At 71.8% G+C, this 56,397-nt stretch carries 52 protein-coding genes and 2 pseudogenes (1 of these 54 only partly in view); 33 read left to right on the forward strand and 21 right to left on the reverse strand.

Annotation, left to right across the window (positions count from 1 at the left end; all coding sequences use genetic code 11):
* A pseudogene (locus ABZ887_RS42565) lies at positions 1–97 on the forward strand (SDR family NAD(P)-dependent oxidoreductase); the annotation flags it as partial.
* A 39-nt stretch (positions 98–136) separates the two neighbouring features.
* Here the strand turns inward: ABZ887_RS42565 and ABZ887_RS42570 are convergent.
* The 3 genes from ABZ887_RS42570 to ABZ887_RS42580 all read right to left on the reverse strand — a co-directional run bounded on the left by ABZ887_RS42570 (position 137) and on the right by ABZ887_RS42580 (position 2,671).
* Entirely contained in the window at positions 137–877 is a 741-nt protein-coding gene (locus ABZ887_RS42570) for an alpha/beta hydrolase fold domain-containing protein (RefSeq protein WP_361302814.1), read from the reverse strand.
* Positions 867–1,586 carry an enoyl-CoA hydratase/isomerase family protein gene (locus ABZ887_RS42575; RefSeq protein WP_361302817.1) on the reverse strand — a complete coding sequence of 240 codons (720 nt, stop codon included), beginning with the start codon at positions 1,584–1,586 and terminating at the stop codon, positions 867–869. The genes ABZ887_RS42570 and ABZ887_RS42575 overlap by 11 nt, the downstream gene beginning before the upstream one ends.
* A 101-nt stretch (positions 1,587–1,687) precedes the next feature.
* The gene (locus ABZ887_RS42580) at positions 1,688–2,671 is read right to left on the reverse strand and encodes a ferredoxin--NADP reductase (protein ID WP_361302820.1); all 984 of its coding nucleotides are present in this window, start codon (positions 2,669–2,671) and stop codon (positions 1,688–1,690) included.
* 82 nt (positions 2,672–2,753) lie between these two features.
* Between ABZ887_RS42580 and ABZ887_RS42585 the strand changes: the two genes are divergently transcribed.
* From ABZ887_RS42585 to ABZ887_RS42615, 7 genes are read left to right on the forward strand one after another with little or no spacing between them, the layout of a single operon-like run.
* Positions 2,754–4,313: an AMP-binding protein gene (locus tag ABZ887_RS42585; RefSeq protein WP_361302823.1), complete on the forward strand. Its 1,560-nt coding sequence runs from the start codon at positions 2,754–2,756 to the stop codon at positions 4,311–4,313.
* Positions 4,314–4,351: 38 nt separating this feature from the next.
* Positions 4,352–5,530 carry an amidohydrolase family protein gene (locus ABZ887_RS42590; protein ID WP_361302826.1) on the forward strand — a complete coding sequence of 393 codons (1,179 nt, stop codon included), beginning with the start codon at positions 4,352–4,354 and terminating at the stop codon, positions 5,528–5,530.
* Positions 5,527–6,969: a FadD3 family acyl-CoA ligase gene (locus ABZ887_RS42595; protein WP_361302829.1), complete on the forward strand. Its 1,443-nt coding sequence runs from the start codon at positions 5,527–5,529 to the stop codon at positions 6,967–6,969. The genes ABZ887_RS42590 and ABZ887_RS42595 overlap by 4 nt, the downstream gene beginning before the upstream one ends.
* Positions 6,966–8,543 carry a methylmalonyl-CoA mutase family protein gene (locus ABZ887_RS42600; RefSeq protein ID WP_361302832.1) on the forward strand — a complete coding sequence of 526 codons (1,578 nt, stop codon included), beginning with the start codon at positions 6,966–6,968 and terminating at the stop codon, positions 8,541–8,543. The genes ABZ887_RS42595 and ABZ887_RS42600 overlap by 4 nt, the downstream gene beginning before the upstream one ends.
* Entirely contained in the window at positions 8,543–8,944 is a 402-nt protein-coding gene (locus ABZ887_RS42605) for a cobalamin B12-binding domain-containing protein (RefSeq protein ID WP_361302835.1), read from the forward strand. Before ABZ887_RS42600 ends, ABZ887_RS42605 begins: the two co-directional genes overlap by 1 nt.
* Before the next feature lies 1 nt (position 8,945).
* Entirely contained in the window at positions 8,946–9,902 is a 957-nt protein-coding gene (locus ABZ887_RS42610) for a TIGR03564 family F420-dependent LLM class oxidoreductase (RefSeq protein ID WP_361302838.1), read from the forward strand.
* Complete coding sequence (locus ABZ887_RS42615; RefSeq protein ID WP_361302841.1) at positions 9,899–10,951, forward strand: CoA transferase; 1,053 nt, start codon at positions 9,899–9,901, stop codon at positions 10,949–10,951. The genes ABZ887_RS42610 and ABZ887_RS42615 overlap by 4 nt, the downstream gene beginning before the upstream one ends.
* Positions 10,952–11,080: 129 nt before the next feature.
* Here ABZ887_RS42615 and ABZ887_RS42620 read toward each other — a convergent pair whose 3' ends face one another.
* Entirely contained in the window at positions 11,081–11,848 is a 768-nt protein-coding gene (locus tag ABZ887_RS42620) for an SDR family oxidoreductase (RefSeq protein ID WP_361302844.1), read from the reverse strand.
* Between the two features lie 47 nt (positions 11,849–11,895).
* On the opposite strand from ABZ887_RS42620, the gene ABZ887_RS42625 reads away from it, so the two are divergent.
* The 3 genes from ABZ887_RS42625 (at position 11,896) to ABZ887_RS42635 (ending at position 14,948) form a co-directional block, all read left to right on the forward strand.
* Positions 11,896–12,489, forward strand: a complete 594-nt coding sequence (locus ABZ887_RS42625; RefSeq protein WP_361302847.1) for a TetR/AcrR family transcriptional regulator — start codon at positions 11,896–11,898, stop codon at positions 12,487–12,489.
* A gap of 72 nt (positions 12,490–12,561) precedes the next feature.
* Positions 12,562–13,887, forward strand: coding sequence for an acyl-CoA dehydrogenase family protein (locus ABZ887_RS42630; RefSeq protein ID WP_361302850.1), 1,326 nt, complete (start codon positions 12,562–12,564; stop codon positions 13,885–13,887).
* Entirely contained in the window at positions 13,884–14,948 is a 1,065-nt protein-coding gene (locus ABZ887_RS42635; RefSeq protein ID WP_361302853.1) for a phosphotransferase family protein, read from the forward strand. The genes ABZ887_RS42630 and ABZ887_RS42635 overlap by 4 nt, the downstream gene beginning before the upstream one ends.
* A gap of 89 nt (positions 14,949–15,037) precedes the next feature.
* Here ABZ887_RS42635 and ABZ887_RS42640 read toward each other — a convergent pair whose 3' ends face one another.
* Entirely contained in the window at positions 15,038–15,805 is a 768-nt protein-coding gene (locus ABZ887_RS42640) for an SDR family oxidoreductase (protein WP_361302856.1), read from the reverse strand.
* Between the two features lie 54 nt (positions 15,806–15,859).
* Between ABZ887_RS42640 and ABZ887_RS42645 the strand changes: the two genes are divergently transcribed.
* Together ABZ887_RS42645 and ABZ887_RS42650 are read left to right on the forward strand one after the other, a co-directional pair.
* Positions 15,860–17,290, forward strand: coding sequence for an AMP-binding protein (locus tag ABZ887_RS42645; RefSeq protein WP_361302859.1), 1,431 nt, complete (start codon positions 15,860–15,862; stop codon positions 17,288–17,290).
* Positions 17,283–18,413 (forward strand): thiolase family protein, encoded by a 1,131-nt coding sequence (locus tag ABZ887_RS42650; protein WP_361302862.1) that lies wholly within the window; start codon positions 17,283–17,285, stop codon positions 18,411–18,413. Before ABZ887_RS42645 ends, ABZ887_RS42650 begins: the two co-directional genes overlap by 8 nt.
* Positions 18,414–18,428: 15 nt before the next feature.
* Here the strand turns inward: ABZ887_RS42650 and ABZ887_RS42655 are convergent, their stop codons facing one another.
* From ABZ887_RS42655 to ABZ887_RS42670, 4 genes are read right to left on the reverse strand one after another with little or no spacing between them, the layout of a single operon-like run.
* Positions 18,429–19,229, reverse strand: a complete 801-nt coding sequence (locus ABZ887_RS42655; protein ID WP_361302865.1) for an acyl-CoA thioesterase domain-containing protein — start codon at positions 19,227–19,229, stop codon at positions 18,429–18,431.
* Positions 19,226–20,026, reverse strand: coding sequence for an acyl-CoA dehydrogenase family protein (locus ABZ887_RS42660; protein WP_361302868.1), 801 nt, complete (start codon positions 20,024–20,026; stop codon positions 19,226–19,228). The genes ABZ887_RS42655 and ABZ887_RS42660 overlap by 4 nt, the downstream gene beginning before the upstream one ends.
* Positions 20,027–20,032: 6 nt before the next feature.
* Positions 20,033–21,127 carry an acyl-CoA dehydrogenase family protein gene (locus ABZ887_RS42665; protein ID WP_361302871.1) on the reverse strand — a complete coding sequence of 365 codons (1,095 nt, stop codon included), beginning with the start codon at positions 21,125–21,127 and terminating at the stop codon, positions 20,033–20,035.
* Positions 21,124–21,540: a nuclear transport factor 2 family protein gene (locus tag ABZ887_RS42670; RefSeq protein ID WP_361302874.1), complete on the reverse strand. Its 417-nt coding sequence runs from the start codon at positions 21,538–21,540 to the stop codon at positions 21,124–21,126. The genes ABZ887_RS42665 and ABZ887_RS42670 overlap by 4 nt, the downstream gene beginning before the upstream one ends.
* Positions 21,541–21,706: 166 nt before the next feature.
* Between ABZ887_RS42670 and ABZ887_RS42675 the strand changes: the two genes are divergently transcribed.
* The 6 genes from ABZ887_RS42675 to ABZ887_RS42700 are packed head-to-tail and all read left to right on the forward strand — an operon-like array spanning position 21,707 to position 27,289.
* Positions 21,707–23,818, forward strand: coding sequence for an ABC transporter permease (locus tag ABZ887_RS42675; protein ID WP_361302877.1), 2,112 nt, complete (start codon positions 21,707–21,709; stop codon positions 23,816–23,818).
* A complete protein-coding gene (locus tag ABZ887_RS42680) occupies positions 23,796–24,527 on the forward strand; it encodes an ABC transporter ATP-binding protein (protein WP_361302880.1) in 732 nt (243 codons plus the stop codon). The genes ABZ887_RS42675 and ABZ887_RS42680 overlap by 23 nt, the downstream gene beginning before the upstream one ends.
* Positions 24,524–25,243 (forward strand): ABC transporter ATP-binding protein, encoded by a 720-nt coding sequence (locus tag ABZ887_RS42685; RefSeq protein ID WP_361302883.1) that lies wholly within the window; start codon positions 24,524–24,526, stop codon positions 25,241–25,243. The genes ABZ887_RS42680 and ABZ887_RS42685 overlap by 4 nt, the downstream gene beginning before the upstream one ends.
* Entirely contained in the window at positions 25,240–25,686 is a 447-nt protein-coding gene (locus ABZ887_RS42690; RefSeq protein ID WP_361302886.1) for a hypothetical protein, read from the forward strand. Before ABZ887_RS42685 ends, ABZ887_RS42690 begins: the two co-directional genes overlap by 4 nt.
* Positions 25,661–25,969 (forward strand): hypothetical protein, encoded by a 309-nt coding sequence (locus tag ABZ887_RS42695; protein ID WP_361302889.1) that lies wholly within the window; start codon positions 25,661–25,663, stop codon positions 25,967–25,969. Before ABZ887_RS42690 ends, ABZ887_RS42695 begins: the two co-directional genes overlap by 26 nt.
* Before the next feature lie 21 nt (positions 25,970–25,990).
* Positions 25,991–27,289, forward strand: coding sequence for an amidohydrolase family protein (locus ABZ887_RS42700; protein WP_361302892.1), 1,299 nt, complete (start codon positions 25,991–25,993; stop codon positions 27,287–27,289).
* A gap of 320 nt (positions 27,290–27,609) precedes the next feature.
* Here the strand turns inward: ABZ887_RS42700 and ABZ887_RS42705 are convergent, their stop codons facing one another.
* The 5 genes and pseudogenes from ABZ887_RS42705 to ABZ887_RS42725 all read right to left on the reverse strand — a co-directional run bounded on the left by ABZ887_RS42705 (position 27,610) and on the right by ABZ887_RS42725 (position 30,949).
* The gene (locus tag ABZ887_RS42705; RefSeq protein WP_361302895.1) at positions 27,610–28,443 is read right to left on the reverse strand and encodes an SDR family NAD(P)-dependent oxidoreductase; all 834 of its coding nucleotides are present in this window, start codon (positions 28,441–28,443) and stop codon (positions 27,610–27,612) included.
* A 54-nt stretch (positions 28,444–28,497) separates the two neighbouring features.
* Positions 28,498–29,355 (reverse strand): NAD(P)-dependent oxidoreductase, encoded by an 858-nt coding sequence (locus ABZ887_RS42710; RefSeq protein ID WP_361302898.1) that lies wholly within the window; start codon positions 29,353–29,355, stop codon positions 28,498–28,500.
* Positions 29,352–29,495, reverse strand: coding sequence for a hypothetical protein (locus ABZ887_RS42715; RefSeq protein WP_361303028.1), 144 nt, complete (start codon positions 29,493–29,495; stop codon positions 29,352–29,354). The genes ABZ887_RS42710 and ABZ887_RS42715 overlap by 4 nt, the downstream gene beginning before the upstream one ends.
* Positions 29,496–29,872: pseudogene (locus tag ABZ887_RS42720) on the reverse strand (nuclear transport factor 2 family protein); the annotation flags it as partial.
* A gap of 3 nt (positions 29,873–29,875) precedes the next feature.
* A complete protein-coding gene (locus tag ABZ887_RS42725; protein WP_361302901.1) occupies positions 29,876–30,949 on the reverse strand; it encodes a zinc-binding dehydrogenase in 1,074 nt (357 codons plus the stop codon).
* 183 nt (positions 30,950–31,132) lie between these two features.
* Between ABZ887_RS42725 and ABZ887_RS42730 the strand changes: the two genes are divergently transcribed.
* Positions 31,133–31,696, forward strand: coding sequence for a TetR/AcrR family transcriptional regulator (locus ABZ887_RS42730; protein WP_361302904.1), 564 nt, complete (start codon positions 31,133–31,135; stop codon positions 31,694–31,696).
* A 114-nt stretch (positions 31,697–31,810) separates the two neighbouring features.
* On the opposite strand, the gene araD is transcribed toward ABZ887_RS42730, so the two are convergent.
* The 3 genes from araD to araB are packed head-to-tail and all read right to left on the reverse strand — an operon-like array spanning position 31,811 to position 35,876.
* On the reverse strand, positions 31,811–32,548 hold the full coding sequence (gene araD / locus ABZ887_RS42735; protein ID WP_361302907.1) for an L-ribulose-5-phosphate 4-epimerase AraD: 738 nt from the start codon (positions 32,546–32,548) through the stop codon (positions 31,811–31,813).
* A gap of 56 nt (positions 32,549–32,604) precedes the next feature.
* The gene (gene araA, locus ABZ887_RS42740) at positions 32,605–34,122 is read right to left on the reverse strand and encodes an L-arabinose isomerase (RefSeq protein ID WP_361302910.1); all 1,518 of its coding nucleotides are present in this window, start codon (positions 34,120–34,122) and stop codon (positions 32,605–32,607) included.
* Between the two features lie 56 nt (positions 34,123–34,178).
* A complete protein-coding gene (gene araB / locus ABZ887_RS42745; protein WP_361302912.1) occupies positions 34,179–35,876 on the reverse strand; it encodes a ribulokinase in 1,698 nt (565 codons plus the stop codon).
* A 459-nt stretch (positions 35,877–36,335) separates the two neighbouring features.
* Here araB and ABZ887_RS42750 point away from each other — a divergent pair, with 459 nt between their 5' ends.
* From ABZ887_RS42750 to ABZ887_RS42780, 7 genes are all read left to right on the forward strand, one after another.
* The gene (locus ABZ887_RS42750; RefSeq protein ID WP_361302915.1) at positions 36,336–37,475 is read left to right on the forward strand and encodes a LacI family DNA-binding transcriptional regulator; all 1,140 of its coding nucleotides are present in this window, start codon (positions 36,336–36,338) and stop codon (positions 37,473–37,475) included.
* A 359-nt stretch (positions 37,476–37,834) separates the two neighbouring features.
* Positions 37,835–39,226, forward strand: coding sequence for an extracellular solute-binding protein (locus ABZ887_RS42755; RefSeq protein WP_361302918.1), 1,392 nt, complete (start codon positions 37,835–37,837; stop codon positions 39,224–39,226).
* 91 nt (positions 39,227–39,317) lie between these two features.
* Positions 39,318–40,256 (forward strand): sugar ABC transporter permease, encoded by a 939-nt coding sequence (locus tag ABZ887_RS42760; protein WP_361302921.1) that lies wholly within the window; start codon positions 39,318–39,320, stop codon positions 40,254–40,256.
* 68 nt (positions 40,257–40,324) lie between these two features.
* On the forward strand, positions 40,325–41,221 hold the full coding sequence (locus ABZ887_RS42765; RefSeq protein WP_361303025.1) for a carbohydrate ABC transporter permease: 897 nt from the start codon (positions 40,325–40,327) through the stop codon (positions 41,219–41,221).
* Positions 41,222–41,276: 55 nt separating this feature from the next.
* Positions 41,277–43,436, forward strand: a complete 2,160-nt coding sequence (locus ABZ887_RS42770) for a beta-galactosidase (protein ID WP_361302924.1) — start codon at positions 41,277–41,279, stop codon at positions 43,434–43,436.
* A 53-nt stretch (positions 43,437–43,489) separates the two neighbouring features.
* Positions 43,490–45,295: an RICIN domain-containing protein gene (locus ABZ887_RS42775; protein ID WP_361302927.1), complete on the forward strand. Its 1,806-nt coding sequence runs from the start codon at positions 43,490–43,492 to the stop codon at positions 45,293–45,295.
* A gap of 83 nt (positions 45,296–45,378) precedes the next feature.
* The gene (locus ABZ887_RS42780; RefSeq protein WP_361302930.1) at positions 45,379–46,341 is read left to right on the forward strand and encodes a phosphotransferase; all 963 of its coding nucleotides are present in this window, start codon (positions 45,379–45,381) and stop codon (positions 46,339–46,341) included.
* Between the two features lie 15 nt (positions 46,342–46,356).
* Here the strand turns inward: ABZ887_RS42780 and ABZ887_RS42785 are convergent, their stop codons facing one another.
* Both ABZ887_RS42785 and ABZ887_RS42790 read right to left on the reverse strand, forming a co-directional pair.
* Positions 46,357–46,788, reverse strand: coding sequence for an OsmC family peroxiredoxin (locus ABZ887_RS42785; RefSeq protein ID WP_361302933.1), 432 nt, complete (start codon positions 46,786–46,788; stop codon positions 46,357–46,359).
* Between the two features lie 155 nt (positions 46,789–46,943).
* Positions 46,944–48,617, reverse strand: a complete 1,674-nt coding sequence (locus ABZ887_RS42790; RefSeq protein WP_361302936.1) for an FAD-dependent oxidoreductase — start codon at positions 48,615–48,617, stop codon at positions 46,944–46,946.
* A gap of 192 nt (positions 48,618–48,809) precedes the next feature.
* On the opposite strand from ABZ887_RS42790, the gene ABZ887_RS42795 reads away from it, so the two are divergent.
* The gene (locus tag ABZ887_RS42795; RefSeq protein WP_361302939.1) at positions 48,810–49,676 is read left to right on the forward strand and encodes an aldo/keto reductase; all 867 of its coding nucleotides are present in this window, start codon (positions 48,810–48,812) and stop codon (positions 49,674–49,676) included.
* A gap of 60 nt (positions 49,677–49,736) precedes the next feature.
* Here the strand turns inward: ABZ887_RS42795 and ABZ887_RS42800 are convergent, their stop codons facing one another.
* Together ABZ887_RS42800 and ABZ887_RS42805 are read right to left on the reverse strand one after the other, a co-directional pair.
* Positions 49,737–50,660, reverse strand: a complete 924-nt coding sequence (locus ABZ887_RS42800; protein ID WP_361302942.1) for an AraC family transcriptional regulator — start codon at positions 50,658–50,660, stop codon at positions 49,737–49,739.
* A 4-nt stretch (positions 50,661–50,664) separates the two neighbouring features.
* Positions 50,665–51,522, reverse strand: a complete 858-nt coding sequence (locus ABZ887_RS42805; RefSeq protein ID WP_361302945.1) for a phytanoyl-CoA dioxygenase family protein — start codon at positions 51,520–51,522, stop codon at positions 50,665–50,667.
* 245 nt (positions 51,523–51,767) lie between these two features.
* Here ABZ887_RS42805 and ABZ887_RS42810 point away from each other — a divergent pair, with 245 nt between their 5' ends.
* From ABZ887_RS42810 to ABZ887_RS42830, 5 genes are all read left to right on the forward strand, one after another.
* Positions 51,768–52,868, forward strand: coding sequence for a LacI family DNA-binding transcriptional regulator (locus ABZ887_RS42810; protein WP_361302948.1), 1,101 nt, complete (start codon positions 51,768–51,770; stop codon positions 52,866–52,868).
* On the forward strand, positions 52,865–53,791 hold the full coding sequence (locus ABZ887_RS42815) for an ABC transporter permease (RefSeq protein ID WP_361302951.1): 927 nt from the start codon (positions 52,865–52,867) through the stop codon (positions 53,789–53,791). The genes ABZ887_RS42810 and ABZ887_RS42815 overlap by 4 nt, the downstream gene beginning before the upstream one ends.
* Positions 53,791–54,669, forward strand: a complete 879-nt coding sequence (locus tag ABZ887_RS42820; protein ID WP_361302954.1) for an ABC transporter permease — start codon at positions 53,791–53,793, stop codon at positions 54,667–54,669. The genes ABZ887_RS42815 and ABZ887_RS42820 overlap by 1 nt, the downstream gene beginning before the upstream one ends.
* Before the next feature lie 68 nt (positions 54,670–54,737).
* Complete coding sequence (locus ABZ887_RS42825; protein WP_361302957.1) at positions 54,738–56,276, forward strand: ABC transporter substrate-binding protein; 1,539 nt, start codon at positions 54,738–54,740, stop codon at positions 56,274–56,276.
* Positions 56,273–56,397, forward strand: the beginning of a protein-coding gene (locus ABZ887_RS42830) for an ABC transporter ATP-binding protein (RefSeq protein ID WP_361302960.1). 913 nt of this gene lie beyond the right edge of the window; only the first 125 of its 1,038 coding nucleotides appear in the window; it begins with the start codon at positions 56,273–56,275; its stop codon lies off the right edge, out of view. The genes ABZ887_RS42825 and ABZ887_RS42830 overlap by 4 nt, the downstream gene beginning before the upstream one ends.

A 56,397-nucleotide genomic window follows, 5' to 3' on the forward strand; every position in this document is an offset into this window, starting at 1 on the left:
CCGGGTGTACGTCGTCACCGGAGCCACCCGCGGGCTGGGCCACGCGGCCGCGCGCGAGCTGGTCGCGGACGGGGCGAAGGTCGTGGTGACCGGACAACATCCGGGCCACCACTGTCGTCCCGTACGGCGGCGGCGTTCAGCTTCGCTGCGCTGTCGCCAGGCCGGTCGAGCACCAGGTGCGCAGGAACGCCGCCGTCGCCTCCAGCTGCCTGAGCCCCTGCGCGGAGGAGTCCTCGTAGATCCGCATGTCGACCTCGACCCCCGAGTGCGCCGCGCGGGTCGCGAGGGACAGCGTGTCGTCCAGGAGCATCTCCGTGCCCGCCGCGTGCAGCTGGATCGGCGGCAGGCCGTGGAGGTTGCCGTGCAGCGGGCTGAGCAGCGGTTGGCTGCGCGGTGTCGTGCCCGCGTATGCGGCCGCCCGGACGGACAGGGCCTCGGCGTCGAGCGTGCGGTCGGCGGCCGCGTTGAGCAGCAGACTGGACGCGTCCAGCGTGAAGTCCAGCACCGGCGACGAGAGCACCGCGCAGGACGGCGGAGTCGCCCCTTCGTCGCGCAGCCGCAGCAGCAGACCGGCGGCGAGGGCACCGCCCAGCCGCTTGCCGGCCACGGCCGCAGGGCCGGGGCCACGGTCGTGGCAGTGCTGCCAGGCGGCGGACACGTCCTCCAAGGCCTCGGGGAAGTGCAGCCGGTAGCGGGCGCACACGACCGTGCAGCCGGTGTGCCGGGCCAGTTCGCGCGCCGTGGGCACGGCGTCCTGCGGGGTGCCCGCCAGCCGCGGGTCGCCGTGCAGATACAGCACGGTCTGCTCGACGGCCGTGCCCTCGGGCCGCACCTCCGGCCCGTACGGCCCTTCCTCGACGTGGATCTCACCTGCCACGGGACACCACCTTCTCCGCCGCCTGCCAGTGTTCGTCGGACACCCAGAGCCGGGCGAAGGCCGCCGCGGCCTCCCGCGCCGGCCTGACCCGGGTGGTCAGGTTCTTGATCTCGCCGGCCTGCGCGGTGGCGAGCGACCGCGCCACCTCCCGCCAGCCATCGTCGAAGCCGGCCCGGGGCAGCACCAGGTCCACCAGGCCCAGCCGTTCGGCCTCGTCCGCCGCCAGCACGCGCCCTGTCCCCGCCAGCAGCAGTGCCCGGCCCGGCCCGACGAGCCGGGCCAGCCGCTCGGCGCCGCCCCACGCGGGCACGATGGCGAGCTTCGTCTGGTTGAAACCGATGCGGATGTCGTCGGCGGCGACCCGGATGTCGGCGGCGACCGCGACCTCCGCGCCGCCCCCGAAGGCGTGCCCGTTGAGCGCGGCCACCACCGGTCCCGGGAAGGCGGCGATCCGGTCGCACAACGCCCGCATCCGCAGCGCCATCCCGGCCGCCTCCTTCTCGGTGCGAAGCCGCGCCAGCTCCTTCAGATCGCCGCCGGACACGAACGCCCTGTCGCCCGCGCCGGTCAGCACGAGGGCGTTCGACCCCTCGGCCGCGTCCAGGGCCTTGTCCAGTTCGCCCATGGTGGCCGGGTCGATGGCGTTGCGGGCGTGCGGGCGGTCGATGGTGACGACGGCGAGGCCGTCCTCGATCTCCAGGTCAACCATGCGTGGCCTTCCGGTCGAACGGGCGGGTGCCGATGGTCCGGCGGGTGCGGTCGGTCCGGCGGGTGCCGATGGCTCGGCGCGTGCCGAAGTTTCGGCGGGTGTCAGTCCTCGTAGACGACGGTCACCTCGGCGGTCGTGGGTTCGGCCTGGCAGGTGAGCACATAGCCCTCGGCGATCTCGTCAGGTTCCAGGGCGTTGTTCACGCGCATCTTGGCCTCGCCGGCGGTCAGCCGTGCCATACAGGTGGCGCAGTCCCCGGACTCGCAGGAGAAGGGCGGGGTGAATCCGGCTCGGCGCGCGCTCTGCAGCAGGGTCTCGCCCGCGCGCTGCGGCACGGTACGGCGCCGGCCCCGCAGGTCGACGGTGACGGTGCCGGGGACGGGCTGGACTTGTGTCTCGTCGGGCGGGGCGGGCGTGAACCGTTCGACGAAGATCCGCCCGGCGGGCGTCCCCGCCGCGAGCAGCGTGCTCTCGACGAGTGCCATGAAGGGCTCCGGCCCGCAGATGTAGTGGTCCGCTTCGGCATCGGCGAGCGCCCGTATCTTGTCGGCGCCGACCAGCCCGTCCCGGTCGTCGAGGTGATCGTGGAGGCGGAACCGGTCGGGATGGCGTGCGGCGAGGGCATCGAGTGCCGTACGGAAGATGGCCGAACCCGCGCTCTGATGAGCCGTCAGCAGTTTCACTGTGCGTGGTGTGGTTGCCAGTGCGCTTTTGACCAGGGAGAACACCGGCGTGATCCCGCTCCCGCCGGCGTAACCGACCAACGGCCGGCCCGTCGCGTCCCCGCGCAGACAGAAGGAGCCGCCGGGTCGGGTGGCCTCAAGAGTGTCTCCCGGCCGCAGGTGGGTGTGCATCCAGCCGGAGACCAGCCCGCCCGGCACTCGCTTGACCGTCACGCACAACTCGCCGTCGGTGTCGGGCGAGGACGACATCGAGTAACTGCGCAGCGTCCCGCGCACCTTGAAGGTCAGGAACTGCCCCGCCCGGTAGGGGAACGGCGCGTCGAGGGCGAAGGTGCGTGTGTCCGGCGTCTCGTCGACGATCCGGGTGATCCGCACCGGATGGAAGCCGTGATCCCGTGCCATGTATGGAACTTACCTTCTCCCTATGGGAGAGTGCAATTCTCCTACAGGTGCAATGGTGACCGTGATGAGGAGAACTCCTGCCATGACGACGACTTCTCCCGGTGCTCTGCGGCCGTTGCCGCCCGGGCTGTCCGAGCGTTACGAGGCCGAGGGCTGGTGGACCCGCGAGACCCTCGGTGAGCTGCTCACCGTCGGCCTGGCCGCAGCAGGGGACGTGGAGTTCCGCGTGCACTCCGAGGTGCGGCCGTGGGCCGGGACCTTCGCCGACGTGGAGCGGGTGGCGCGGCGGCTCGCCGCCGGGCTGCGGGCGCGCGGGGTCGGCCCCGGCGACGCGGTCGCCATGCAGCTGCCCAACTGGATGGAAGCCGCCGCAGTGTTCTGGGCCTGCGCCTTCCTGGGCGCGGTGGTCGTTCCGGTCGTCCACTTCTACGGGCCCAAGGAGGTCGACTACATCCTCGGCGCGACCCGCCCCAAGGTCTTCTTCGCGGCCGGGCGCTTCGGCCGGTCCGAGTTCCGCCCGGAGCTGTGCAAGGACGTCCCGGTCCTGGGCGTCGTCGGCCGCGACTTCGACGCGCTGCTGGCGGACGAACCCCTGGCCGGCGTACTGTCCGTCGACCCGGACGCCCCCGCGCTCATCGCCTTCACCTCGGGCACCACCCGGGACCCCAAGGGCGTGATCCACAGCCACCGGACGCTGGGCTACGAGACGCGCCAACTGGCCGCGAGCTACCCGCCCGACCGGGGACGGCAGTTCACCGTGGCGCCGGTCGGCCACTTCATCGGCATGATCAACGCCTTCCTCATTCCCGTCCTCGACGGCTCCCCGGTCAACCTCGGGGACGTCTGGAACCCCGCCCAGGCGCTCGCGCTCATGCGGGCCGAGGGGCTCACGGTCGGCGGGGGAGCGACGTACTACATGACGAGCCTGCTCGACCACTCCGACTGCACGCCCGAGCACATCGCACACCTCAGGTACGCCGGTCTGGGCGGTGCTTCCGTCGCCTCCGCCGTGACGACCCGGCTGGAGTCCCTGGGCATCGGCGTCTTCCGCGCCTACGGCTCCACCGAGCACCCGTCCGTGACCTGCACCCCCTACGACGGCCCGGCCGTCAAGCGGCTGCACACCGACGGACTTCCGCTGCCGGGCGTCGAGTTGAGGCTCGCCGAGGACGGCGAGATCCTCACCCGCGGCCCCGACCTCTGCCTCGGCTACACCGACCCCGCGCTGACCGCAGCCGCCTTCGACGCGGACGGCTGGTACCGCACCGGCGACATCGGCGTGCTCGACGCCGACGGATACCTGACCATCACCGACCGCAAGGCCGACGTCATCATCCGCGGCGGCGAGAACATCAGCGCCCTGGAGGTCGAGGACGTCCTGCTCGGCCTGCCCGGGGTGGCCGAGGCCGCCGTGGTCGCCGTCCCGGACCCGCGCCTGGGGGAGCGGGCCGCTGCCGTCCTGCGCATGCGTCCCGGCTGGTCCGCGCCGGTCCTGGCCGAGATGCGGGTGCACTTCCAGCGCGCCGGACTGGCCCGGCAGAAGTGGCCCGAGGAGATCCGCACGGTCGACGACTTCCCGCGTACGCCGAGCGGGAAGGTGAAGAAGTTCGAGCTCCGCCGGAACATTGCCACTACCGCATAGTGAGAATACGATTCTCAAGATTGGTTAAGGAGGATCTCATGCCCTCTCGCGCGCTCGCGTATCCGCTCTTCGACGCGGACAACCACCTCTACGAGACGCAGGAAGCGCTCACGAAGTACCTGCCCAGGGAGTACGACGGGGCCATCGAGTACGTGACCGTCCGGGGCCGCACGAAGATCGCGATCCGTGGGCAGATCAGCGAGTACATCCCCAACCCCACCTTCGACGTGGTCGCCCGCCCGGGGGCCATGGAGGAGTACTTCAAGGTCGGCAACCCGACCGGAAAGACCCGGCGGGAGATATTCGGCGAGCCGATGCGCTCCGTGCCAGCCTTCCGTGAACCGGCCCCGCGCCTGGAGCTCATGGACGAGCTCGGCATCCAGCGCAGCCTGATGTTCCCCACGCTCGCGAGCCTCATCGAGGAGCGCATGAAGGACGACCCGGAGCTGATCCACACGGTCATCCACGCCCTCAACGAATGGCTGCACGACACCTGGTCCTTCACCTACAAGGACCGCATCTTCACGGTGCCCGTCATCACCCTCCCGATCGTCGAGAAGGCGGTCGAGGAGCTGAACTGGGTGGTGGAGCGCGGCGCCCGCGCCATCCTGGTCCGGCCGGCGCCCGTGCCCGGCTTCGGTGCCACGCGCTCGTTCGCGCTGCCGGAGTTCGACCCGTTCTGGAAGCGGGTCGTCGAGACCGGCGTGCTGGTCGCCTTCCACTCCTCGGACAGCGGCTACGCCCGCTACGCCAACGACTGGGAGGGCAGCCAGCGCGAGTTCCTGCCGTTCAGGCCCAACGCGTTCCGCCAGGTCATCGAGTGGCGGCCGATCGAGGACGCGGTCTCGTCCCTGATCTGCCACGGTACGCTCTCCCGCTTCCCGGAGCTGAAGGTCGCCGTCATCGAGAACGGCGCCTCCTGGGTGGAACCGCTGCTCGGCCGACTTGCGGACGTGCACAAGAAGATGCCCCACGAGTTCCACGAGGACCCCGTCGAGGTCTTCAAACGGAACATCCACATCAGCCCGTTCTGGGAGGAGGACATGGCTCGGCTCGGCGACCTCATCGGCATCGAACGCGTCCTGTTCGGCTCCGACTACCCGCACCCGGAGGGCCTGGCCGACCCGGTCACCTACGTCGACCACCTGGCCAGGCTGACCGAGGCCGACAAGGCCAGGGTCATGGGCGGCAACCTGGCCCGGCTGATCGACGCATGACCGCGACGGTGCCGTGGCGCAGCATCCCCGAACTGGTGCGCAGCGCCGCCGACCGGTTCGGGGACGCGGAGGCGGTGGTCGACGGCGACCTGCGGCTCACCTTCACCGACTTCGCCGATCAAGTCCGGCGCACCGCCGGGGCGTTCGCCTCGGTGGGCGTCCGGCCCGGTGACCGGGTCGCGGTGTGGGCGCCGAACTCGGCGGAGTGGGCGATCGCCGCGTTCGGCGCGCTCACCGCGGGAGCCGTGCTGGTCCCGGTGAACACCCGGTTCCGGGACGAGGAGGCCCACGACATCGTCGCCCGCAGCGGCGCCAGGGTGCTGTGCGTCCAGAACGGCTTCCTGGACCGGGAGTTCAACGGACCACCCGGTGTCCCCGTCGTCGACCTGCGGGCGGACGGGTTCCTCGGCTCCGGGGAACCGCTGGAACGCGAGGTCGGCGAGGACGACATCGCGGACATCATCTTCACCTCCGGCACGACCGGCCGCCCCAAAGGCGTCATGACGACGCACGGCCAGACACTGCGCCTGTACGCCGAGTGGTGCGAGCTGGCCCAACTCCGCCAGGGCGATCGCTACTTGATCGTCAACCCGTTCTTCCACATCTTCGGCTACAAGGCGGGCCTGGTCGCCTCCATGATCCGGGGCGCGACCGTACTCCCGGTCGCCGTCTTCGACGTGGAGCACGTCCTGGAGCTGGTGGCGCGGGAGCGGGTCACGATCCTGCCGGGACCGCCGACGCTGTACCATTCCCTCCTCCAGGCGGGCGAGAAGCACGACCTGTCGTCGCTGCGGGTCGCGGTGACCGGCTCCGCCGACATCCCCGTCGAACTGGTCCGCCGCATCACCACCGAACTGCCCTTCACCCACCTCATGACCGGCTACGGCCTCACCGAGGCCGGCACCGTCACCGCGTCCCGGCCCGGCGACCCGTACGAGGCCGTCGCCACCACCGTGGGCCGACCCTGTGAGGGCTTCGAGGTGCGCCTCGCCGAGGACAAGGAGGTCCTCGTACGCGGCTACGCCGTCATGCTCGGCTACCTCGACGACCCCGAGGCCACCGCCGAGACCGTCGACCCCGACGGCTGGCTGCACACCGGCGACCTGGGCGAGACGGACGGCGACGGGCGGCTGAGGATCGTCGGGCGCAAGAAGGACATGTTCATCGTCGGCGGCTTCAACGCCTACCCGGCCGAGATCGAGGGTTTCCTGCTCCGGCACCCGGCCGTTGCCCAGGCCGCCGTCATCGGCGTGCCGGACGCCCGCATGGGCCAGGTCGGCAAGGCGTTCGTGGTGCCCCGCGGCACGGTGACGGAGGCCGAGCTGATCGCCTGGGCCCGGGAGCGGATGGCGGGCTTCAAGGTGCCCCGGCAGGTCGAGTTCCGTACGGAACTGCCACTGAACGCCACCGGAAAGGTGATGAAGGACCAGCTGTCATGACCGACGACCCCCGCACCGCGTCCGGCATCCCCCTCAAGCCGGTCTACGGCCCCGCCGACCTGCGCGCCGAACCCCCGGACCCGGGCACTTTCCCCTTCACCCGTGGCAACTACCCGACCGGCTACCGGGGCCGCACCTGGACCCTGCGCCAGTACTCCGGCTTCGGCACCCCCGAGGAGTCCAACCGCCGCTACCGCTACCTCCTCGACCAGGGCGGCACCGGCCTGTCGGTGGCGCTCGACCTGCCCACCCAGTGCGGCTACGACTCCGACGACCCCGAGTACACGGACGAGGTCGGCCGGGTGGGCGTCGCCCTCGACACCCTCGCCGACGCCGAGATCCTCTTCGACACGATCCCGCTGGACCGGATCAGCACCAGCTTCACCATCAACGGCACGGCGGCCGTCCTGCTCGCCTTCTACGTCGCAGCCGCCGAGAAGCGCGGCATCCCGCGTGCCAAGCTGACCGGCACCATCCAGAACGACATCCTGAAGGAGTACGCCTCGCGCGGCACCTGGATCTGGCCGCCCGAGCCGTCGCTCAGGCTCATCGCCGACACCATCGAGTTCTGCGCCGCCGAGGTGCCCCGCTTCAACGCGATCTCGGTCGCGGGCGCCCACTTCCGGGACGCGGGCGCCAACGCCGTGCAGGAGATGGCGTTCACGCTCGCCGACGGCGTGACGTACTGCGAGACTGTGCTGGAACGCGGCCGCATGACCATCGACGAGTTCGCCCCGCAGATCTCCTTCTTCTTCTACACGCACGGTGACTTCTTCGAGGAGATCGCCAAGTACCGTGCGGGGCGCAGACGGTGGGCGACGATCGTGCGCGAGCGGTTCGGCGCGCGGACCGACAAGGCGTGCATGTTCCGCTTCGGCTGTGTGGCCGGCGGGGCCTCGCTGTACGCGCCGCAGGCCCGCAACAACACCGTGCGCGTCGCCTACGAGGCCCTCGCCTCCGTGCTCGGCGGCGTGCAGTCGATGTTCACCGCCGCCTGGGACGAGCCCTTCGCGCTGCCCAGCGAGGAGTCGGCCACGCTCGCCCTGCGCACCCAGCAGATCCTCGCCCACGAGACGGGGGTGGCCCGGGTGGCCGACCCGCTGGGCGGGTCGTACTTCGTGGAGGCGCTCACCGATGCCACGGAGGAGCGGATCGCCGGGATCATGGCCGATCTGGAGGCGCACGGCGGAATGGTCCGCTGCATCGAGGACGGCTACCTCCAGGGTCTGATCGCGGACGAGGCCTGGCGGTTGCACCAGGAGGTCGATTCCGGACTGCGGCCCGTCGTCGGCGTCAACCGCTTCACCGCCGAGGAGCCCCCGCCCGATCTGGCCACCTACGAACTCGACGGCGAAGGACGGGAACGGCAGCTGAAACGGCTCGCCCAGGTCAAGGCCGAGCGCAGCGCCGCAGAGGTGCGAACCCGTCTCGCCGAGCTGAAGCGCGCCGCGGAAGGAGACACCAACCTCATGGAACCCTTGATCGCCTGCGCCAACGCCTACTGCACGGTCGGCGAGACGGCCGGGGCCCTGCGCGAGGTGTGGGGCGAGTTCCGGCAGCCGGTGGTGTTCTGATGGCCGGGCCGGTGCGGATCCTCGTCGCAAAGCCAGGCCTCGACGGGCACGACCGCGGGGCCAAGCTGGTGGCGCGCGGACTGCGCGACGCCGGGTTCGAGGTGGTGTTCACGGGCATCCGGTGGCGGGTGGCGGACATCGTCGCCACCGCCGTCCAGGAGGACGTCGCCGTGGTCGGCCTGTCGATCCTCTCCGGCGCCCATGTCACGCTGACCCGCCGCACCGTCGGCGGACTGCGCGCGGCGGGCGCGCCCGACATCCCCGTCGTGGTCGGCGGCACGATCCCGGCCGCCGACGTGGCGCTGCTGCGGGAGGCCGGCGCGGCGGCCGTGTTCCCCACCGGCACCCCACTGCCCGCCATCGTCGCGGACATCCGCGCCCTGACCGCCCAGGAGGGCTGACATGCGAGTCGGAGTGATGAGCGGCCCCGAGCGGGGCGACGCGGCGCACAAGGCGGCGCGCATGGCCGACGACGCCCGCTGGGCCGAGGAGGCCGGCTTCGACACCGTGTGGGTGCCACAGGTGCCCACCGACTTCGACGCCCTGACCGCCGTCACCCTGATGGGACAGGCCACCTCGCGTATCGAACTGGGCACGGCGGTCGTCCCGGTGCACGCCCAGCACCCGGTCGCCCTGGCCCGGCAGGCGATCTCGGCCCAGGCGGCGGCCGGGGGACGACTCGCCCTCGGCGTGGGCGCCTCCCACCACTGGATCGTCCGCGACATGCTCGGCATCCCGTACGAGAAGCCCGCCGCGTACACCCGCGCCTACCTCGAAGTCCTCAACGCGGCACTCAGCGGCGCGAGTTCGGTGGACGTCGAGAACGATGTCTTCCGCGTGCACAATCCGCTCACCCTCGCGCCGGTCGCCCCGCTGCCGGTCCTGGTCGCCGCCCTCGGCCCGTTGATGCTGCGGATCGCGGGGGAGTACACCGACGGCACCGTCCTGTGGATGGCGGACGAACGGGCCGTGGCCGAGCACGTCGTGCCGACCCTCACCAAGGCGGCGGAAGCGGCCGGACGGCCCGCCCCGCGCGTCGTCGCGGGCATCCCGGTCTGCCTCTGCGCGCCGCACGAGGTGGACGCGGCCCGGGAGCGCGCCAACCGGATCCTCGGCGAGGCCGAGGTCTCGCCCAACTACCAACGGCTCCTTGAGTACGGCGACGCACACGACGTCGGCGACCTGTGCGCGGCCGGCGACGAGGCGGCCGTCGCGGCCCGCTTCCGGCGCTTCGCCGACGCGGGCGTGACCGACCTGTCCGTCCGCCTGCTGCCCATCGGCAACGGGCGGGACGAACTGGTCGCCTCCAAGCTCCGCACCCGGGACACGGTCGCGGCCCTCGCCGCGGACTTCCGGTGACCGGAGGGCCGGGCCCCCTGGCGGCGCTGCGCGTCCTGGAGGTCGGCCACATCCTCGCCGGACCCTACGCCACCATGCTGCTCGCCGACCTCGGGGCGAGGGTCACGAAGGTGGAGCCGCCCGGCGGCGACCTGTCCCGGCAGGTGTCCGACGCCTACTTCGCCAGCCTCAACCGGGGCAAGCGCTCGGTCCGCCTGGACCTGACCACGCCCGGCGGACAGGACCGGCTGCACGACCTCGTGCGCGACTCGGACGCCCTGCTCGTCAACCTCAAGCCCTCCGCCATCCACCGCTTCGGCCTCACCTACGACGCCCTGAAGGCCTACAACGAACGCCTCGTCTGCGTCGCCCTCACCGGCTGGGGCATGGACGCGGGCGACGAACCCGCCTTCGACTACGTCGTCCAGGCCGCCACCGGCATCGCCGCCCTCACCGGCGACCCGGACGGCCCGCCCCTGCTGCCCGGCTACTCCTCCGCCGACAACTCCGCCGGACTCGCCGCCGCCCTCGGCCTGCTGGCGCTGGTGGTCTCGGGGCGGGGCGGACAGATCGAGGTCTCCCTGCGGGACGTGATGCTCTCCCAGCTCAACTACCACGCCTCGGCCTGGCTCAACGACGAGGTCGCCCCGCGCCGCCTGGGCGGCGCGCACGCCTACTACGTCCCGGCCCAGCTCTTCCCGACCGCCGACGGCCATCTGGCCCTGTTCATCACGCACGACGGCTTCTGGCGCACCTTCGCCGCCGAGGCCGGCATCGAGGGCTTCCCGACGATGACCGAACGCGCGGCACGCCGCGACGAGGTGATCGCCGCGGTGACCAAGGCACTGGCCGCCGACACCGCCGTCGGCTGGGAGGCCCGCCTGCGTCCGCTCCGCGTCCCCGCCGCGGCCGTCCGCACCCTTCCCGAGGCACTGGCCCAGGCACCGGACGCGGTCGTGGACGCGGGCGGCCTCCGGCTGGTCGGCAGTCCGTTCCGGGTCAGCGGCTACGAGCCGTCGTACGGGCCGCCGCCGGGGCTGGGCGAGCATGGCGGCGCCGACAACGCGTAGGCGCTCCGCGGGGAGCGCCGCGACATGCCGTCTGCAGACCGCGGCGCCGTCGTGGTTGCTCGCGCAGTTCCCCGCGCCCCTTCGGGGCGCTGCCGAACCGCAGCTGACTTCGCCCGGCCTGCTCAGCGGTCACGGCATCCCCCCGTCCACCCGCAGCGTCGCCCCGCTGGTGTACGAGGACGCGTCCGACATCAGGTAGAGGGCGGCGCCCACCACCTCGCGCGGGTCCCCGATGCGGCGCAGGGCGTGTCCGCGTACCCCCTCGGCGAGCAGCGCCGGGTCCTGCTGCCAGCCGCGAGTGGCCCATGTGTCGAACGGGCCGCACATCAGCGTGTTGACCCGCACCGCCGGGCCGAGCGCCTGCGCCAGCCCCACGCTCACCGCGTTGAGTCCCGCCTTGGCCGCCGCGTACGGCACGATCGCGGGGCGCGGCCGGACCGAGCCGGTGGAGCTGACATTGACGATCGTGCCGCCCCCGGCCTCGGACATCCGCGCGCCCGCCAGCACGGACAGGCGGAACGGGCCTTTCAGGTTGAGGCCCAGCACCGCGTCGAACATCTTCTCCGTGACGCCGGCCAGATCCTCGTAGACCGGAGACATCCCGGCGTTGTTGACCAGCGCGTCCAACCTGCCGAAGCGTGCGTAGACGGCGTCGACCAGGCCGGGCAGCTCGTCCCAGCGGCCCACGTGGACGGCGTACGGGAGCGCCGCACGCCCCGTCTCCTTCTCGATCTCGGTGCTCACGGCGGTGCAGGCGTCGTACTTCCGGCTGGCGACGACGACATGCGCGCCGCAGCGGGCCGCTCCGAACGCCATGGCCCGCCCCAGTCCCCGGCTGCCGCCGGTCACGAGGACCACGCGGCCGGAGAGGTCGAACAGTTCGTCCGCGTAGCCCACGTCCGCCTCCTGGAGCGTTCTCGATGATGAGAGTAGTGTTCTCCGATATGCAGAATAGCATTCGGGATCGTGACGCCGAGGCGCTGTTGGACGCCGGACTGGCCCTGATGGTGTCGGGTGGTGGGCGGCGGCCCCGGGTGGCCGACATCGTGGCCGCCGCGGGGCTGTCGAACGACGCCTTCTACCGCTCGTTCGAGAGCAAGGACGCCCTGGTCGAGGCCATCGTGGAGCGCGGGGCGCATGCGCTCGTGGGGTATGTCCGGCACCGGATCGCGCGGGCGGCCGGGCGGGGGCCGGAGGCCCGGTTGCGGGCGGGGCTCGAAGCGGTCGTACGGCAGGCGGCCGACGTGACCCTGGCCCGGCAGACCCGGGCCGTCCTGGCCAACGCCACCGGACACGTACCGCGGGCCTCGCATGTCACCGTCGCGCTGGTGGACGCCCTTGCCGCGCTGTTCGCCCAGCCCGCCGCCGAGTTGGGGTCCGGCGACCCGATGCGCTCCGCCCGGACCGCGGCCGGCGCGGTCGTCGCCGCCCTGCAGTACTGGCTGTTCACCGAGGAGGTACCCGGGCGCGCGGAGACCGAGCATCTGGTCGGGTTCCTGCTCGCGGGCGTACGGGCGCCCGATCCCCGCAGGGGGTAAGTCCCGTCGCTGGACGCGAGAATGCCGTTCTGTTAATTTCAGAACGCCATTCTGAAGGAAGGTGGATGCGTCATGTGGGACTTCAGTACCGACGCCGCGTTCCAGGAGAGGCTCGACTGGGCCGCGGTGTTCGTCCGTGAGGAGATCGAGCCGCTCGACGTGCTGTTCCCGGGCAACGCCGAGCCCTACGACCGCGACAGCGAGGTCTTCCGGGAAGTGGTCCGCCCGTTGCAGCGGCAGGTACGCGAGCAGGGGCTGTGGGCCGCTCATCTGCCGCCCTCGCTCGGCGGTATGGGTATGGGGCAGGTGAACCTCGGACTGCTCAACGAGATCCTGGGCCGGTCGAGTTGGGCGCCGATGGTGTTCGGCACCCAGGCCCCCGACTCCGGCAACGCCGAGATCCTGGCCCACTACGCCACCGAGGAACAGCGCAAGGAGTACCTGGAGCCGCTGCTCGACGGGCGGATCGTGTCAACCTTCGCGATGACCGAGCCGACCGGCGGCGCGGACCCCGGCGGCTTCACCTGCCGTGCCGTCCGCGACGGCGAGGAGTGGGTGATCGACGGGGAGAAGTGGTTCGCCTCCAACTATCCCCATGCGGCCTTCGTCATCGCCATGGTGGTGACCGACCCCGACGTGCCCGTGCACAAGGGCGCGTCCATGATCCTGGTCCCGGCCGGCACGCCCGGCATGGAGATGGTGCGCGGCACGGGCATGGCCGGCGAGCCGCTCGGCGAGGGCGTCCACGCCTACCTCCGGTTCACCGACTGCCGGGTGCCGGCCGCGAACCTGCTCGGCGAGCCCGGCTCCGGGTTCCTCATCGCACAGACCCGCCTCGGCGGTGGCCGGCTGCACCACGCGATGCGCTCGGTCGGCCAGTGCAGGCGCGCCCTGGAGATGATGACCGAACGGATCGCCTCCCGGCGCACCCGCGGCGGCCCGCTCTCCGACCAGCAGGCCGTGCGCCACCAACTGGCCGACACCTGGGTGCAGATCGAGCAGTTCCGGCTCCAGGTCCTGCACGCCGCCTGGCAGACGGACCGGGCGGCCGAGACCGGCGACCCGGCCGACGCCCGCCGGGCCCGGCTGCACGTCTCCGGCGTCAAGGTCGCCACGCCCAAGGTCCTCGTCGACGTCGCCTACCGGGCCCTGCACCTGCACGGCGCGCTCGGCGTCTCCAACGAGCTGCCCCTGGCGAAGATGTGGAACTCGGGCCCCACTCTCGGTGTCGCCGACGGCCCCACCGAGGCCCACCAGGACGTCATCGCCCGGCTGTTGCTGAAGGATGCCACCCCGGCGGACGACCAGCTGTTCGGCTCGGCCCATCTGCCCACCCGGCTGGCCGCGGCCCGCGCGAAGTACGCGGACCGCCTGAAGGAAACGGCGGTGACCCGGTGAGCGATCAGGAAACGCACAGCGCCGACGACACACGGGCCGACCTCGGCCGCCTCAACTCCTGGTCCGGCCTCACCGGTCTGCCCGGCGACGGCCCCGCCACCGCACTCGAACCACTCACGGGCGGTGCGCAGAACCTCCTGTTCGTCCTGCGCCGGGCCGACGGCACCGAACTCGTGCTGCGCCGGCCCGGCCGGCACCTGAAGGCCGGCGCCTCCGACGCCTTCCGCCGCGAGAGCCGGGTCCTGGGCGCCCTCGCCTCGACCGACGTGCCGCATCCCCGTCTGTACGCGAGCGTGCAGGACGAAGCGGTGTTCGGCGCGCCCTTCTCCGTCCTGGAGAAGATCGACGGCTTCATGCCCCGGGGTCAGCTGCCCGGCCGGTACGGCGAGGACCCCGAGTGGCGGCGCGCGGTCTCCTTCGCCCTCGTCGAAGGCGCCGCGCTGCTGGCCGCGGTGGACCCCGACGCACACGGCCTGGCCGACCTCGGGCGTCCGGAGGGCTGGCTGGAACGGCAGACCCCCAAGTACCTGGAGGTGCTGCACGGTTACCGTGCCGACCCGGCCTATGCGGAGAGCGAGAACCCGCACGTGGACGCGGTGGCCGACTGGCTGGTCGCGCACGCGCCGAAGCAGGGCGCGACCGGGATCGTCCACGGGGACCTGCAGTTCGCCAACGTCATGTTCGCCCACGACGCCCCGCGCCTGGCCGCCATCGTCGACTGGGAGATGGCCTCCCTGGGGGACCCGTTGCTCGACCTCGCCTGGATCCTCACGGCCTGGCGGGAACCCGGCGACCCGCCCGGCAGCGACCCCCAACTCCGGCCCTGGGACGGCATGCCCTCGCGCGCCGAGCTCGTCGCGTTCTACGCCGAGCGGACCGGCCGGGACGTGTCCGCGTTCCGGTGGTACCAGGTGCTGGCCTGTTTCCGGCTGGCCGCGCTGCTGGAGGGCAGCCATGCGCGTGCGCTTGCGGGGAAGCTGAACCGGAGGATGGGTGAGGCGTTCCACGCCTACGCGGGGTGGTTGTGGGTGAAGGCTCGCCAGGAGATGGCGGGTGACTGATGTCGTTCGGCCGCGGCGCCGTCGTGGTTGGTCGCGCCCACGCGGCGGTAGCCGCACATCGATACAGCCCCGCGCCCCTTTGGGGCGCTTCACTTCGGAGGGAACCGCAATGCCCCGTCCAGGCGGACCACTTCGCCGTTGAGGTAGGTGTTCTCGCACAGGTGCTGGACCAGGGCCGCGAACTCCTCCGGGCGGCCCATCCGGCGCGGGTGGGGCACCTGCGGGCCCCAGTACGCCTCCAGTTGGTCGGCGGCCTTGCCGTACGCGGGGGTGAGGACCGTGCCGGGTGCGATCGACACCACCCGGATGCCCAGCGGTGACAGATCACGGGCGGCCACCAGGGTCATCGCGCTCACCCCGCCCTTCGCGGCGGCGTACGGCAGCTGGCCGATCTGGCCCTCGTACGCGGCGATGGACGACGTCGTCACGATCACACCGCGCTCGCCGTCCTCCCCGGCGGGCGCGGTGCGGGCGATGGCCGCGGCGGCCAGGCGCATGACGTTGAACACCCCGGTCAGATAGACGTCGACCGTGCTGCGGAACCCCGCGAGATCCAGCGGCGCCCCGTCCCGGCCGACGAGCCGTCCGCCGTGCGCGGGACCGCCGTGACAGTCCACCGCCGTGCGGAACTCGCCTTCCTGCGAGGCGACTTCGACCGCCGACGCCATCGACTCCTCGTCGGTGGCGTCCGCGCGCACGTACCGCACCCCCAGCTCCTCCTGGAGGGCCTTGCCCTTGTCGTCGGCCAGGTCGGCGACCACGACCCGCGCGCCCGCCGCGCGCAGTCGTCGTACCGTCGCCTCGCCCAGTCCGCCCGTGCCGCCGACCACCAGGGCCGAGGAACCCTCGATGAGCATCGCCGTTCCCCTCTCTTGCGAGTAAGGCTCTGAGTGTATGAGAATGCCATTCTCATGAACATAGCCGTGATCCTGGAAATGGCCGCCTCCGCGGGAGACCGGCCGGCCGTCACCGAGGGCGGCCGTTCGCTCTCCGCCGCCGAACTCCAGCGCCTCGCGCGTCATGCGGCCGACCGCTTCCGAGACCGCCCCGCGGTCCTGTACCTCGGCGTGAACCACCTCGCCCACCCCGTCGCCCTGTTCGGCGCGGCCCTGGCCGGCGTCCCCTTCATCCCCCTCAACTACCGCCTCGGAGGGGAGCAGTTGGCTGCCTTGCTGGAGCGGCACCCGGGCGCGGTCGTTCTACGCCCCGACGACCTCGACGCCCTCCTCGCCCCCTCCGGGGAAGCCGAGTGGCGGCCGACCCCCGACGACCGGGACGCCACCGCCGTCACCCTCTACACCAGCGGCACCACCTCCGCCCCCAAGGCGGCACTGCTCCGCCACCGCCACCTGCTCGCCTACGTCTTCAACACCCAGGACTTCGGCTCGGCCGAGGCCGACGACGCGACCCTGGTGGCCCTCCCGCCGTACCACGTCGCCGGGTTGATGAACCTGCTGACGAACCTCTACGCGGGCCGCCGCATTGTCTACCAGGCCTCCTTCGAGGCCGCGGACTGGCTGGCGACGGTACGGAGCGAGCGCGTCACCCACGCCATGCTGGTGCCGACCATGCTCGCCCGCATCACCGCCGAGCTCGGCGAGCACCAGGCCGCCACGCCCACCCTGCGCAGCCTCGCCTACGGCGGTGCGCGCACCCCGCGCCCGGTGGTGGAGCGGGCGCTGCGGCAGTTCCCGGAGACCGGCTTCGTCAACGCGTACGGACTGACCGAGACCGCGTCCTCCATCTGCGTCCTCGGCCCCGACGACCACTGGCAGGCCCTGGTCTCCGAGGACCCGGCCGTACGAGCCCGGCTCGGCTCCGTCGGCCGCCCGCTGCCCGGGATCGAGGTCGAGGTCCGGGACGAGGACGGCAAGGCGCTCGAACCGGGGGCGACCGGACTTGTCTTCGTGCGCGGCGAGCAGATCTCCGGGGAGTATGCCGGCGCCCGCGCGCTGGACGACCGCGGCTGGTTCGCCACCCGCGACCGGGGCCGGCTCGACGAGGCGGGCTACCTGTTCGTCGAGGGGCGCGCCGACGACACGATCATCCGCGGCGGCGAGAACATCGCTCCCGCCGAGATCGAGGACGTACTCCTCCAGTACCCCGGGGTGCGGGAGGCCGCCGTGCTCGGGGTCGCCGACCCGGAGTGGGGACAGCGGCTGGTGGCCGTCCTGGTCGGCTCCGGGGACCCGGAGGACATCAGAGCCTTCGCCCGCCGGCACCTGCGCTCCTCGAAGACGCCCGACCTCGTCGTCTTCCGCCCCGAACTGCCCCGCACCGCCACCGGCAAGCTCCTGCGCCGGACCCTCGTCGCCGAACTGGAGGAGACCGCCGATGCCTGAGGCCGTCATCGTCACCGCTCTGCGCACCCCGATCGGCACCGCGTTCAAAGGCACCCTGCGCAGCACCACCGCCTACGACCTGGCCGACCGCATCGTCTCGGCGACCGCGGAGGGACTCGACCCCGCGCTCGTCGACGACGTGGTGCTCGCCGAGTCCCACTACGGTGGCGGGGTCGTCGCCCGGCACGCGGCCCTCACCGCCGGACTGCCCCGGGTCCCCGGCCTCGCCCTGAACCGGCACTGCGCCGCCGGACTCGCCGCCGTACAGACCGCCGCGGCCTCGATCCGGGCCGGCATGGACCGCCTCGTCGTCGCCGGTGGTGTCAACTCCACCTCCACCGCACCCACGTTGTCCTTCCAGGACGCCGAACGCTGGGTGCCGCCCACGCATCCCGACCGCCTCGACGCGCCCAACCTCGACATGTCGATCACGGTGGGCTGGAACACGGCCGTGCAGGAGGGCATCGGGCGCGAGGAGATGGACGCGTGGGCGCTGCGCTCGCACCGCAACGCCGTACGCGCCCAGGACGAGGGCCGGTTCAAGAGCGAGCTCGTGGCCGTCGAGACACCCTACGGCTCCTTCGAGGCCGACGAGCACCCGCGCCGGAACACGAGCGCGGAGCGGCTGGCCGCGCTCAAACCGCTCCACCCCGAGATCGAGGGGTTCTCGATCACCGCCGGGAACGCCTGCGGCGCGAACGACGCGGCCGCGGCCGTCGTGGTCGCCGACGAGGCGCTCGGGTTGCCCGTGCTGGCCCGGGTGCGCTCCTGGGCCTCGGTCGCCCTGGACCCGGCCGAGACCGGGCTGACCCCCGTGCTCGCCATCCCCAAGGCGCTGGAGCGGGCCGGGATGTCGGTCCCCGACGTGGACCTCTTCGAGATCAACGAGGCCTTCGCCGTCGTACCGGTCGCCGTGATCCGCCGCCTCGGCCTCGACCCGGACGCGGTGAACGTCAACGGCAGCGGCTGCTCGCTCGGCCACCCCGTGGCCGCCACCGGGGCACGCATGGTCGTCACCCTCGTCCACGAACTGCGCCGCCGGGGCGGGGGAGTGGGGGTGGCCGCGATGTGCGCGGGCGGCGGCATGGGTTCTGCCCTGGTCCTGGAGGTGCCCGCGCCCTGACCGGCCGGCGGCGGCCTAGCCGCCGAACCTCAGCAGCGCCTCCTGCGCGTAGGAGGCGAGCAGTGTCCCGTCCTCGGCGAGGACGTCGCCGCGCCCGAAGCACCGCCCGTGTGCGGCCAGCGGGCTGTGCTGGCGCAGCAGCAGCCACCCCCCGGTGCTGAACGGGCGGTGGAACCAGACGGTGTGCGTGGTCACGGCAGAGGTGAACGCCCGTCCCGCGTCCGCCTGGGTGAGGCCTTCCAGGGGGCGCAGCGCGGTGCCGATCGGGGTGAGGTCGGTGGCGTAGGCGAGCAGCGCCGGGCCCAGATCCGGCGGCGCGGCCGGGACGCGCGTCCACAACTCGTAGACGGGCGGCTCGGACTTCGCGGTGTCGAGGTCGGTGGCCGACCGCGACTCCCAGGGCAGCAGCCCGAGTTCGGCGATGCGCTCCGGGCCGGGCAGCGCCGGCACGGAGGCCACCGTCTGCCGGTCCGGCCCCTCCTCCCACACATGCAGACTCGCGCTCGCCACCGCGACGACTCCGTGCCCCTGGCGGGCGGTGAGCCTCACGGTCGCGAAGGTACGGCCGTGCTGCGGTACGTCGGCCTCGTAGCGCACCGGTTCCCCGGTGCGGCCCTCGCGCAGGAACTGCGTGTGCAGCGACTTCAGGGCCTTGCCGGGTGCGGCGAGACAGGCGGCGCGCGCGAACTGGGCGAGGAACTGGCCGCCGAACAGCCGCTGGTACTGCAGCTCCTGCGAGCGGCCTTCGTAGGCCTCGGTACCTCGGGCGGTGAGGTCGAGGCAGCCCAGGAGGTCCTGCCAGAGATCCGTGGTCACGTGCTTCCTCGCAGGTCGACGAGGCGGCGCGTCCGGCGCTCACGCAGCAGCAACGCGCCTGCCTCCCGGGTCAGTTCACGGGTAGAGCCGAGCAGTCCGTCGAGGACGAGAGCCCGTCTGACGTGCCGGTGCAGTGCGTGTTCGGCGGTGAAGCCGATGCCGCCGAGGGCCTGTTGGCAGTGGCGGGCGGTGGTGAGCGCGGCCCGCCCGGCGGCGGCCTTGGCGAGCAGTGAGCCGGTGTCGCCCTCGGCGGCGGCCAGGGTCGCCTCGGCTCCCTCCAGCGCCACGTAGGCCTCGGCGAGCCGGTGTCGCAGGGCTTGGAAGGAGGCGAGGGGGCGCCCGAACTGCTGCCGGTCCACGACGTGTTGACGTGCGAGTGCCAGCATCGCGCGACCGGTGCCGAGCAGCCACCAGCCCAGCGCCCGCCGCCCGGCGGCCAGCGGGACGGCCTCGCCCGGTTCCACCCGGCGCAGCGGCAGCCCCGGATCGAGACCATTCGCCACCGGGGAGCCGACCCGCGCCCACTCCACCCACCGTCCGCCCGCGTACGGCAGCGGCAGCGTCCCTCCGACGGGCCGCCCGGCCGCGCGCAGCACGACGTCGTTGAGGACGGCGGCCTGCGTCCCGGTCTCCCCGAGCAGCCGGAAGACCAGCGGGACGGCGGTGTCCGGCTCCTCGGCGAGCATCTGCGGCCAGCCGAGGTCGGCGAGCGCGGAGTCGAGCCCGGCGCCGGGCTCGCTCGTCGTCATGGTCTTGCGCAGGGCCTCTTCCAGAAGTTCGCGTTCGGCGGTGTCCACTGCGTGTCACTCCCTTCCGAGGCCGAGCAGGCGGCGGGCGACGATGTTGCGCTGGATCTCCGCGGTGCCGCCGTAGATGGTGGCGGCCCGCGAGTACAGGTAACCGGTGCGCCACGTGGCCTCCTCGGCCAGCTCGACCGCGCCCGGCAGGAGGTCGCGCGCGGTGTCGAACAGCCGCTGCTCGGCGGTGGCCAGGAGAATCTTGTCGACCGACGTCTCCGGGCCGAGCCGTCCGCCCGCCGCCAGTCTCCGCTGGGTCGCGGCCGACCGGCAGCGCACGGTGTGCAGGTCGAGCCAGACGGCGCCGAGGGCGTCGGTGTCCGGCTCGCAGTCGTCGGCGAGGAGCCGGTCCAGGGTGCCGTAGAGGTGGGCGACGCGGTGCCAGAAGCAGGTGGACCGTTCGTGCGGCAGGAGGTCCATGGCCAGACGCCAGCCGTCGCCGGGGGCGCCCAGCATGCGGTGCGCCGGTACCCGCACGTCGTCGAGGAAGACCTCGGCGAACTCGTCGACTCCGTGCATGGTGCGCAGCGGCCGTACGGTGATGCCCGGGCTGTCCATGTCGACGAGGAAGGCGCTGATGCCGGCGTGGCCCGGCCCCCCGGTGCGGGCCAGCAGGACACAGCGGGCCGCGTACTGGGCGAGGCTCGTCCACACCTTCTGGCCGGACACGACCCAGACGTCACCGTCGGGCACCGCCCGCGTGGACAGCGAGGCCAGGTCACTGCCCGAGCCTGGCTCCGAGAAGCCCTGGCACCACTGCTCCCGGCCCGACAGCAGCCGCGGCACCAGCTCGGCGGCGAGCGCGGGCGACGCGTAGTCGACGACGGTCGGTACCAGCACCTCGACCATCGACCAGATCCCGGGTTCCGCCAGCGCCCGCGAGGCGACCTCCTCGCCGAGCACCGCGCGCAGGGTGCCGCTGCCGCCGAGCCCGCCGACCGCGCGCGGCCAGCCGTGTCGCATCCAGTCCGCCGCCCACAACGCCGCACGCACCCGAGTCAGTTGGGCGACCTGGGCGTCCAGGGAGTCGTCGGGCGGGGGTGTCAGGTCGTTGTCGTCCAGCCAGGCGCGCAGACGCTGCCGGAACTCGTCGGTCCTCATGACCGGGTACGGTCGAAGGCGTGCGGGCGGCCGGAGTCGTGGTCTCCGCTGCGGCGGATGAAGGTCATCGCCCGGGTGCGCAGCCGCCAGCCGTCCGGGGTGCGGGCGTAGGTGTCGTCGTAGTAGCCGATGCGCATCCGGTGTTCGGAGTGTTCCACGAAGCAGAGCGGCTGGGTGCCGGTGGCGGTGTCGCCGGCCAGCTCGACCTCCGGTGCGCCGACCAGGAAGAGGCCCTTGGGGGCGGCGGCGGCCAGCGCGGGGAACTCGTCCAGCGGGTAGGTGTCGCCGAACGCGCTGTAGCTGCCGTCCGGGGTGAAGACGCCCAGCACCCGGTCCACGTCCCCACGGGTCATGGCGACCGCGTACCGGGCGAGCAGCTGCTGGATCTCGATCAGGTCGTCGGTGGCGCTCAAGGGGCCTCCAAGGTCACTCGGTGAGAGCGCAGTGAGAATATGATTCTCGAAATCGAGTATCACGCTTCCATGCGGACCCGGCGCCGTCAACGCCGGTGCCGTGTGAAGCAACCTCCCCTTGTGCGAATGGTTGATTCTCTATAAGCGAGAAGCTAGTTTCCAATCCATGGATCAGTTCCTGGCCTTCACGGTGGTCGGCCTGAGCACCGCCGCCATCTACGCCGTGATCGGTAGCGGTCTGGTGCTCACCCACACCACGGCCGGGGTCTTCAACTTCGCCCACGGCGCGGCCGGAATGCTCGCGGCCTTCGCCTACTGGCAGCTCGCCGTCGGGTGGGCCTGGCCGGTACCGGTCGCCCTGGCCGTCGTGCTCCTCGTCCTCGCGCCCGCCTTCGGACTGTTCGTCGAACGGGTCCTGATGCGCCCCGTGCAGGCTCTGGGCGAGGCCGAACGGCTCGTCATGACGGTCGCCCTGCTCGCCGGCTGCATCGCGCTCGCCCGCTGGGTCTGGGATCCCAACACACCCCGTCCACTCACCCCGTTCTTCGCCGGTGAGCGGGCCGTCCGCCTGGGCCCGGCCGTCGTCACCTGGCACCAGGCGATCACGATGGCGACCGCGCTCGCCATCGCCGTCGGCCTGTGGTTCCTGCTCCACCGCACGCGGGCCGGCACCGAGATGCGCGCCAGCGTCGACGACCGTGCCCTCGCCGGGCTGACCGGTGCCGACCCGCTGCGCGCCGGCCGGCTGGCCTGGGTGCTCGGCATCCAGCTCGCCGCCGTCGGCGGCATCCTCATCGCCCCCACCGTCGCGCTCGACGCGCAGCAGCTCTCCCTGCTCATCGTCAGCGCCTACACCGCCGCCGTCTTCGGGCGGCTGCGCAGCCTGCCCCTCACCTTCCTCGGCGCGGTCGTCGTCGGCCTGCTGGAGGCCTACCTCGCCGGCTACCTGCCGCAGAACGACTACCTGCCCGGCCTGCGCCTGGCCGCCCCCGCCCTGCTCCTCTTCCTGGCCCTGCTCGCCTTCCCGCACCACCGGCTGCGCCGCCGCGACCGTACGGTGGTCCGCGTTCCGCTGCCGGGCAGGCGCGGCAGCCTGGCCTTCGCGGGCTGCGTCCTCGCGCTCGCGCTGCTTCTGGTCAGCGTCCTGACCGAGGACCAGGTCATCTCCTACGGCACGCTGTTCTCGCTCGGTGTGATCGCCCTGTCCTACGTGCCGCTGGCCGGATACGCGGGGCAGGTCTCCCTCTGCCAGCTCTCCGTCGCCGGGATCGGCGCGGTGGTCTGGGGGCACCTCGGCGCGCACGGCGAACTGTGGGCGCTGCCGGTCGCCGTGCTGGTCGCCGCGGCCGTCGGCGCCCTGGTCGCACTGCCCGCACTGCGCCTGTCGGGTATCTACCTGGCGCTCGGCACCGTCGCCTTCGCCACCGTCCTCGACCGGTGGATCTTCACCCTGCCGGCCTTCGACCTGCTGGGCGTGCACATCGCCCTGTTCGACCAGGGCTCGGTCGACGTGACCGGCCCCGACCTGTTCGGCCTGCACCTCACCTCACCGGCCGAACTGCTCCTCCTCGCCGCCGTCTGCCTGGCCGTCACCTCGGTCGGGGTGGCCGCCCTGCGGCGAGGCCGGCACGGCCGCCGACTGATCGCCCTGCGTGACAGCGAGGCCGCCTACGCCACCCTCGGGGGCCGCCTGCTGGTGGCCAAGGTCGCGGTCTTCGCCCTCTCCGCGGGCATCGCGGGACTGGGCGGTGCGCTCTACGGCATGCAGCTCCAGACCGTCACCGCCGACCGGTTCAACCTCGTCGCCGGACTGCCCGTCTTCCTGATCGCGGTCGTCGGCGGCCTGGGGTCGGTCGGCACGGGCTTGTTCACGGGACTCGCGTACGTCGTACCCACGCAACTGCTGGACGGGCTCGGTCCCTGGGCGCAGAACCTGTCGGCCCTTCTCATCGCCCTCGCGGGCATGGGGTTCGCGCACAGCCCGGGCGGTGTGATCGCACGGCTGCGGGCCGACTGGGCGCCGCTCGGCCGCGACCGGCTGCTGCTGCCCGCACTCCTCGGCGTGGTCGCGGTGTGCTGGGCGTCGGCCGCCCTCGTCCCGGACGGTGGTCCGCCGTCCCTGGCCGTCGCCCTGCTGGCGGCCGTGACACTGCGCGGCCGTGCCGCCGCACGCGAGGCCACTCCCGTCGGGATCCCGCCGGAGTGGTGGGGCGTACGACGCCCATGGCGGCCGGAGGACGGGGAGGTGCTGAGCCGTGCCACCGCTGCTGCAAGCTGAACCGCTGCTGCAAGCCGAGGGGATCACCGTCGCGTTCGGGGGCAGGCGGGCCCTGGACCGGGTGTCGCTGGCCGCCGAGGCGGGCCGGGTCACCGGCCTGATCGGCCCCAACGGGGCCGGGAAGAGCACACTGTTCGACACCGTCTCCGGGCTCCGCCGCCCGCAGACCGGCCGGGTGCGGCTGGACGGCCGTGACATCACCGGCGAGGGCCCCGCCCGCCGAGCACGGCGTGGCCTGTCCCGGACCTTCCAGCACCTCGAACTCTTCGGCCGGCTCTCCGTGCGCGACAACCTCCTCGTGGCCGCGGAACTCGGGCCCCGACGCGGCCACGCGGCCCGTACGGCGGACGAGGTCATGGAACGCCTCGGCCTGACCGACACGGCCCAGGCCCCGGCGGACGCCCTGCCCACCGGCATCGCCCGCCTCGTCGAGGTCGGCCGCGCCCTCGTCCAGAGCCCCCGCCTGCTGCTCCTCGACGAACCCGCGGCCGGGCAGGACGCCGAGGAGACCGAACGCTTCGCCGACCTGCTGCGCTCCCTGGCGGCCGAGGGCATGGCGGTCGTCCTGGTCGAACACGACATGAGCCTGGTCATGGCCGTCTGCGACGACGTGTACGTCCTCGACCTCGGTCGGGTCGTGGCGTGCGGCCCGCCGGCCGAGATCCAGCAGAACGAGACCGTCCTCGCGGCCTACCTGGGGGAGCCATGACCGTGCACGCCGGCCCGCTGCTGGAACTCCGTGGCGTCCGCGCCGCCTACCACGGCATCACCGTGCTGCACGGGGTGGATCTGACGGTCGCCGCGGGCCAGGTGGTGGCACTCCTGGGACCCAACGGCGCGGGCAAGACGACGGTCCTGAAGGTCGCCGCCGGACTGCATCCGCCCGGCGCCGGGCACCTGCTGATGGGCGGCCGGGACGTCACCGGGATCCGCCCGGGCCGCCTGGCCCGCGCCGGGGTCTGCCTGATCCCGGAGGGCCGCGGCGTCTTTCCCAACCTCTCCGTCCGCGACAACCTGCTGATGATGACCTTCTGCGGCCGCGGCCGGGAGGAGATCGAGGAGACCGCGTACGGCCGCTTCCCCGTCCTCGCCGCCCGGCGCACCCAGCAGGCGGGCACCCTCTCCGGCGGCGAGCAGCAGATGCTGGCGCTCGCCCGCGGCCTGGCCACCGACCCCGCCGTACTGCTCCTCGACGAACTCTCCATGGGGCTCGCCCCGTTGGTCGTCGCCGAACTGTACGAACTCGTCGCCGGGATCGCCCGGCAGGGCGTCGCGGTGCTGGTCGTCGAGCAGTTCGCCGCCGCCGTACTGAAGATCGCCGACCACGCGGCCGTCCTCGTCCGCGGCCGGATCCAGTGGCAGGGGCACCCCGACAGCTCCCTGCAGGCCGAACTGTCCTCCTACTACCTGGGGAGCCCCACATGACGTCGACCCCCGTACCGGCCTCGCGGGCGGACCGGTTCGTCCGTGAACTCGCCGAACTGAAGATCCCCGACCCCGCGGCGGCCCGCGCCGGCCTCTGGCTCCGCCTCGGCGGACTGCTCATGACCGCGGGCCTCGTGCTCGGAGCCCTCGCCTTCCCCCTCGCCCACGCCACGGACAACGCGCTCGCGCAGGGCGACGCGCTCGCCCTCGGCCTCGGCGGGATCACGGCCGCCGTGGTGGGCGCCGCGCTCTTCCTCCGCTACTCGCTCACCGGCTTCCTGCGCTTCTGGCTCGTCCGGCAGTCCTACGACCTGGACCGGCTGGGGGAGCGCCTCGGCGATCCCGCCGTCGCCGCGAAGACGACCGACCCACCCGCACGAGAAGTCGACTCACCCGCACCAGAAGGAGAACCACGCAATGGCGCTGCCAGCTCGCCCAGGTGACCAGCTCGCCTCCGCCACCTCCACCACCCGGGTGATCGTCATCCGGGCCCCGGCGAGTGCGGAGGGCCCGATCGAGTGCGGCGGCCTGCCGATGGTCGCGGCCCGGGACGCCCCCGCCGCACCGGCCGACGAAGAGCCGTCCGGCACGCTCATCGGAAAGCGCTACGTCGACGCCACCGACACCCTCGAACTCCTCTGCACCGCCTCCGGCGCAGGCCAACTCACCTACGGCGGACAGCCGTTGCACATCAAGGCGCCCAAGGCACTGCCCGCATCGGACTGACCCGAGCCCAAAGGAGCCCGCATGAACCGCGACGACATGATCCTCATCAGCGTCGACGACCACATCATCGAGCCGCCCGACCTGTTCGCGAACCACCTGCCGGACCGCTACAAGAAGGGCGCCCCGCGCCTGGTCCACCGCGAGGACGGCAGCGACGTGTGGCAGTTCCGCGACAACAGCGTGGGCAACGCCGCGCTCAACGCGGTCGCCGGCCGCCCCAAGGAGGAGTACGGCATGGACCCGCAGGGCCTCGACGAGATCAGGCCCGGCTGCTACGACGTCGACGAGCGGGTCGCCGACATGAACGCCGGCGGTGTCCTCGCCCAGATGAACTTCCCCTCCTTCCCCGGCTTCTCGGCCCGGCTGTTCGCCACCGAGGACTCCGACTTCTCGCTCGCCCTGGTCCGCGCCTACAACGACTGGCACATCGACGAGTGGTGCGCCGCCCATCCCGGCCGGTTCATCCCGATGGCCCTGCCGGCCATCTGGGACGCCGAACTGTGCGCCCAGGAGATCCGCCGGGTCGCCGAGAAGGGCTGCCACTCGCTCACCTTCCCCGAGAACCCGGTACCGCTCGGCTACCCCAGCTTCCACTCCGAGTACTGGGACCCGGTATGGCGTGCCCTGACCGACTGCGGCACGGTGATGAACCTGCACATCGGCTCCTCGGGCCGCCTCGCCGTCACCGCCCCCGACGCCCCGCCGGACGTGATGATCACCCTCCAGCCGATCAACCTCGTCCAGGCCGCCGCCGACCTGATGTGGTCCCGGGTGCTCAAGGAGTACCCGGCCATCAGGATCGCCCTGTCGGAGGGCGGCACCGGCTGGATCCCGTACTTCCTGGAACGGCTCGACCGCACCTACGAGATGCACGCCACGTGGACCCTCCAGGACTTCGGCGGCAAGCTGCCCTCGGAGATCTTCCGCGAGCACTTCCTCACCTGCTTCATCAGCGATCCGATCGGGGTTCGGCTGCGCAACGAGATCGGTATCGACAACATCTGCTGGGAGGCCGACTACCCGCACAGCGACTCCATGTGGCCGAACGCCCCGGAACAGCTGCACGAGGTGCTCACCGCCAACTCCGTGACGGACGACGAGACCGACAAGATGACCCACAGGAACGCGATGCGCTGGTACTCGTTCGACCCGTTCGCCCACATCCCCCGTGCCCAGGCCACCGTCGGCGCGCTGCGCAAGGCGGCCGAGGGACACGACGTGTCCGTCAAGTCCCGCAGCCACCAGGTCGTCGCCCCTGCGGACAAGCTCGCCACCTACCGGAAGAAGGCCCAGGCGGCACTGGCAGCGGCCGAGCAGTGAGGCGGGGCCGATACGCAGAGGGCAGGGCTGGTTTCCACTGGGTGCCGTCAGACGGCGGGAGTTCGTGACTCTGGAACCTCGCCCGGAGGAGAGGTGACTCAACGGTTCCAGGTGCCACCGGGGTACCCGGGTCCACCGGCTCCGAACATGTCGCGACCCGGGGCCGCGTTGTCGCGGTCGGCGTCCGCCGGACACCGGCCGACCTCGTGGCGACGTCCGCGGAGCCGATGCGGACGGCGCCGGCGGACGTACTCACCGCGGTACCGGGCGGCGTCGGCCTCAAGATCGCCGGAGCGCTCGCCCGCCACGGGCCGGGAAGATCATTCCGAGACGGATCTTCCGTGCTGTTCCGCTTTCCCTCCGGGCGCGGAAGCGCTCCGGCTCATCGCGAGTACCGCGTGGCGGCGGTTGAGTCCGCCGAACGGTGAGCCGCCGGTCGGGGTGCTGCTGCCGCAGATCCAGGTGGGACCCTCGGCCAGGTGGTCCAGCGCCTCCTCGGCGACGTCCTTCGGGTCGGCCGAGTCACCGTCGTACGCCCGTCCTTGTGCCTCTTCCGCGCGTCGCAGCGACGGGGTGTCGGTCCTGCCGAGGACGAGCCCGAGGACGTCCACCCCGCTGTCGCGCCACTCCGCCCACAGGCTTTCCGCCAGGATGAGATCGAACGCCTTCGTCGCGCCGTAGGCGGCGAGCGTGGCCCCACCCGCCCAGGCCGCGCCGGACGTCACCAGCACCATGGCCCCCCGTTTCCGGTCCACCATCGGGCCGCCGAAGCGGTAGGCCGCTTCCAGTACGGCGGTGCAGTTGCGGTGGACCAGTCCCAGATGGGTGTCCAGATCCCTGTCGAGGAACGCGACGCTTCGGTCGTCGCCACCGGCGTTGTAGACGAAGAGCCCGACCTCCAGGTCGGAGGTCGCGCGCGCGAGTGCGGCCAGGGCACCTGGCGAACTGAGGTCGAGCGCCACCGTGCGGGCCTCGACGCCGTGCCGCGTACGGATGTCGTCGGCGCAGGCCTCCAGTACGGGTAAATGTCGTGCCACCAGCACGACGTTCATGCCCCGGGAGGCCATCCCGTGGGCGAACGCGGCCCCGACGCCGTCGGATCCTCCGGCGACGATGCCCCACGGCCCGTACGTGCTCGTGAGAGGTTCAGCCATCCTGTGCTCCTCGTCCGGGGCGATCGGTCAACTGGAGGGGGGCGGAAGGGAAGTTCATGTGGAGGAGTCGCGGTCGGCCGAACGGAGCACTTTCCCTTCGACCGCGTCCGAGGACAGGACTCGCCCGATGATTCCGAGGTCCGCTCCCGCGTCCGCCGCGACCTCGCGCACCACGGTGATGTCCTTGCTCATCAGGTCCGCGAGACGCTCCGCGACCGTGTCGACCGAGCCGCCGCCGGCGACGACGCCGAGCGCTCGGCTGGCGCCGCTGCCGTGCTGCACGGCGGCCAGGATCGCCCGCTCCTCGATCCCCAGCGAGCCGGCAAGGCGAACCGCGTCGATCGCGAGACCCACCTGTGCCACGAACAGCGCGTTGTTGACGAGCTTGACCCACTGACCGTTGCCGACCGGCCCCACGGACATGACCGGCGAGGCATACGTCTCCAGCACGGGACGCATGGCGTCCAGCACGGCCTCGTCCCCGCCCACCCACAGGGTGAGCCGGCCCGCGGCGATGTCCTGCGGGCTGCCGGAGAGCGCGGCGTCGAGCACCCTGATCCCGCGGCTCGCGCCCGCCTCGGCGAGGAGTTGTGCGGTCGCGGGGGCGGAGGTGGTGTGCTGGACGAGCGTCGCGCCCGGTTTCATGACGGCGGTGGCTCCGTCCGAGGCTCCCGTACCCCGGGAACCGAGGCAGACCGATCGCACCTGCTCGTCGTTCAGCACGACGACGAACACCGCGTCGGCGTCGCGCACTGTTGCCCCGACCGTGTCGGCACAGGTCAGCCCGTCGGCCTCGGCCGTCGCCCGGGCCTTCGGGCGGCGTACGCACACGGTGACGTCGTGATCCGCGGCCAGCAGGCGGTCGAGGATCGGCCGGCCCATACGGCCCGGGCCGATGAAACCGATCTTCACTCGTCCTCCAGGCGGCCGCGGGGGCCGGGCGGCGTGAGCATTCCGCGGTGTTCGGCGCTGCCGTCGAGGTTGGCGTTGATGCGCTCGGTGATGCGCCAGCCCTGCGGGGTGCGCGCCCAGCGCCAGGTGTTCGCGGACACCTGGAACACCCAGAAACGGCCTGCCTCGGCGTCCCAGCGCAGATGCAGCGCATGGCTGCGGCCGGTGGCGCGGTCGCCGTCGACGACGATGTGGGGCGCGGTCAGGACGTGACCGCAGCCCTTGTGGATCAGGCTCTGGTGGCCGGCGCCGTGCCGACGATGTCGTCCCGGCCTTCCATGCGCAGATGGGGGAGGGCGTCGAAGATGCCGTCGTCGGTCCACAGCGCTGCCGCGGCCTCCCCCGAACCGCTGTCGACCGCGGGCCCGTACTGGGCGACGAGTTGCATGATCTCGACCTGGTCCTCCAGGGCGCGCACCTTCGTCGCCAGCGTCTCCACCGTGGCGCGCAGCTCGGCGAGTTCACCGGTGTCGCTCATCGGTCACAGCTCCCCGGGTACGACGACGCGGGCGGGGCCGTTCGCGTCGCGGGCCGCGTCGAGCGCGGCGGGCACGTCGTCGAGCGCGACGGTTCCTGCGCCGCCCAGCATCGGCGTGACATCGAGGCCGCCCGAGCAGACCGCTTCGAACGCCTCGTCCCAGTGGGCCATCGACGGGCCGCCGCCGAACTGGATGTTCAGGCCCTTCCGCTTCGCGGTCAGGGTGTGCAGGTGGTCGCCTTCGGGCGGCCCGCCGACGGAGAAGATGCGGGTGCCGGGCACACATCCCTTGATGATCGAGTCGAGGACGCCCGGAACACCGACGCACTCGAACACGACACAGCCCGGTCGACCGCGCAGCGCTGTCGTGTCCTGCACCGACCCGCCCGGCCCGCGGGCGTGGGCCACGTCGTGCCACGCCCCGTACGCCGAGACCGTGGCCGGATCGACGACCACGTCGGCCCCCATGGCCAGTGCGGTGGCACGCCGTGACGCCACGAAGTCCACCGCCACGACCGGGCCCACGCCAAGGCTTCTGAGCCGCGCGATCACCGACAGCCCGATGGCGCCGCAGCCGATGACGAGCGGTACCTCCTTCGGCGTCACCCGGGCGCGCGAGGCGGCTGACCAGCCGACCGACAACGCGTCGGCGACACAGACGATCCCGCTCGGGAGGTCCGAGTCCACGACCCGGGTGATGGCCTCGGTCACCAGGAAGTACTCGCCGAACGCGCCGGGCGACTCGGGGTTCTGCCCGATGATCCTTCGGCCGGCGGGGGTGGTCAGCACCGGCAGGGAGCTGACGCGCGCGCCGACGGGGATCCGGCGCTCGGTGTCCGGACCGTAGTCCACGACTTCGGCGCAGTACTCGTGGCCCATGACGATGTCGACGTCCTGGTCGTAGGTCGACATTCCGCTGTCGTCGTCGGCACCCGCCTCCGGATGGTCCATGAAGTGAAGGTCCGACGCGCAGACACCGCACGCGAGCGAGCGGACGAGGAGCTGGCCCGGTCCGGGAACAGGGTCCTCGATGTCTCGCACTTCGACCGTTCCGCCACGTAGCACAGCAGCACGCATCAGCGTCTCCTCCGCAGTCCGTTCTCCGGGACTGTAGCGCCACCGCGGGAATTACAGAAGACGGCCTCCTATAATCAAGGAAGGGCAGTCGGCTTCGACTGCCGGGCAGGACCTGGTCAGTGACTGTTCAATACAATCGCCGGCATGGAAGAGCCTCGCCGTCGCCCGGGCCGCCCACGTGACATGAGCATCAACGAACGGGCTCTCACGGCAACGCGCGAACTGCTCGTCCGACGCGGCTTCGACGCGACGACGATCCAGGCCGTCGCGGAGCAGTCCGGTGTGCACGCCTCGGCCGTCTACCGGCGCTGGCCGTCAAGGATCGAGCTGATCGAGGAGGCCACGTTCCCCGGGCTGAGCCCACTGAGCGTGCAGCCGACGGGGGATCTCCGGCGCGATCTGCGCCGCTTCATCGGTGCCTACCTGGCGGCCTTCGGCGCCCCGGCCGCGCGCGCGGCCGCGGCCGGACTCCTCGCGCACCATCAGGCCTCGGAGCGCGCCCGTTCACCGGAGCTGTATCTGCGGGTGTCGGCGCGGCCTCAGTTCGAGGACATCCTGCGCGCCGCTCCACCCGGCAGCGTCGACCCGGCCGTGGATCCGGACGACGTCTTCGACATGCTCCTTGCCGCGGTCCTGACCCGTACGCTGCTCTCGACCGTCATCGTGCGGACCCACCCCGTCGAGCGCACCGTCGAGATGATTCTCCGGCTGCTGCGGCCCATGGACCGGCCTGCGCAGTCGGAGTAGGGCCGCTGCGGCGTAGGGCCGTTGCGGCGTAGGCGGTGATCCGCTCGAAGCCGGTACTCGCGTGCGTCGAGAGCCTGCTGCCGGTGTTTCCAGCCGGGGCCGCGCCGATGGCGATCAACCCCGCGTGCGGGCCGGGGCCGTCACCTGCGGGTTGCCGTAGTACGCGCCGGGGCCGTGTTTGCGGGTGTAGTGGCGTTCCAGGAGATGGCGGGGCGGCGGGGCGGTGGGGATCAGGGCGAGGGTGTGGATGGCGATGTCGGCGACGGCTTCGCAGATGATCGCGTGTTCCAGGGACTTGCGCGCGCTCGCACCCCAGGTGAACGGGCCGTGGTTGGCGACCAGCGCGGCGGGTACCTCGGCTGCCGCCCGGTCGTCCGACTTCAGCAGATCCACGATGACACGGCCGGTGTTGTACTCGTAGTCCGTGGCGCACTGCTCCGCGGTGAGGTCCGGAGTGCACGGGACGGGGCCGTTGAAGGTGTCGGCGTGGGTGGTGCCCAGGACGGGAATGTCCCGGCGCGCCTGGGCGAAGGCGACCGCGTGGGTGGAGTGGGTGTGGGTGACTCCGCCGACGGAGGGGAACGCGAGGTACAGGCAGCGGTGGGTCTCGGTGTCGGTGGAGGGGCGCAGGTCGCCGTCGACGACCGCGCCGTCGGCCAGCCGTACGGTGACCAGGCTGTCGATGGAGAGGTCGTCGTAGGCAACCCCCGAGGGCTTGATGACGAACACCCCCGCCTCACGGTCGACTCCGCTGACGTTGCCCCAGGTCAGGGTGGCGAGACCGACCTGGGGTATGGCCAGATTCGCCGCCAGCACCTCCTGCCGCAGGCCGTCCCGTACGGTGAGGGTCATCGGTGCTCCTTGTTCTTGCTGCGGTGACGGGACGGTCCCGTCCGAGGGCGGGGTGCTCACAGCGACTGGTCGAGCCGGTGGTAGGCGGCGTTCCAGCGGATCTCCTTGGCGAACTGCTCGGTGCTCGTGTTCTCGTCGATGACGAGCAGTTCGACGCCGGTCATGGCGGCGAAGTCGGTGAGCGTCTCGATGCCGACGGCCGAGCTGAGCACGGTGTGGTGCGGGGCACCGGCGAGCAGCCAGCTCTCGGCGGATTCGGCGAGTGACGGGCGCGGCTGCCACACGGCCCTGGCCACCGGGAGCTGGGGCAGAGGCCGGCCGGGCGCGACCACGTCCACGGTGTTCACGGTGAGACGGAAGCGATCACCCAGGTCGGAGAGGCCGACGACCACGGCGGGGCCGGGGGCGGCGTCGAAGACCAGACGGACGGGGTCCTCGCGGCCGCCGATCGACAGCGGGTGGATCTCGCAGCTGGGGCGGCCGGCCGCGATGGAGGGGCAGACCTCCAGCATGTGGGCGCCGAGGATGCGCGGCTCGCCCGGTCCGAGGTGGTAGGTGTAGTCCTCCATGAAGCTGGTGCCGCCGGGCTGCCCGGAGCCCATGACCTTCATCGTGCGCAGCAGGGCGGAGGTCTTCCAGTCGCCTTCGCCGCCGAAGCCGTATCCGTCGGCCATCAGCCGCTGGACGGCGAGTCCGGGCAGCTGGCGCAGGCCGCCGAGGTCCTCGAAGTTGGTGGTGAAGGCGGTGAAACCGCCCTCGTCCAGGAACGTACGCAGACCGAGTTCCAGGCGTGCGGCGTACCGCAACGCGTCGTGGCGGACGCCGTCCGGCCGGAGAATGGGACGGACGTCGTACTCGTCGACGTAGCTCGCGGCGAGCTCGGCCGCCGCCTTCTCCTCGACGGCGTCGACGACCTCGACCAGATCGTTCACGCCGTAGGTGTTCACGGAGAAGCCGAACCGCAGCTGGGCCTCGACCTTGTCGCCCTCCGTCACGGCGACGTCGCGCATGTTGTCGCCGAAGCGGGCCAGCCTCAGGGTGCGCGAAGCGTGGCGGCCCGCGGCGGCCCGGCACCAGGCGGCCACGCGGCTCTGGACGCGGGCGTCGCTGGCGTGACCGGCCACGATCTTGCGGTTCACCCCGAGGCGGGACCCGATGTGCGCGAACTCGCGGTCCCCGTGGGCGGCCTGGTTGAGGTTCATGAACTCCATGTCGATGCTCGACCAGGGCAGCGACAGGTTGTACTGGGTGTGCAGATGGAGCACGGGCCGGTCCAGGGCGCTGAGCCCGGCGATCCACATCTTGGCCGGGGAGAAGGTGTGCATCCAGAGGATCACACCGACGCAGGTGTCGGAGGAGGAGGCCTCCTGGCAGAGCCGGCGGATGGAATCGGAGTCGGTGAGGACCGGCTTCCACACGATGCGCAGGGGGATCTCGGCGCTCGCGTCCAGCCGCTCCGCTATGCGCTGGGACTGGTGGGCGACCTGGGTCAGGGTCTCCTCGCCGTACAGGCCCTGGCTGCCGGTCAGGAACCAGATCTCGCCCGGGAGCTGGTACGTGGAGTCGCTCTCCATGAGGTGTCCTTTCAGAGGGGAGTGCAGGGGGCCGCGAACCGCGGGGAGTCACGCGTTCAGGCGGAGGCTTCGGCCCGGATCCGGCGCAGCCGGTGCATGACGTCATTGGCGCCACGACCGAAGTGGTCGTGCAGCAGCCGGTATTCGGCGTACAGACGGTCGTAGGCGGCGGCCCGGTCCGGGTCGGGCAGGTACACGCCGGGACGGGCACTGCCCATCGCGTGTGCCGCGGCCCGGATGTCGGGATACGCGCCGGCCGCGATCGCGGCGTGCATGGCCGCGCCGAGGGCGGGACCCTGCGCGGAGTCGATGACGCCGAGCGGGCGGCGGGTGACGTCGGCGTAGATCTGCATGAGCAGCGCGTTCCTGGTCAGTCCGCCGGCGATGATCAGCTCCTGGACCGGGACCCCGGACGACTCGAAGGCCTCGATGATGGTGCGGGTGCCGAAGGCGGTCGCCTCCAGCAAGGCGCGGTAGACGTCCTCCGGGCGTGTGGACAGCGTGAGACCCAGCACCACGCCGCTGAGATCGTGGTCGACCAGGACGGACCGGTTGCCGCTGTGCCAGTCCAGGGCGATCAGGCCGTGCTCGCCCACCCTCTGCCTCGACGCGAGTTCGGTCAGGTACTCGTGCGGGGTGCGCTGCATGAGCCTGGCCCGCTCGGCGTACTCGGCGGGGAACCCCGTGCGCAGGAACCAGGCGAAGATGTCACCGACTCCGCTCTGACCGGCCTCGTAGCCCCACAGACCGGGCAGGATGCCGCCGTCGACGACCCCGCACATGCCCGGCACCGTGCCCTTCCGGTCGGAGCTCATGACATGGCAGGTGGACGTGCCCATGATGGCCACCATCCGGCCGGGTTCGACCGCGGTGGCGGCCGGCGCCGTCACATGGGCGTCCACGTTGCCGGCACAGACCGCGATGCCCTCCGGCAGTCCCGTCCATGCGGCCGCTTCCGCCGTGAGCCGTCCGGCCAGGGAGCCGAGCTCGGCGACCGGCTGGTCCAGCTTGTCGGTCACGAAGTCGGCGAACGCGGGGTTCAGGGCGGCGAGGTAGTCGGCCGGGGGGTAGCAGCCGTCCTGGAACTGGCCCTTGTACCCGGCGGTGCAGGCGTTGCGGACGTACGTCCCGCACAGGCGCCAGACGATCCAGTCCGCCGCTTCGACCCAGCGGTCGGTGAGGTCGTAGACCTCCGGGTCCTCCTCCAGCAGCTGGAGGGCCTTCGCGAACTCCCACTCCGAGGAGATCCGGCCGCCGTACCGCTCCAGCCAGGGCTCCGCGCGCTCCGCGGCCAGGGCGTTGATCCGGTCGGCCTGGCCCTGCGCGGCGTGGTGGCGCCAGAGCTTGACGTAGGCGTGCGGGCGGCCGGAGAGTCCCCGCACTTCGCACAGGGGGGTGCCGTCGGAGCGCACGGGCAGGACCGTGCAGGCGGTGAAGTCCGTTCCGATACCGATCACCTGCTCGGGCCGAACCCCGGAACCGGCCAGCGCCTCGGGGACCGCGTGGCGCAGGACGCCGATGTAGTCGCCCGGCACTTGCAGCGCCCAGTCGGGGGGCAGCGGGGTTCCGTCGGGCAGCTCGCGGTCGAGGACCGCGTGCGGGTAGGCGTACTCGCCGACCGCCAGCTCCGCGCCGTCGCTCACCCGGACCACCACAGCCCGCCCGGAGAGCGTCCCGAAGTCCACACCCACGACGAACTGATCGGCGTGCTGGTGGTCCTTGTGTTCGACGGTCACCACGATGGCGCCCTTCATTCGATTTCATTCGATTTCATTCGATATTTCGGTCACTGGCCGGTGAGGGGAACCCACGACGCGTCACCGGGTAGTGAGCTGGGACTGAGGGGTGGTGTGGAGCCGGCGGATGGCTGACTGCGCAGTCATCACCGACTGCGCAGTCATGTCTACGCAGTCATATTTCGGCCGTCAAGAGGTCTCGCGCACGTTTCTCGCCGAGCCGATCCGGCGCCCCGGCCCATCGGGTGCCGCCGCGCGAGGGTGGGGTGTGCGAGCTGCCCGACCGGGAAGCAGCGCCCGGCGAACTCGTGCCGGGCGCGAGGTCGACGGGGTGTTCGCGGAGCGGTGCCGAACACGGGAACGCCATATGACGAATATGTTCCGCACTCTTGACGGACATCTTCTGACTGCGTAGACATGGCTGCGTAGTCAGGTCGTCGGGGCAACCGGCGCGGAACGCGGCCATCGGGAGACATCATGACGCCATCGGCAGGACGGGCCGGCGTCTCCGGCGCGCCCCGGAGCGTGGATGTGGCCCGGCTGGCCGGCGTGTCGCAGAAGACGGTGTCGCGGGTCTTCAACGACGAGGCGTACGTCTCGGCAGAGGTGCGCAAGCGCGTTCTCGACGCGGCCGACGAACTCGGCTACCGGCTGAACCACGCGGCCCGGGCACTGGCCTCCGGCCGGACCCGATCCATCGGCGTGGTGACGCTCGGGACGGCACTGTACGGACCCGCGTCACTTCTCATCGGCATCGAGCGGGCCGCCCGGGTCACCGGTTACGCGCTCCGTGTGGTCAACACCCTGGAGGGCGACCCGGGGGGCGTCGGCGGAGCCATCGACTCGCTCCTCGAACAGGGCGTGGACGGCATCGTCATCTCCGAGCCGATCGACGAGGAGGCGGACGGGGGAGCGGTCCCCACCGACGTGCGCGTACCGGTGCTGGTCCTGGGCGCGCCCGTGGCCACGACGGCCCCGGGCACCGTGGCCGCCGGCGTCGGCGCCGACCTGCTGGCACGGGCGGCCACCGAGCATCTCCTGGACCTCGGACACCGGACCGTCCACCACCTCGCGGGGCCGCAGCGCTGGTATGCCGCCCGCGACCGCCTGCGGGGATGGCGTGAGGCACTGGAGTCACGAGGCCGCGACGAGCCGTCGCTCGTCGAGGGCGACTGGTCCGCCGCATCGGGTTACGCGGCGGGCCGGGTACTCGCCGCGGATCCCGACGTGACCGCGGTGTTCGCCGCCAACGACGACATGGCCATCGGCCTCATGCGCGCGCTGGCGGAGGCCGGCCGCACCGTGCCGGACGACGTCAGCGTCGTCGGATTCGACGACATTCCGGTGGCCGCGTTCGTGACCCCGCCGCTGACCACCGTGCGTCAGCCGTTCGACGCCGTGGCCCAGGAGGGGCTGAGACTTCTCGTCCACGCCATCGAGAAGCCCGGCGCCGACCTGCCCCCGGCCAACGACCCGCCCGTCGAGCTCGTCCTTCGCGCATCGACCGCGCCCGCTCCGGCCCGGACCGATCCGGGCGGGGCACGGCGCTCCGCCACCCGCCCCCGTCGTGCCGCGAAGGCCACGCCCCCGAGTGGAGGTCCATCCGACCGTTCCTGATCGGCTTCAGCCCCAGTAGGCCCAGAGCACGGATTCCGGGCCGCACCTGTCACACCTGCGCAGCCGCCGCACAGGCCGCTGCCCGGTTCGCCCCTCCCTGCCATGCCGGCTCAGCCGCCCGCAGGGACTCGGGCACCGCACGTTCTCCTTCTCGCCGAGCGGGCCGCTGTATCGGCGCCTGCTCCGACCGCCCTCCCCCTCGTGGTCCGCCATCCGCGCTGCGAGCCGGGAGCAGCCGATGACGACGTGGCCTTCCCCGCACCGACCTCGAAGTCCCGGTCGTCACCTCCCTGCGTTCCCTTGCCCGGCATGCCGCCGCAGGCATGCCCTCACCTTCGCCCAACCGGCGGGAGTCCACCATGCCCAGATCCTTCGTCACGCCCTCCTCCCCGAGCCGTCGCGGATTCCTCGCCGCCGTGGGGGCGGCGACCTTCGGCGTCGCACTGTCCGCCTGCAGCGGTGGTAGCGGCAGCGGGGGCAGCGGCGGCAGCACCGCCAAGCCGCTGTCCCAGGCCGACATCGACAAGGCGATGAAGACGCCGACCGAACTCACCTTCTGGACCTGGGTCCCGAACATCGACAAGGAGGTCGCCCTCTTCGAGAAGAAGTACCCGGCCGTCAAGGTCAAGGTCGTCAACGCCGGTCAGGGCGTGGCCCATTACACCAAGCTGCGTACGGCGATCAAGGCCGGCAAGGGCGCCCCGGACCTGGCACAGGTGGAGTACCAGGCGATCCCCACGTTCACCATCACGGACAGCCTGCTGGACCTGAGCCCCTACGGCGCCACCGGCCTGAAGAGCGCGTTCGTGGACTGGACCTGGGCACAGGTCGGCGGCCCCAACGGTGAGATCTGGGCGATCCCGCAGGACACCGGCCCGCTCGGCATGCTGTACCGGCAGGACATCTTCCACAAGCACGGCATCAAGCCGCCGACGACCTGGGACGACTTCGCCGCCGCCGCGCGCAAGCTGCACAAGGCCGACCCGGACGTCTACCTGACCAACCTCGCGGCGAACGAGGCCGCGGCCTGGCACGGCCTGCTCTGGCAGGCGGGCGCCCACCCCTACGCCCTTTCCGGCAAGAGCGACATCACCATCGACGTGAACGACGCGGTCTCCAAGAAGCTCGGCACCTACTGGGGCGGCCTCGCGAAGGAGGGCGTCATCAGCACCGACCCGGACTTCACGGACGCCTGGTACGCCGGCCTCAACAAGGGCAGGTACGCCACCTGGATCACCGCCGCCTGGGGGCCGGCGTTCCTCTCCGGCTCCGCCAAGGCCACGGCGGGCAAGTGGCGGGCCGCCCCGCTGCCGCAGTGGGACGCGTCGAGCCCCGCGTCCGGGAACTGGGGCGGATCGACCAGCGCGGTCATCCGCTCGACCAAGAACCCCGTCGCCGCCGCGCAGTTCGCCCAGTTCCTCAACAGCGACCCCGCGAGCGCGAAGATGTTCGCGACCGAGCAGTCGTTCTTCCCCGCGACCAAGGCCCTGCTCGCCGACCCGTCCTTCGCCGGCGCCACGCCGTCCTTCTACGGCGGCCAGAAGGTGAACCAGGTCTTCGCCGGCATCGGCGACACGGTCAGCGACGACTTCCAGTGGCCCCCCTTCCTCGACCAGGCCGCCACCGACTGGACCGAGACCGTCGGAAAGTCCCTCGCCGACAAGACCGACAGCGGGGCCGCCCTCGACGCCTGGCAGCAGCGGCTCACCACCTACGCCAAGGGCCAGGGCTTCACCGTCAGGTCCGCGTGAGCGCCGGCGGGTCCCGGCTCCGGCCCCGGCGCTCGCCGCCCGGGCCGCGGGACCCGCGGCCGGCCCTCCCGACATCCAGAAAGGCCCGTTGATGACCGCCATGACCGCGGCCTCCACCGAGGACCCGCGCCGAGCAGGGCCGCAGCGCCGCCGGCTCGGTGGCCTGCGCCACGGTGCGGCAGGCCCGTTGTTCATCGCACCGTTCATGGTGCTGTTCGTGCTGCTGTTCCTGACCCCGCTCGGCTACGCCGCCTATCTCAGCCTGTTCCAGGAACGCCTCATCGGCGGGACGACGTTCGTCGGGCTGGACAACTACGTGACCGCCCTGAAGGACCCGCAGCTGAGGGAAGGTCTCCTGCGGGTCGCGGCGTTCTTCGCGATCCAGGTCCCCGTGATGCTGCTGCTGGCCCTGCTCTTCGCGCTCGCGCTCGACAGCGGCCTGCTGCGATTCGCCAGGGTCATCAGGCTCGGCATCTTCGTCCCGTACGCGGTACCCGGCGTCGTCGCGACCCTCATGTGGGGCTACCTCTACGGCCCCGACTTCGGCCCCTTCGCCCAACTGGGCCGCAAGCTCGACGTGCCGGTCCCGCACTTCCTCAGCGACACCTGGCTGCTGGGCAGCCTGGCGAACGTGGTGACCTGGGAGTTCGTCGGCTACAACATGATCATTCTCTACGCCGCGCTGCGGACCATACCGGGTGAGCTGTACGAGGCGGCCGCCGTGGACGGCGCCGGCGCCTGGCGCATCGCCTGGTCGGTCAAGCTGCCCGCGCTCCGGCCGGCGCTCCTGCTGACCCTGCTGTTCTCGGTGATCGGCAGCTTCCAGCTGTTCAACGAGCCCAAGCTGCTGCAGACCATCGCCCCCGACGTGATCGACAGTTCGTACACCGCGAACCTCTACGCCTACACCCTCGCCTTCACCGGACAGCAGGTGAACTACGCGGCCGCGGTCTCCTTCCTGCTGGGCCTGGTCATCGTGGTCTTCTCCTACGCCGTGCTGATCACCGCGAACCGCAGGAGGACCTCGTGACGGTCGTCTCCCAGTCCTCGACCCGGCGGCCCCCCGCGACCGCGCCCACCACAGCCTCCGGGGCCACCGTGTCCCGACGGGCGACCAAGGTCCCGCACGGGCGCCGCTCCCCGGTCCGACGCCGCAGCACCCCGCTGACGATCGTCATGCTGGCCGTACTCGCCTACTTCCTCCTGCCGCTGTTCTGGCTCGCCGTCGCCTCGACCAAGAGCACCCAGGACCTGTTCAACAGCTTCGGCCTGTGGTTCTCGCACAGCCCGCGACTGCCGGCGAACATCAGGCAGACCCTGACCTACGACGACGGCGTCTTCCTGCACTGGCTGCTCAACACGGTCCTGTACTCGGTCGGCAGCGCGCTCGGCGCCGCACTGCTGGCCACCGCGGCCGGGTACGGCTTCGCCAAGTACCGGTTCCGGGGCAACGGCACGGCCTTCAACCTGGTCCTCGGCGCCATCATGATCCCGACCACGGCACTGGCGATCCCGACCTACCTGCTCTTCGCGAAGGTGGGACTGGTCAACACCCCCTGGGCGATCGTCCTGCCCTCGCTCGTCAGCCCGTTCGGCCTCTACCTGATGCGCATCTACGCGGCGGACGCCGTACCCGACAGCCTTCTGGAGGCCGCTCGGATCGACGGTGCCGGAGAGCTGCGGATCTTCGTCCGGATCGCCCTGCGGCTGCTGGCACCGGGGCTGGTGACGGTCGTCCTCTTCACGCTCGTGGCGACCTGGAACAACTACTTCCTGCCGCTGATCATGCTCAACGACCCGAAGCTGTACCCCGTCACCGTCGGGCTCTCCTCCTGGGCGGCCCAGGCCCAGAACGGCGGGGCCGGCGCCAGCAGCGACATGCTCGCGCTCGTCGTGACCGGCTCGCTGATCTCGGTCATCCCCCTCGTCGTGGCCTTCCTGATGCTCCAGCGGTACTGGCAGAGCGGCCTGGCCGCCGGCGGTGTCAAACAGTAAGCGCCGCCGACCACACCCTGCTCCTTCTCCCATCCCCCCTCTTGGAGGTCCCTCCATGGCGGTCCTGCCCGCCCGTGTCCTGTTCGGCGCTGCCTACTACCACGAGTACACGCCGGCCTACGGCGGCACGCAGCCCGAAGAACAGCTCAAGACCGACCTCGACCTGATGGCCGACGCGCACTTCACCGTCATCCGCGTCGGGGAGTCGGTCTGGTCGACCTGGGAGCCGGAGAACGGACGGTTCGACCTCGACTGGCTGCAACCCGTCCTCGACGGCGCCCACGAGCGCGGCATCTCCGTGATCCTCGGCACCCCGACGTACGCCGTGCCGCCGTGGCTGGCCCGGCAGTACCCGGAGATCACCGGCGAACTGCGCACGGGCGAGCGGATCGGCTGGGGCGCCCGCCAGGAGGTGGACATCACCCACCCGGCGTTCAAGTTCCACGCCGAGCGCGTGATCCGGAAGATCGCCGAACGGTACTACGACCACCCCGCGGTCATCGGATGGCAGGTGGACAACGAACCGGGACTGCATCTGCTGCACAACCGGGGCGTGTTCGAGCGGTTCGTCGACCATCTGCGCCAGAAGTACCGGGACGTCGAGGCCCTCAACCGCGAGTGGGGCCTCGTCTACTGGTCGCACCGCCTGTCCACCTGGGCCGACCTGTGGACCCCGGACGGCAACGTGCAGCCCCAGTACGACGTCGCCTGGCGGGAGTTCCAGGCCCGCCAGGTCACCGAGTTCATCGGCTGGCAGGCCGACATCGTGCGCGAGTACGCCCGGCCGGAGCAGTTCGTCACCACCTGCATCTCCTACACGAGAGGCGGCGTGGAGGACGACGAGCTGTCGGACCGCCTCGACATCGCGTCCGGCAACCCGTACTACGACATGCAGGACGGCCTGCTGCTCCCCGATCCCACACCCGACGAGCACCAACAGATCTGGAAGACCACCGGAGTCTGGTCGATGTACCAGACCGCGGACTGGATGTTCTCCTCACGCCAGGAGCCGTTCCTGGTCACCGAGACCAACGCGAACTCCATCGGCTACCCCTGGGACAACCGCCCCGGATTCGACGGCCAGTGGCGCCAGGCCGCCTGGGCCCATGTGGCGCGCGGCGCCCGGATGATCGAGTACTGGCAGTGGCAGACCCTGCGCTTCGGCGCCGAGACCTACTGGGGCGGCGTCCTCCCGCACAGCGGCCGCCCGGGTCGGACGTACGCCGAAATCGCCCGACTGGGCGCGGAGTTCGAAAAGGCCGGCCCGCTCGTCGCAGGCCTGGAGCCGGACGCCGACATCACGATGGTCTACTCGACGCCGAACAAGTGGCTGATGCAGAAGTACCCGCCCCTGGCGACCGCCGACGGCGAACCGGACCCGGCCTCCTACCACCGCATCTTCGACCCCTTCTACCGAGGTGCCTTCGACGCCGGCCGGCAGGTCCGCATCGTCCACGTCCGGCAGCTCCACGACCCGGACGGCGACCGGGAGGGCATGGCACCCGCCGAAGCGGCCCGGCGTCACCCGGTCCTGGTGGTGCCCGCCCTGTACCTCGCCCACGACACCACCGTGGACTGGCTCGCCGCCTACGCCCACGCCGGCGGCCATCTCGTCCTCGGCCCGCGGACGGCCTACGCCGACCACGAGGCACGGGCCCGGCCGGAGCCGGCCCCCGGTGGCCTCGCCGCCGCGGCGGGCGTGACGTACGACGAGTTCAGCAACCTGACCGCCGGCATCACGGTCACCGCCACCCCCGGCGGCCCGCTCGACCTCCCCGCGGACGCGACGGCCACGCACTGGGCGGACGGCCTGACCGCGCACGACGCCGAGGCCCTCGCACACTACGACCACCCCCACTTCGGCAGGTGGCCGGCGATCACCACCCGCCGTCACGGCGAGGGACGGATCACCTGCGTCGGCACCGCCCCCGGGCGCGGTCTCGCCCGGGCCCTCGCCGACTGGCTGGCGCCCGCCCCGCGCAGCGGATGGGAGGACCTTCCGGCGTCCGTCACCGCCACCACGGGCACGGCCCCGGACGGCCGCAGGGTGCACGTGATCCACAACTGGAGCTGGGAGCCCGCGCGGGTCGCGGCTCCCGTCGAGCTGACCGATGTTCTCGACGGCACTCCCGTCCCCGCGGGCACCGCGATCGAGCTGGCTGCCTGGGACGTGAGGGTGTTCGTCGCCGCGAATTCCGACGGGGCGAGGGTCTAGGACGAAGGCCCGTCGGTGTCACCCCGAGGACCACCAACCTCAAAGGAGAGGCTGTGCAGAGAAAAAGAGTGAGAAACCTGCTGGGAGCCGCCGTCGCGGCCGCGGCACTGCTGGCGATCCCCGCGTCCGGCGGCGCCCAGGCGTACGCTCCGACGGGCGGGACCATCTACCAGCTCGGCAGCGAGGCGTGCCTCAAGGGCCGGGGGAACTGCGCGATCTACCCGAAGTCGGCACAGCTGCCGAACGGCCGGCTGGTCGCGTCGTTCGAGAAGTCCACGGTCCCGGCCTCGGGCAGCGCCGACGGGCAGACCCTTCCTGTCTACAAGAGCGACGACGACGGGACGACATGGCAGTCGCTGTCCGAGGTGAAGGCACCGGCCTATCTGTCCAGCGACACGAAGTACGCGAAGTACACCAGCAACTGGACGAACCCGTACCTGTACGTCCTGCCGCAGGACGTGGGCAACCTGAAGCAGGGCACCCTGCTGCTGGCCGACGTCGTATCGGGCGACGACTACTACTACAAGGAGCACAAGGCGGCCGACCCGAGCTGGACGCCCACCAACGACGGTGACCGCAAGGACGTGGCGATCGCGCTGTACTCCAGCACGGACAACGGGGCCACCTGGAAGGTCGAGAACGTCGTCGCCACCGGCGGCTGGCAGGGCGGCAGCGCGGGCGCCGTGGGCCAGAACTTCTCCTCGGCGAACACCAACCACCAGGTGGACCCGGTCTGGGAGCCGTACCTGATGGTCTACAAGGGCAAGCTCGTCTGCTACTACTCCGACGAGAACGACTACACCGGCTTCGACGCGACCACCGGAGCCGCCACCCTCGACTCCGCCAACGACACCGCCACGGACTCGCAGGGCCAGATCCTCGCGCACAGGACGTGGGACGGTCAGGCGGCGCAGTGGAGCGACCCGGTCGTCGACATCGCCGGGCTGACCCAGGACATGGGAAGCGGCAAGTCGGAGATCGGCGGCGGCCGTCCCGGCATGGCGAACGTGGTCCGCACCACCGACGGCAAGTGGATGATCACCTACGAGTACTGGGGCGGCGGCGCCAACACGCGCTACCAGATCGCAAGCAACCCGCTGGAGTTCTTCAAGGGGTCCGCCACCGGAACCGGCGTCAACTCCCTGCCGGTCGACACCGGCTCCCGCACCCTGGCGACCGGCGGCAGCCCGGTCCTCATCCGGCTGCCGGGTGGCCGCCTGGTCTACAACGCGGCCGGCAGCGCGAGCGTCTGGGTCAACCAGACCGGACGCAGCGACGGCACCTGGAAGGAGTACCAGACCACCTCGAAGGCCGGCTACAGCCGCGACCTCCAGTACGTCGACGACACGGGCCGTCTGGTGATCCTCAACAACCAGGGGACCTCGACGATCGCCTACGCCGAGACGGACCTCGGCAACTCGGCCGGCACCTACTACCAGCTGTTCAACCGCAAGACCGACCAGGTCATCGGCACCGGCAACAAGACCAACGACGCCAACCTCGGCAACGGTGACGTGCCCGACGTCCGCCTGGAGGACCCGGGCTCCGCGGCCAACCCCGACACCCAGTTCTGGCACGTGGTGACCGAGCCCGGCGGCGGAACCACGCTGCTCAACAAGTCGGGCGGCCGCGCGGCCGCGATCTGGACCGGCAACGCGACGGCCGGACAGAAGATCGGCCAGTGGGTCGACAACAGCTCCACCGGCAGCTGGAACCTCGTCAGGACCAGCGACGGCCTCTACAAGCTGCAGTCGGTCAAGAACACGAGCCTGTACCTGACCGGAGCAACCGCCGGCGGGCAGCTCACCCTGCAGACGGCGACCACGGACGGCTCCCAGGACTGGGAACTGGTCCGGTAGCCGCCCCCGGCCGGAGGGGCGTCGCCGTCGCCTCCGGCGAAAGCCCTTTGCACGGGGCGCCGTCCGGGTGGTGGGGTGGCACGGTGATCGACCACGATGACGCGGGGACCGTCCGGCCGTCGACCCTGGCCTGGGCGAGCCGGTATCTGAACGACGGCGAACGGATCGTCGCAACCGAGGCGCTGCACGGCGGCATCACCGCCGAGATGCGACGGCTGACCATCGGCGCGTCCGACGGAGGCACCCGGGACCTGGTGCTGCGGTCCTTCGTCGACCCGGCCTTCGTGGCACACGCCGAGGACATGCTGAACCGCGAGGCCGGCACCCTCGCCCTGCTCACGGGCACCGGTGTACCGGCTCCCGGACCGGTCGCGGTCGACGCGACCGCCGCGCACTGCGAGCACCCGTCACTCCTGATGACACACCTGGCGGGCCGGACGGTCCTCGACGACCAGGGGCTGGAGGCACGCGTACCCCTGCTGGCCCGTCAGCTCGTCGCGATCCACGCCTTGCGGCCCGCCGAACGTCCCCGGGAGTACCGGGCCTGGACGACCGCCGACGCCGTGGTCCCTCCGGACGGCGCCGACGCGACGGCATGGGCCGCGGCGACCGACGTGATCCGCCGGCCGCCGCCGCCCTACGAAGGGCGGTTCCTGCACCGGGACTTCCAGCCGGGCAACGTGCTGTTCCACGTGCCGCCCCCGGGGCCGGCAGGTCCCCGTGTCACCGGGGTCGTCGACTGGGTGGAGACCTCCTGGGGTCCGGCGGACCTCGATGTGGCGCACTGCTCCTCCAATCTCGCGATGCTGCACGGCCCGGCGTGGGGTCTGCGGTTCGCCGAGGCGTACGAGGAGGCCGGCGGGACGCTGGCCGCGGCCGCGGACGAGCGGTTGTACTGGCGGCTGCTGGACGCGCTGGGGTTCTCGACGTCGGTGCGGTGGGTGGCACGGCCGTGGCAGGAGGCGGGGCGGACCGAGCTGACCACGCGAGCCGTGGAGCAGCGGCTGGACGCCCACGTCACCGCCCTGATGGACGCGCTCGGCTGAGCCGGGGGCCCCGGCTCAGCCGTCGGCGAGCGTCGCCTGCAGGGTGATCTCGGGGACACCCGCCAGCGCCCGGCTGACCGGGCAGTTCGCCTTCGCCGACGCGGCGAACTCCCGGAACTCGGCCTCCCCGACCCCGGGGACCCGGCCCCTCGTCACGAGCTCGATCCTCGTGATCGTGGGAGTGCCGTCGACCGGCCGCAGGGTCACCGAGGCATCCGTCTCGATCGACTCGGCGGGGAAGCCGGCGCCGGCCAGCGTGCTGGCGAGCGCCATGGAGAAGCAGGTGGCGTGAGCCGCACCGATGAGCTGCTCCGGGTTGGATCCGGGGCCGCCTTCGAAGCGGGACCTGTACGTCACGCCCCCGCTGATGCTGTCGCCGGCGGTGAAGGTCCCCGACCCGCTGGGGATGTCGCCGTTCCAGGCCGCATGTGCTTTCGAGACGGGCATGTGCCCTCCAGGTGTGGACGGTACGGTCGATGCGGCGCGAAGCCGCCGATGCGGGCATCGTCTCCGACGCCCGGTGCTCACCGGCATCACCTGGACAGGTGAGACCGGAGGAATCGTGCGCGGTGACCCTGCTCCGTCGTGTGCGTCGACGGTGGTCACCACACGTGCTCCCCGTCGGCCCGGCGCCGCTCGAAGACCAGCCGTACCGCCGCGGAACCCTCACCGACCGCGGTCGCGACGCGCTTGACACTCCCGCTGCGCACGTCGCCGATGCAGAACACGCCGGGGACACTCGTCTCGAAGGGAAAGGGCGCTCGACGGCCGGCCGCGAGAGCGTCGAGATCGTGTCCCGTGAGCAGGAAGCCCCCGGAGTCCGTCGCGAGCCGGCCGCCCAGCCAGCCGGTGCACGGCGTGGCGCCGATGAACACGAAGACCGCGGCGACCTCCAGGGCGGAGCGCCGCCCGGTGGTGCCGTCCACCACGTCGAGCCCGGTGACCGAGGAATCCGCCCGCACGCCGACCGCCTCCGTCCGGACGCGTACCCGGATCCCCGGATGGGAGGTGACCGCGTCGATCAGGTAGCGGGACATCGAGTGGTCGAGGTCGGGTCCCCGTACCAGGAGGTGCACCGGGTCGGACGTCCGGGCCAGGAACAGGGCGGCCTGGCCCGCCGAGTTGGCGCCGCCGATCACGGCCACGGGCCGTCCGAGCGCGTTCCCCGCCTCGGCGACCGTCGCCGAGTAGTGGACGCCGTTGCCTTCCCAGTCGCCGATCCCGGGCACGGCCAGGCGCCGGTAGTCGGCACCGGTGGCGATGACGACGTCGCGCGCCCTGAACGTCCGTCCGTCGTCGCAGGTGACGGTATGGATGCCGGCCTTGCTGGCGAAGGCGGCCGCGCGGGCGTTGCGGTGCAGCCGGACCCCGAACTTCGCCGCCTGGATCGTCCCCCGCGTGGCCAGCTCGGCGCCCGAGAGCCCGGCCGGAAAACCGAGGTAGTTCTCGATCCTGGAGGACGTACCGGCCTGGCCGCCGAAGGCCGCCGCGTCGATGAGAGTGGTCCGAAGCCCTTCCGAGGCACCGTACATCGCCGCCGCCAGACCACCGGGGCCGCCGCCGACGACGAGCAGGTCACCGACCTCGGGGCCGTCGTCGGCCACCGTGCCGGGCGGCTCCCCGAACTCCGCGGCGATGTCGGCCGGCTGCGGGTTGCGCAGCAGAGGCCGGCCGGGGACCAGGACGAGGGGAAGGTCGGTCACCGGTACCCGGAGTTCACGCAGCAGCGCCTCGGCCTCCGGCTGCTCCTCGAGGTCCAGCCAGCGCACGGCTGTCCGGCCGAGCGAGAACGACTGGAGGAGTGCCCGGCTCCTCTCGTCGTACCGGGAACCGATGAGCGTGAGTCCCGCGCCTCTTCGCACCAGGTTCGCCCGGCGCTCCAGGAACGTCCGCAGGATGTACTCACTGAGGCCGGCGTCCTGGGCGACGAGCCGGAGAATCCGGCGGACCGGAACCCGCAGCAGCCGGCCAGGGGTTCGCATGACACCGGCGAAGCGGGCGCGCTCACCCGTCAGCATGCCGATCTCGCCCAGGAACTCCGCGGGCCCGTACGACGCGACCAGCCGTTCGTCCGGCTCCCCGATCCGGTCGACCACGTCCGCGGATCCCTCGAGGACGACGAAGAAGTCGTAGGACCCGGCACCCGCCGAGAAGAGGAGCTCGCCGGAGCTCGCCGGAAACTCCGATCCGAGCGCCGCCAGTTTCTTGAGCTGGTCGCCGGAGAGCGGTGCCGCCGGGGCCGACACCCAGGGCTCGCCTCGGTCAACGTGGTTCATGTGGTGCCTCTCTCGCTGGTGGGCAAGCGTCCGTGGGGGTGATCCATCCTCCGCCGGGTGCGTCCGCCCGTCCCTCGCGTGAATAGGTGAGGGCGCCGTCCGTGGGCGCGGTGGGAGGCTGGTCCACGGCGTCGGCTCGGCCCTGCCGCCGTCGTTCCCGGATCCCCTCGCCTGTGGAAAGAAGGAATCGCGTTGACCACCACTCCCGCCCCCGCAGCGGCTTCCGGCACGTTCCTGCTCGGCGGTGACCTTCCGGTGCACCGCCTGGGATTCGGTGCGATGCGCATCACCGGACCCGGTGTCTGGGGCGAACCACGCGATCCGGGCGAGGCGGTGCGGGTGCTGCGCCGGCTGACCGAGCTCGGGGTGACGTTCATCGACACGGCGGACTCCTACGGCCCGTCCGTCAGCGAGCGGCTGATCCGGGAGGCGCTGCACCCCTACCCCGCCGACCTGGTCATCGCCACGAAGGGCGGCTTCACCCGGCCCGGCCCCGGTGTGTGGCTGCCGAACGGCCGGCCCGAGTACCTCAGACAGCAGGTCGAGCAGAGCCTGCGCAACCTCGGCGTCGAGCGCATCGACCTGTACCAGCTGCACCGCATCGACCCGGCGGTGCCGGTGGAGGAGTCCCTCGGCGAGCTGACCCGGCTCCAGCAGGACGGGAAGATCCGCCATGTCGGCCTGTCCCAGGTCTCGGTGGCGCAGCTCGAACAGGCCCGCGCGGTCGCGGAGATCGTGTCCGTCCAGAACCTCTACAACCTCGCCGACCGCACCTCCGAGGACGTCCTCGCCTACTGCGAGGCCGAGCACCTCGCGTTCATACCCTGGTTCCCCATCGCGACCGGCACGCTCGCGGAGTCGCACGGTCCGCTGGCGAGGATCAGCAGGAGCCACGGCGCGACGCCGTCCCAGCTCGCACTCGCCTGGCTGCTGCGCCGCTCCCCGGTGATCCTGCCCATTCCGGGAACGTCGTCGGTGGCCCACCTCGACGAGAACGTCGCGGCGGCGTCGGTGCGGCTGTCCACCGAGGAGTTCGCGGCGCTGACGAGGGCCGTCTGAGGCAACCACGTCCCGTTCACCGCGTCCCGTTCACTGCGTCCGCTTCCCCGCAGGGCCCGCTCAGCAGCGGCGACCCTCGGCGGACCGCGGGGGCGAGGGCGGCACCAGGGCCAGGAGCGCGGACAGCGGGCCGTCGCCGACCGGGGACGGCGGTGCCGACTCGGGCGGCACCCCGCGGAAGGCGCTCGGGGACATCCCGTAGACGGCGCGGAACCGGCGCGAGAAGTGGTAGGCGTCGGGGAAGCCGCACCGCACCGCTATGGCGCGCAGCGAGAGGCCGCTCAGCCACAGCAGCGGCTCGGCCCGCGCCAGGCGCAGCCGTTCGAGCCCCGCGACAGGGCTGACGCCGAGGTGCCGCCGGCAGATCCGGGACAGCGTGCTCTCCGAGACCCCGGCCGCCCGCGCCAGCCGCCGAAGGGGGAGCGGCCGGGCGACGCCGTCCGACCAGTGCGAGCGGACCGCGGCCGCCATGGCGACCAGGGGTTCCGGGAGCGTCTCGGCATCGGTCGCCGGGCCGGGGCCGTGCACGAAGGTGAAGAGCAGCAGCCGTAGGGTCTCCTCGGCGTGCCGCTCCCAGTCCGGCGGGCGGGCCGCGCCGAGCGCCAGGAGGTACTGGCAGAGCGCGGCCATCGGGTCGCCGCGCCCGGGCAGGTCCCGGACGACCGGCCAGCCGGTGTCGTCGACGGGTTCCGCGCCGCGTGGTGCGGCGGGCAGCCGGAAGTGGGTATAGGCGTGCCGGGTGGGCCGTCGGGTGTCCCAGTGGAACGTGTCGCGCATGCCCGGGCGTACGAGCAGCAGCGCACTGGGCGTCAGCGGCACGGTCAGGCCGTCGCAGACCCAGCGGGCGCTGCCGTGCAGCAGCCACACGAACTCGTACGACCCGGCGTCCCTGGGGCCGAAGACCGACCCGGGCGGGTAGTCGGCGACCGCGGGACCGAGCCGGGCCAGGAGCACCGGGGTCAGGGGCGGGACGTGTCCGGTCACGGCCTCACCTGTCGCAGCCCCCGGACCGGTCGCGCCGCACCCGGGGCCTGCGGATGTCGGCGGTGCCCTTGTAGGCGTACGGGTCCCGGCCCGCGACCAGCACGATGTCCCGGAAGTCGGCCTGGGCCATGGGCACTTCGGCGTCGGGGGGCGCCCAGGGGAGGAGGGAGGAGGCACTCATGTAGTGGTTGACCAGGGCCCGGCGGAAGCCCTGACGGCCGGTGTTGGGCAGCGACTTGTGCAGCAGATGGCCGTCGAAGAGCAGCACCGATCCGGCGCCGATCTCGACCGGAACGGCGTCCGCCTCGGCGTACGGGAAGCCGTAGGACTCGACCGTGCAGTCGTAACGGGCGTCGTCGTGCTGCCGGTTGGGGTAGAGGACGCCGGGCCGGTGCGAACCCGGCAGGACCCACAGGCAGCCGTTGCCGACGGTGGCGTCGTCGAGGGCGAGCCAGGCGGCGGTCAGCGACCGGTCCCGGGTGGGGATGAACATCTCGTCCTGGTGCCAGGCCTGGCCCGGCCTGCCCTCGGACTTGACGAACAGCATCGACTGCATCGCCTTGACGTCGGGACCGATCACCTCGGTCAGCGGGCCGACCACGGCGGGATGGCGCATGGTGTCGAGCATGAGCGCCGACAGCTTGTGCGGATAGTGCACGCACAGGAACCGCCGGACCGTGTCGTCGTCGCTCTCGCCCGCGACCGGCGGTGGCGCACCGTCCACGGTGCCCCGCTCGCCCCGGCAGATCCGTACGGTCTCCGCGCGCAACTCCGCCACCTCGTCCGGCGTCAGGGCGTCCGGGAGCACGGCGTATCCGTCGCGGAGGAAGCGGTTCGCGAGGTCGTCTGTGGGGTCGCTCATCGGGATTCCCTTCGCGCGGGGACGCCGGAACACCGGAATGCGGTCGCGCTCCCGATGGTCCTCACCATCGCGGCCCCGTGCCATGGCCGGCCGGTGCACCCGGATGGCGAATCCGGTCACTCCGCAGGATCAGATCATGTGTCAGAAACAAGACGGACAAGGGCTGTTCACGTGTCTTGACGCATTTCGCCGCATCCGAGTAGCGTCATTCGGCACTTGCTAATACGTATTAACTGGGAGTGCTCATGGCCCCTCCCGAACGACGTAGACGCTCCACCCAACGGGACATCGCCCGGCACGCCGGAGTCTCCCAGGCGACGGTGTCGCTGGTGATCAGCGGAGGCGCGGCGAGTGCGCAGATCGCGGAACCGACCCGGCAGGCCGTGCTGGCGGCGGCCGAGGAACTGGGCTACGCGGCCAATGTCGCCGCACGCAGCCTGAAAGGCGGCCGCAACCGGCTCCTCGGGCTCTACACCTTCGAGTCGGTGTTCCCCACCGACCAACGCGACTTCTACTACCCGTTCCTGCTCGGCGTGGAGGAGGAGACGGCACGGCAGGGCTACGACCTGCTGCTGTTCTGCTCCGACGGGAGCACGGCCGGCCCGGCGAGGGCCGGGCGGTCCATCTACGCCGGCGGGACCAACCGGCTGAAGATCGCGGACGGTTGCGTGCTGCTCGGCCGGAACGTCCGCCGCGAGGAGCTGTCGGCGCTGGTCAGGGAGGACTTCCCGTTCGTCTTCGTCGGACGTCGTGAGGTGGACGACGGTGAACTCTCCTACGTGGCCGCCGACTACGTCTCGGCGACCGCGCACCTCGTCGCGGAGCTGGCGCGACTCGGCCACCGGCGGATCCTGTACCTGCGCGCCCCGGAGGACAGCGAGCCCACCCGGGACCGCGAGGAGGGATACCGGCGCGGGCTGGCCGAGGCCGGCCTCGGCCAGGACGAGGCACTGATCCGGAGCCTGGCCGACCCGGCCGACCTGACGGTGGAGCGGCTGGAGGGATGGACCGACGGACTCGGGATCACCGCGCTGCTGGTCGAGCCGACCGAGGACGACCGGCTCACCGGCGCGCTGGCGACGATGGCCGGCACGGAACGGGTCCGGTTCCCGCAGGACTGCTCGCTGGCCCTGCTCGGCGATCCGCCGTCCTGGACACCGGAGTCCCGGAACTGGACCCGGTTCTCACTGCCCCGCGCCCGGATGGCGGGGGAGGCCGTACGGCTGCTGATCGAACTGCTCGACGAGGAGGCCCCGGCGCCGCGCCGGCTGACGGTGCCCTGCGCCTTCGTACCGGGCGACTCGGTCGGCCCGGTCCCCACCGGGGGCGGGAGGCCGAGGGCATGATCCGGATGATCGTGCACCGGCTGCTCGTCGGGGTCTTCGTGATGTGGGGCGCCGCCTCGCTGATCTTCCTCATCGTGCGGGCCGCGCCCGGCGACCCCGCCACGGTCCTGCTCGGCCCGGACGCCACCCGCAGCCAGCTCGACCAGCTGCGCGCCTCGCTCGGACTCGACCGGCCGCTCGGCGCGCAGTACCTCAGCTACCTCGGCGACGTCTGCCGGCTCGACTTCGGCGAGTCGCACTGGCTCGGCAGGCCCGCGATGGGCGCGGTCCTCGACCGGCTGCCCGCCACCATCGACCTCACCGTGACGGCCACGGTGATCGCGGTGATCGTGGGGCTCACGCTCGGCATGCTGGCCGGCGCCCGGCCGGGCGGACTGCTGGACCGGGTGGTCTCGGCCTGCACGATCGCCCTCCAGTCGTTCCCCACGTTCTGGATCGGCATCATGCTGGTGCTGGTCTTCGCCCTCAGCCTGCGCGTACTGCCCAGTTCCGGGGTCGGCTCGCCCCAGCACCTGGTCCTGCCGGCCGTCACCCTCGCGTTCCCGTTCGTCGCGATCATCGCCCGGCTGACCCGGACCAGCCTCGCGGAGACGATGCGCGAGAGCTACATCCAGACCGCCCGCTCCAAGGGACTGACCGAACGTCAGGTGCTGTTCGGGCACGCCCTGCGCAACTCGCTGATCCCGGTGGTGACCGTGGTGGGCGTCCAGGTCGGGGCGCTGGTCGGCGGCGCCGTGATCGTCGAGAACGTGTTCGCCTGGCCGGGCCTCGGCTCGCTCGTGGTGGAGGCGGTGGCCAACCGCGACTACACGGTCGTGCAGGGCGCCACCCTGCTGATCGCCGGCATCGTCGTCGTACTCAACCTGATGGCCGATCTGCTCATCGCCCAGCTGGATCCGCGGATCCGGACGGGAGCCGTCTGATGGCCGGCGTCACCACGGCCGTCGAGAAGCCGGCGGCGCCCGAGCGGCGGGCCCGGCGCCCGCTGCTCTCCCGGGTCCCCGCCCTGGTCGTGGGCTGCTATCTGCTGGTGGCCGTCGCCGGACCCATGGTGATCCACTACGACCCGGTGCACACCTCCCTGGAGGACCGGCTGCTCGCACCCGGCTCCAAGGTGTCCGGCGGCGGCACGGCCTGGCTCGGCACGGACGGCCTCGGCCGCGACCTGCTCGCCCAGATCGTCTACGGAGCCCGCACGGCGGTGCTGATCGGCGTGTCCGCGGTCGGGCTGTCCTGCCTCGTCGGGGTCCTGCTCGGCGCCGTCGCCGGCTACTTCCGGGGCGCCGCCGACGCCGTCCTCGCCCGGATCTTCGACGTCCTGCTGGCGTTCCCCGCGATCCTGCTGGCCATCGTGATCGCGGGCGCCTTCGAGCGCAGTGTCCTGCTGGTCGTCGTCGCGCTCTCGGCCACCGGCTGGATCACCTTCGCCCGCGTCACCCGCGGCATCGCGCTCTCCGTCCGGGAACGGCCCTGGGTGGACGCCGCGCGGGTGCTGGGCGTGCCCGGCCGGACCGTCCTCGCCCGGCACGTGCTCCCCTTCACGGCGGGACCGGTCGTCGCCCTCGCCACGCTCGAATTCGCGCTGGTGGTGCTGGCGGAGGCCGGGCTCAGCTTCCTCGGCATCGGACTGCCCCCGTCGACCGTGTCCTGGGGCCAGATCATCGCCAACGGCAAGGAATACCTCGAAACCCAATGGTGGATCTCCACCCTGCCGGGCATCGCCCTGTCCCTCCTGATCGTCAACGTGGGCATCCTCGGCGACCAGCTCACCGCCCGCTACGGGCGTGGCCGCCCCGACTGAACCCGCCAGGTACAGCGCCTCACCCACCGGCTGACTCCGACCGACCCTCGATCGAGAGGAGCACCATCATGACCAGGACGCGTGAGCACGGGCGGAGCCGGCTGATCCGGCTCGCCACCACCGCCACGGCGGGCGCGGCGCTCCTCGCCGCGTGCACGACGACCGGCGGTGAGGACGGAGGAGGTTCCTCCGCCTCGGGCGACGTGACGGTCGCCGGCACCTACCCGATCGAGAGCCTGGACCCGCACGGGGCCCAGGGCGCCTCCACCGGAACCCAGCTGGCCGCACAGGAGATCTTCAGCAGACTGGTGAAACCCACCGCGGACGGCACCCTCGAAGGCGACCTCGCCACCTCCTGGAAGGCCAGCAAGGACGTCACGGCCTGGACGTTCACACTGCGCTCCGGCGTCACCTTCTCCGACGGCTCCGCTCTCGACGCGGACGACGTGGTCGCCTCCTTCCAGCGCATGATCGGCCTGAACGGCCCCAACGCGGGCAACTTCCCCGGCGACACGATGACCAAGGTCTCCGCCACCGAGGTGGTCCTGCACAGCCCGGCACCCGACGCGTCCGTCCCCGGCAAGCTCGGCACCTTCTACGTCCTCCCGTCGGGCGTCGGCAAGGACGACACCGCCTTCTTCAACCATCCCGTCGGCTCGGGCCCGTTCACCGTCGACGCCTTCACCCCGAGCGGATCGCTGGTCCTGGTGCCCAACAAGAAGTACCGGGGCACCAAGCCCACGCTCGGCAAGGTCACCGTGCGGAACATCCCCGAGCTCGCGTCCCGCCTGACCGCACTGCGCACCGGCGAGGTCGACGTCGTCTGGGGCATCCCCGACGACCAACTGGCCTCTCTCAAGAGCCGGCAGGACCTGACGGTGCAGACCGTGCCGAGCAGCGCCGAGTTCACCATGTGGTTCAACTCCTCGATCCCCGCCCTCAAGGACGCGAAGGTACGCAGGGCCATCTGGCAGGCGGTCGACTTCAAGACGATCATCAGCAAGCTCTATCCCGACACCGGCAAGGCGGCCGACGCTCCCGTGACGAGCGTCGTCCTCGGCCACGCGGCACAGCCGGCCGTGGCCTACGACCCCACGGCCGCCAAGGCGGCCCTCACCGCCGCGGGCTTCGACTTCTCGAAGAAACTCCGCCTCCAGTTCGCCAACGACGAGTTCAAGCCCTTCGTCCAGGCCGTCGTCTCGGACCTCCAGAAGGTCGGCGTGCAGGTGGACCCGTTGGAGAAGGAGCAGGCCGTCTTCACGGAGGACCTGCTCGCGCTCAAGTGGGACATCAACTTCCAGCAGCTGGCCACCCCCAGCTACGACGCGGCCAGCAACCTCGGCCGCCTCTACACCTGTGCGGCCAAGCGCATGGGCTACTGCAACAAGCAGCTGGACGCTCTGCTCGCGGCGGCCGGCGCCACCGCCGACAAGCAGCAGCGCACCGACCTCTACGGCCAGGCCAGCCGCATCATCTGGCAGGACGCCGTCGGGATGTACCCGATGTCGGTGAGCATCGCCTACGCCTGGAACAGCGACCTCAAGGGATTCGTCCCCGACGCCAGCGGGCTGCCGGACTTCGCCACCGTACGGACGGGCGGCTCGTGACCCCCGCCGGGGCCGGAACCGCGCGGGAGAGCGGGGCCGGGAACGCGGCGCCCGCGACCGACGGGCCGATCCTGCGGATCGACGACCTGGCGGTGGAACTGCCCGGCCCGCACGGCACCCG

It is taken from the genome of Streptomyces sp. NPDC047061 (assembly GCF_040643955.1).
Taxonomy (GTDB): Bacteria; Actinomycetota; Actinomycetes; order Streptomycetales; family Streptomycetaceae; genus Streptomyces.

Bases quoted from the DNA above. Each gene is read 5' to 3' on its own strand.
- ABZ887_RS42690 (WP_361302886.1), top strand. From the start codon at position 25,240: ATGACGTCGACCCCCGTACCGGCCTCGCGGGCGGACCGGTTCGTCCGT.
- ABZ887_RS42575 (WP_361302817.1), bottom strand. From the start codon at position 1,586: ATGGTTGACCTGGAGATCGAGGACGGCCTCGCCGTCGTCACCATCGAC.
- ABZ887_RS42805 (WP_361302945.1), bottom strand. From the start codon at position 51,522: ATGAGCGACCCCACAGACGACCTCGCGAACCGCTTCCTCCGCGACGGA.
- ABZ887_RS42750 (WP_361302915.1), top strand. From the start codon at position 36,336: ATGACGCCATCGGCAGGACGGGCCGGCGTCTCCGGCGCGCCCCGGAGC.
- ABZ887_RS42815 (WP_361302951.1), top strand. From the start codon at position 52,865: ATGATCCGGATGATCGTGCACCGGCTGCTCGTCGGGGTCTTCGTGATG.
- ABZ887_RS42600 (WP_361302832.1), top strand. From the start codon at position 6,966: ATGACCGACGACCCCCGCACCGCGTCCGGCATCCCCCTCAAGCCGGTC.
- ABZ887_RS42590 (WP_361302826.1), top strand. From the start codon at position 4,352: ATGCCCTCTCGCGCGCTCGCGTATCCGCTCTTCGACGCGGACAACCAC.
- ABZ887_RS42610 (WP_361302838.1), top strand. From the start codon at position 8,946: ATGCGAGTCGGAGTGATGAGCGGCCCCGAGCGGGGCGACGCGGCGCAC.
- ABZ887_RS42730 (WP_361302904.1), top strand. From the start codon at position 31,133: ATGAGCATCAACGAACGGGCTCTCACGGCAACGCGCGAACTGCTCGTC.
- ABZ887_RS42790 (WP_361302936.1), bottom strand. From the start codon at position 48,617: ATGAACCACGTTGACCGAGGCGAGCCCTGGGTGTCGGCCCCGGCGGCA.
- ABZ887_RS42820 (WP_361302954.1), top strand. From the start codon at position 53,791: ATGGCCGGCGTCACCACGGCCGTCGAGAAGCCGGCGGCGCCCGAGCGG.
- ABZ887_RS42685 (WP_361302883.1), top strand. From the start codon at position 24,524: ATGACCGTGCACGCCGGCCCGCTGCTGGAACTCCGTGGCGTCCGCGCC.
- araD (WP_361302907.1), bottom strand. From the start codon at position 32,548: ATGACCCTCACCGTACGGGACGGCCTGCGGCAGGAGGTGCTGGCGGCG.
- ABZ887_RS42605 (WP_361302835.1), top strand. From the start codon at position 8,543: ATGGCCGGGCCGGTGCGGATCCTCGTCGCAAAGCCAGGCCTCGACGGG.
- ABZ887_RS42625 (WP_361302847.1), top strand. From the start codon at position 11,896: ATGCAGAATAGCATTCGGGATCGTGACGCCGAGGCGCTGTTGGACGCC.
- ABZ887_RS42675 (WP_361302877.1), top strand. From the start codon at position 21,707: ATGGATCAGTTCCTGGCCTTCACGGTGGTCGGCCTGAGCACCGCCGCC.
- ABZ887_RS42755 (WP_361302918.1), top strand. From the start codon at position 37,835: ATGCCCAGATCCTTCGTCACGCCCTCCTCCCCGAGCCGTCGCGGATTC.
- araA (WP_361302910.1), bottom strand. From the start codon at position 34,122: ATGGAGAGCGACTCCACGTACCAGCTCCCGGGCGAGATCTGGTTCCTG.
- ABZ887_RS42645 (WP_361302859.1), top strand. From the start codon at position 15,860: ATGAACATAGCCGTGATCCTGGAAATGGCCGCCTCCGCGGGAGACCGG.
- ABZ887_RS42650 (WP_361302862.1), top strand. From the start codon at position 17,283: ATGCCTGAGGCCGTCATCGTCACCGCTCTGCGCACCCCGATCGGCACC.
- ABZ887_RS42585 (WP_361302823.1), top strand. From the start codon at position 2,754: ATGACGACGACTTCTCCCGGTGCTCTGCGGCCGTTGCCGCCCGGGCTG.
- ABZ887_RS42595 (WP_361302829.1), top strand. From the start codon at position 5,527: ATGACCGCGACGGTGCCGTGGCGCAGCATCCCCGAACTGGTGCGCAGC.
- ABZ887_RS42640 (WP_361302856.1), bottom strand. From the start codon at position 15,805: ATGCTCATCGAGGGTTCCTCGGCCCTGGTGGTCGGCGGCACGGGCGGA.
- ABZ887_RS42760 (WP_361302921.1), top strand. From the start codon at position 39,318: ATGACCGCCATGACCGCGGCCTCCACCGAGGACCCGCGCCGAGCAGGG.
- ABZ887_RS42725 (WP_361302901.1), bottom strand. From the start codon at position 30,949: ATGCGTGCTGCTGTGCTACGTGGCGGAACGGTCGAAGTGCGAGACATC.
- ABZ887_RS42825 (WP_361302957.1), top strand. From the start codon at position 54,738: ATGACCAGGACGCGTGAGCACGGGCGGAGCCGGCTGATCCGGCTCGCC.
- ABZ887_RS42630 (WP_361302850.1), top strand. From the start codon at position 12,562: ATGTGGGACTTCAGTACCGACGCCGCGTTCCAGGAGAGGCTCGACTGG.
- ABZ887_RS42695 (WP_361302889.1), top strand. From the start codon at position 25,661: ATGGCGCTGCCAGCTCGCCCAGGTGACCAGCTCGCCTCCGCCACCTCC.
- ABZ887_RS42665 (WP_361302871.1), bottom strand. From the start codon at position 21,127: ATGAGGACCGACGAGTTCCGGCAGCGTCTGCGCGCCTGGCTGGACGAC.
- ABZ887_RS42700 (WP_361302892.1), top strand. From the start codon at position 25,991: ATGAACCGCGACGACATGATCCTCATCAGCGTCGACGACCACATCATC.
- ABZ887_RS42705 (WP_361302895.1), bottom strand. From the start codon at position 28,443: ATGGCTGAACCTCTCACGAGCACGTACGGGCCGTGGGGCATCGTCGCC.
- araB (WP_361302912.1), bottom strand. From the start codon at position 35,876: ATGAAGGGCGCCATCGTGGTGACCGTCGAACACAAGGACCACCAGCAC.
- ABZ887_RS42810 (WP_361302948.1), top strand. From the start codon at position 51,768: ATGGCCCCTCCCGAACGACGTAGACGCTCCACCCAACGGGACATCGCC.
- ABZ887_RS42785 (WP_361302933.1), bottom strand. From the start codon at position 46,788: ATGCCCGTCTCGAAAGCACATGCGGCCTGGAACGGCGACATCCCCAGC.
- ABZ887_RS42770 (WP_361302924.1), top strand. From the start codon at position 41,277: ATGGCGGTCCTGCCCGCCCGTGTCCTGTTCGGCGCTGCCTACTACCAC.
- ABZ887_RS42580 (WP_361302820.1), bottom strand. From the start codon at position 2,671: ATGGCACGGGATCACGGCTTCCATCCGGTGCGGATCACCCGGATCGTC.